This window comes from Shewanella sp. SR44-4 (assembly GCF_014163715.1).
Taxonomy (GTDB): Bacteria; Pseudomonadota; Gammaproteobacteria; order Enterobacterales; family Shewanellaceae; genus Shewanella.
In genome coordinates this window covers 173,014-228,424 of sequence record NZ_JACJDU010000002.1, presented here as the reverse complement: position 1 = coordinate 228,424, position 55,411 = coordinate 173,014, and the positions used below count along the sequence as shown (strand labels likewise).

General features: G+C 43.6%; 44 protein-coding genes and 1 pseudogene. 23 read left to right on the top strand and 22 right to left on the bottom strand.

Annotation, left to right across the window (positions count from 1 at the left end):
• The first annotated feature begins 634 nt into the window (after positions 1-634).
• The gene (locus H5125_RS02275) at positions 635-1,909 is read left to right on the top strand and encodes a CinA family nicotinamide mononucleotide deamidase-related protein (protein WP_101084813.1); all 1,275 of its coding nucleotides are present in this window, start codon (positions 635-637) and stop codon (positions 1,907-1,909) included.
• Between the two features lie 50 nt (positions 1,910-1,959).
• Here H5125_RS02275 and H5125_RS02270 read toward each other — a convergent pair whose 3' ends face one another.
• The 4 genes from H5125_RS02270 to argE form a co-directional block, all read right to left on the bottom strand.
• On the bottom strand, positions 1,960-5,019 hold the full coding sequence (locus tag H5125_RS02270; RefSeq protein WP_182743419.1) for a DUF2339 domain-containing protein: 3,060 nt from the start codon (positions 5,017-5,019) through the stop codon (positions 1,960-1,962).
• 185 nt (positions 5,020-5,204) lie between these two features.
• Entirely contained in the window at positions 5,205-5,744 is a 540-nt protein-coding gene (locus H5125_RS02265; protein ID WP_101084815.1) for a DUF1439 domain-containing protein, read from the bottom strand.
• Positions 5,741-8,389 (bottom strand): phosphoenolpyruvate carboxylase, encoded by a 2,649-nt coding sequence (gene ppc, locus H5125_RS02260; RefSeq protein WP_182743415.1) that lies wholly within the window; start codon positions 8,387-8,389, stop codon positions 5,741-5,743. The genes H5125_RS02265 and ppc overlap by 4 nt, the downstream gene beginning before the upstream one ends.
• Before the next feature lie 152 nt (positions 8,390-8,541).
• Positions 8,542-9,693, bottom strand: coding sequence for an acetylornithine deacetylase (gene argE / locus H5125_RS02255; RefSeq protein WP_011635680.1), 1,152 nt, complete (start codon positions 9,691-9,693; stop codon positions 8,542-8,544).
• Positions 9,694-9,956: 263 nt separating this feature from the next.
• Between argE and argC the strand changes: the two genes are divergently transcribed.
• From argC to H5125_RS02210, 9 genes are all read left to right on the top strand, one after another.
• The gene (argC, locus tag H5125_RS02250) at positions 9,957-10,937 is read left to right on the top strand and encodes an N-acetyl-gamma-glutamyl-phosphate reductase (RefSeq protein ID WP_101084817.1); all 981 of its coding nucleotides are present in this window, start codon (positions 9,957-9,959) and stop codon (positions 10,935-10,937) included.
• 30 nt (positions 10,938-10,967) lie between these two features.
• Positions 10,968-11,747, top strand: a complete 780-nt coding sequence (gene argB, locus H5125_RS02245; protein WP_101084818.1) for an acetylglutamate kinase — start codon at positions 10,968-10,970, stop codon at positions 11,745-11,747.
• Positions 11,748-11,761: 14 nt separating this feature from the next.
• A complete protein-coding gene (locus H5125_RS02240; RefSeq protein WP_182743414.1) occupies positions 11,762-12,667 on the top strand; it encodes an ornithine carbamoyltransferase in 906 nt (301 codons plus the stop codon).
• Positions 12,668-12,760: 93 nt separating this feature from the next.
• Positions 12,761-13,984, top strand: coding sequence for an argininosuccinate synthase (locus tag H5125_RS02235; protein ID WP_101084820.1), 1,224 nt, complete (start codon positions 12,761-12,763; stop codon positions 13,982-13,984).
• A 333-nt stretch (positions 13,985-14,317) separates the two neighbouring features.
• Positions 14,318-15,682: an argininosuccinate lyase gene (argH, locus tag H5125_RS02230; protein WP_182743418.1), complete on the top strand. Its 1,365-nt coding sequence runs from the start codon at positions 14,318-14,320 to the stop codon at positions 15,680-15,682.
• A 613-nt stretch (positions 15,683-16,295) separates the two neighbouring features.
• The gene (locus tag H5125_RS02225) at positions 16,296-17,345 is read left to right on the top strand and encodes a hypothetical protein (protein ID WP_182743413.1); all 1,050 of its coding nucleotides are present in this window, start codon (positions 16,296-16,298) and stop codon (positions 17,343-17,345) included.
• 6 nt (positions 17,346-17,351) lie between these two features.
• The gene (locus tag H5125_RS02220) at positions 17,352-18,407 is read left to right on the top strand and encodes a hypothetical protein (RefSeq protein ID WP_182743412.1); all 1,056 of its coding nucleotides are present in this window, start codon (positions 17,352-17,354) and stop codon (positions 18,405-18,407) included.
• Between the two features lie 277 nt (positions 18,408-18,684).
• Positions 18,685-19,068, top strand: a complete 384-nt coding sequence (locus H5125_RS02215) for a DUF3302 domain-containing protein (RefSeq protein ID WP_123778793.1) — start codon at positions 18,685-18,687, stop codon at positions 19,066-19,068.
• A gap of 2 nt (positions 19,069-19,070) precedes the next feature.
• Positions 19,071-20,216, top strand: coding sequence for an HlyD family secretion protein (locus tag H5125_RS02210; RefSeq protein WP_101084825.1), 1,146 nt, complete (start codon positions 19,071-19,073; stop codon positions 20,214-20,216).
• 65 nt (positions 20,217-20,281) lie between these two features.
• Here H5125_RS02210 and H5125_RS02205 read toward each other — a convergent pair whose 3' ends face one another.
• From H5125_RS02205 to H5125_RS02190, 4 genes are all read right to left on the bottom strand, one after another.
• On the bottom strand, positions 20,282-21,220 hold the full coding sequence (locus H5125_RS02205; protein WP_182743411.1) for a diguanylate cyclase: 939 nt from the start codon (positions 21,218-21,220) through the stop codon (positions 20,282-20,284).
• A gap of 258 nt (positions 21,221-21,478) precedes the next feature.
• Complete coding sequence (locus tag H5125_RS02200) at positions 21,479-23,782, bottom strand: xanthine dehydrogenase family protein molybdopterin-binding subunit (protein ID WP_182743410.1); 2,304 nt, start codon at positions 23,780-23,782, stop codon at positions 21,479-21,481.
• The gene (locus H5125_RS02195) at positions 23,766-24,245 is read right to left on the bottom strand and encodes a (2Fe-2S)-binding protein (protein WP_101084828.1); all 480 of its coding nucleotides are present in this window, start codon (positions 24,243-24,245) and stop codon (positions 23,766-23,768) included. The genes H5125_RS02200 and H5125_RS02195 overlap by 17 nt, the downstream gene beginning before the upstream one ends.
• 19 nt (positions 24,246-24,264) lie before the next feature.
• Positions 24,265-25,563: a cytochrome c gene (locus H5125_RS02190; protein ID WP_101084829.1), complete on the bottom strand. Its 1,299-nt coding sequence runs from the start codon at positions 25,561-25,563 to the stop codon at positions 24,265-24,267.
• A gap of 667 nt (positions 25,564-26,230) precedes the next feature.
• Between H5125_RS02190 and H5125_RS02185 the strand changes: the two genes are divergently transcribed.
• Genes H5125_RS02185 through H5125_RS02175 form a run of 3 tightly spaced genes read left to right on the top strand, consistent with a single transcriptional unit; the run spans position 26,231 to position 28,433 of the window.
• Entirely contained in the window at positions 26,231-26,548 is a 318-nt protein-coding gene (locus H5125_RS02185; protein ID WP_101084830.1) for a hypothetical protein, read from the top strand.
• Positions 26,549-26,550: 2 nt separating this feature from the next.
• On the top strand, positions 26,551-26,808 hold the full coding sequence (locus tag H5125_RS02180) for a hypothetical protein (RefSeq protein WP_101084831.1): 258 nt from the start codon (positions 26,551-26,553) through the stop codon (positions 26,806-26,808).
• Between the two features lie 35 nt (positions 26,809-26,843).
• Complete coding sequence (locus H5125_RS02175) at positions 26,844-28,433, top strand: PepSY domain-containing protein (RefSeq protein WP_157822751.1); 1,590 nt, start codon at positions 26,844-26,846, stop codon at positions 28,431-28,433.
• A gap of 76 nt (positions 28,434-28,509) precedes the next feature.
• Here H5125_RS02175 and H5125_RS02170 read toward each other — a convergent pair whose 3' ends face one another.
• Both H5125_RS02170 and H5125_RS02165 read right to left on the bottom strand, forming a co-directional pair.
• Complete coding sequence (locus H5125_RS02170) at positions 28,510-29,205, bottom strand: pirin family protein (protein WP_101084833.1); 696 nt, start codon at positions 29,203-29,205, stop codon at positions 28,510-28,512.
• A gap of 46 nt (positions 29,206-29,251) precedes the next feature.
• Positions 29,252-29,695, bottom strand: a complete 444-nt coding sequence (locus H5125_RS02165) for a DoxX family protein (protein ID WP_101084834.1) — start codon at positions 29,693-29,695, stop codon at positions 29,252-29,254.
• Between the two features lie 145 nt (positions 29,696-29,840).
• Between H5125_RS02165 and H5125_RS02160 the strand changes: the two genes are divergently transcribed.
• A complete protein-coding gene (locus H5125_RS02160) occupies positions 29,841-30,734 on the top strand; it encodes a LysR family transcriptional regulator (RefSeq protein ID WP_162022042.1) in 894 nt (297 codons plus the stop codon).
• Positions 30,735-30,869: 135 nt separating this feature from the next.
• Here H5125_RS02160 and H5125_RS02155 read toward each other — a convergent pair whose 3' ends face one another.
• Complete coding sequence (locus tag H5125_RS02155) at positions 30,870-32,072, bottom strand: MFS transporter (protein ID WP_182743408.1); 1,203 nt, start codon at positions 32,070-32,072, stop codon at positions 30,870-30,872.
• A 192-nt stretch (positions 32,073-32,264) separates the two neighbouring features.
• Between H5125_RS02155 and H5125_RS02150 the strand changes: the two genes are divergently transcribed.
• The 7 genes and pseudogenes from H5125_RS02150 (at position 32,265) to H5125_RS02120 (ending at position 38,581) form a co-directional block, all read left to right on the top strand.
• The gene (locus tag H5125_RS02150; RefSeq protein WP_182743406.1) at positions 32,265-33,146 is read left to right on the top strand and encodes a LysR family transcriptional regulator; all 882 of its coding nucleotides are present in this window, start codon (positions 32,265-32,267) and stop codon (positions 33,144-33,146) included.
• Positions 33,147-33,275: 129 nt separating this feature from the next.
• A pseudogene (gene dkgB, locus H5125_RS02145) lies at positions 33,276-34,082 on the top strand (2,5-didehydrogluconate reductase DkgB).
• Between the two features lie 237 nt (positions 34,083-34,319).
• Positions 34,320-34,766 carry a MerR family transcriptional regulator gene (locus H5125_RS02140; protein WP_101084838.1) on the top strand — a complete coding sequence of 149 codons (447 nt, stop codon included), beginning with the start codon at positions 34,320-34,322 and terminating at the stop codon, positions 34,764-34,766.
• Entirely contained in the window at positions 34,766-37,006 is a 2,241-nt protein-coding gene (locus H5125_RS02135) for a heavy metal translocating P-type ATPase (protein ID WP_101084839.1), read from the top strand. The genes H5125_RS02140 and H5125_RS02135 overlap by 1 nt, the downstream gene beginning before the upstream one ends.
• A 9-nt stretch (positions 37,007-37,015) precedes the next feature.
• Positions 37,016-37,366, top strand: a complete 351-nt coding sequence (locus H5125_RS02130; RefSeq protein ID WP_162024249.1) for a cupredoxin domain-containing protein — start codon at positions 37,016-37,018, stop codon at positions 37,364-37,366.
• A 194-nt stretch (positions 37,367-37,560) separates the two neighbouring features.
• On the top strand, positions 37,561-38,058 hold the full coding sequence (locus H5125_RS02125; RefSeq protein WP_259395374.1) for a DUF2937 family protein: 498 nt from the start codon (positions 37,561-37,563) through the stop codon (positions 38,056-38,058).
• Between the two features lie 49 nt (positions 38,059-38,107).
• On the top strand, positions 38,108-38,581 hold the full coding sequence (locus tag H5125_RS02120) for a peroxiredoxin (RefSeq protein WP_101084842.1): 474 nt from the start codon (positions 38,108-38,110) through the stop codon (positions 38,579-38,581).
• A gap of 109 nt (positions 38,582-38,690) precedes the next feature.
• Here H5125_RS02120 and H5125_RS02115 read toward each other — a convergent pair whose 3' ends face one another.
• The 10 genes from H5125_RS02115 to H5125_RS02070 all read right to left on the bottom strand — a co-directional run bounded on the left by H5125_RS02115 (position 38,691) and on the right by H5125_RS02070 (position 49,465).
• A complete protein-coding gene (locus tag H5125_RS02115) occupies positions 38,691-40,637 on the bottom strand; it encodes a methyl-accepting chemotaxis protein (protein WP_182743402.1) in 1,947 nt (648 codons plus the stop codon).
• A gap of 118 nt (positions 40,638-40,755) precedes the next feature.
• Positions 40,756-42,096 carry a two-component system sensor histidine kinase EnvZ gene (gene envZ / locus H5125_RS02110; RefSeq protein ID WP_101084844.1) on the bottom strand — a complete coding sequence of 447 codons (1,341 nt, stop codon included), beginning with the start codon at positions 42,094-42,096 and terminating at the stop codon, positions 40,756-40,758.
• 3 nt (positions 42,097-42,099) lie between these two features.
• Entirely contained in the window at positions 42,100-42,825 is a 726-nt protein-coding gene (gene ompR, locus H5125_RS02105) for a two-component system response regulator OmpR (protein ID WP_101084845.1), read from the bottom strand.
• A gap of 118 nt (positions 42,826-42,943) precedes the next feature.
• Positions 42,944-43,750 carry a hypothetical protein gene (locus tag H5125_RS02100; protein ID WP_182743400.1) on the bottom strand — a complete coding sequence of 269 codons (807 nt, stop codon included), beginning with the start codon at positions 43,748-43,750 and terminating at the stop codon, positions 42,944-42,946.
• Positions 43,751-43,971: 221 nt separating this feature from the next.
• On the bottom strand, positions 43,972-44,877 hold the full coding sequence (gene cyoE, locus H5125_RS02095) for a heme o synthase (RefSeq protein ID WP_101084847.1): 906 nt from the start codon (positions 44,875-44,877) through the stop codon (positions 43,972-43,974).
• Between the two features lie 12 nt (positions 44,878-44,889).
• Positions 44,890-45,219 (bottom strand): cytochrome o ubiquinol oxidase subunit IV, encoded by a 330-nt coding sequence (gene cyoD, locus H5125_RS02090; RefSeq protein ID WP_182743398.1) that lies wholly within the window; start codon positions 45,217-45,219, stop codon positions 44,890-44,892.
• Positions 45,219-45,854 (bottom strand): cytochrome o ubiquinol oxidase subunit III, encoded by a 636-nt coding sequence (gene cyoC / locus H5125_RS02085; RefSeq protein WP_101084849.1) that lies wholly within the window; start codon positions 45,852-45,854, stop codon positions 45,219-45,221. The genes cyoD and cyoC overlap by 1 nt, the downstream gene beginning before the upstream one ends.
• Complete coding sequence (cyoB, locus tag H5125_RS02080; protein WP_101084850.1) at positions 45,854-47,836, bottom strand: cytochrome o ubiquinol oxidase subunit I; 1,983 nt, start codon at positions 47,834-47,836, stop codon at positions 45,854-45,856. Before cyoB ends, cyoC begins: the two co-directional genes overlap by 1 nt.
• A gap of 2 nt (positions 47,837-47,838) precedes the next feature.
• Positions 47,839-48,888 carry a ubiquinol oxidase subunit II gene (gene cyoA / locus H5125_RS02075; RefSeq protein ID WP_101084851.1) on the bottom strand — a complete coding sequence of 350 codons (1,050 nt, stop codon included), beginning with the start codon at positions 48,886-48,888 and terminating at the stop codon, positions 47,839-47,841.
• A gap of 181 nt (positions 48,889-49,069) precedes the next feature.
• Entirely contained in the window at positions 49,070-49,465 is a 396-nt protein-coding gene (locus H5125_RS02070) for a hypothetical protein (protein WP_101084852.1), read from the bottom strand.
• A 739-nt stretch (positions 49,466-50,204) separates the two neighbouring features.
• On the opposite strand from H5125_RS02070, the gene H5125_RS02065 reads away from it, so the two are divergent.
• Positions 50,205-51,014 (top strand): RecX family transcriptional regulator, encoded by an 810-nt coding sequence (locus tag H5125_RS02065; protein WP_101084853.1) that lies wholly within the window; start codon positions 50,205-50,207, stop codon positions 51,012-51,014.
• Positions 51,015-51,210: 196 nt separating this feature from the next.
• Here H5125_RS02065 and H5125_RS02060 read toward each other — a convergent pair whose 3' ends face one another.
• On the bottom strand, positions 51,211-52,587 hold the full coding sequence (locus H5125_RS02060; RefSeq protein WP_101084854.1) for a lyase family protein: 1,377 nt from the start codon (positions 52,585-52,587) through the stop codon (positions 51,211-51,213).
• Between the two features lie 92 nt (positions 52,588-52,679).
• Between H5125_RS02060 and acnA the strand changes: the two genes are divergently transcribed.
• Complete coding sequence (acnA, locus tag H5125_RS02055; RefSeq protein ID WP_182743396.1) at positions 52,680-55,406, top strand: aconitate hydratase AcnA; 2,727 nt, start codon at positions 52,680-52,682, stop codon at positions 55,404-55,406.
• Positions 55,407-55,411 lie beyond the last annotated feature (5 nt).

Sequence of the window (55,411 nt, the reverse complement as noted above, 5' to 3'; positions counted from 1 at the left end):
GGTAGTTCAGTTGGTTAGAATACCGGCCTGTCACGCCGGGGGTCGCGGGTTCGAGTCCCGTCCGCTCCGCCAATTACATAGAAGCCTCGTCTAACGACGAGGCTTTTTTGTATCTGAAGCTTACCCATTTTCCCCGAACAGATATCAACAGCCACAAGCGCTGCATTAATTTAGTTGGTCCAATAACGTTCCCGGTATTGCTTTGCATTCATCCAATCTATTTGGACGGATGACTCTCAATCAATAGAAAGTGACCAGTCACGCCAGATGACTAGTTCATTCTTTATTATAAGCAGCGTCCGCACTGCCACCTTAAGATGAAGGCCTTTGCTGCAATGCAAAGGCCTTTTTCGTATGTGAAAATCAACCGCGACATTTCTGTTTCATTAAGCGGCAATAGGCCTTGTAATTTGTCCGACATTATTTTGTATTGTCTTTCATTTTTGATAATACTTTAATACATTGAATCAATATCAAAATAATCAATTTAGCTATTTTTGAGATATTACTGTTGTGTTGTTGTAATTCATTAAGTCTTTTATTGGCTAATTTTGGATAAATGCGATCTATTGTCTTGCCATTCACATATTGCTCCCCTAACTTAAGTGCCAATAGCATGGGATTAGGAATAATGATGAAGTTAGAAATGATTTGTACTGGCGAAGAGGTACTCTCTGGCCAAATAGTCGATACCAATGCTGCTTGGGTTGCGAATACTTTGATGGAGTTAGGTATCGAGATGCAACATCGAGTGACGGTTGGCGATCGAATGGATGACCTTGTTGCTGCATTCCAAGAACGCAGTAAGCATGCAGATATCATTATTGTTAATGGTGGATTGGGGCCTACCAGTGATGATATGTCTGCGTTAGCCATGGCGAAAGCTAAAGGTGAAGACCTTGTCGAAAATGTGCAATGGCGTGAACATTTGGAAGATTGGTTTACGCGTAATAATCGTGTAATGGCCAAGAGTAATTTAAAGCAGGCTTGGTTACCAGCTTCTGCTGTGATGGTAGATAATCCTGTTGGGACAGCATGTGGCTTTAGAGTGAAGCTGAATAACGCATGGTTATTCTTTACTCCAGGCGTGCCGTTTGAATTAAAGCACATGATCACTGAACAGTTTATTCCGTTTATTACTCAAGAGTTCGGTGTACAACAAAAATCGGCTTTAGAAAAATTACTTACAATTGGTCACGGTGAGTCATCATTAGCAGATACATTGTCAGACATCACTTTGCCACAAGGCATTGAGCTAGGTTATCGCTCATCTATGCCACACATTGAAATTAAGATTTTTGCTCGTGGTGAAAAAGCTATCCGTCAGCTACCTGATGTAACAAAGCAGGTTAAAGCTTTATTAGGTTGTGCGGTTGTTGCTGAAAATCGGCCAACATTAGCAGCAGAGATCCATCATCGATTATACCAATCTGGTTTTAGTCTTAGTGTGGCAGAGTCTTGCACAGGTGGCATGATCACCAGTCAATTGATCGACTTTGCGGGGAGTTCATCGTACTTGCATCATGGTTTAGTGACCTACAGTAATGAATCTAAAGTGAAAGTGCTGGGCGTTAATCCACAGATCTTAGATGATCATGGTGCAGTGTCTATTGCTACTGTTGAGGCGATGGCGCAAGGCGTACGAGGTATTCTTGATAGTGATTATGCTTTAGCTACTAGTGGTATTGCTGGCCCTGACGGAGGCTCAGATGATAAGCCCGTTGGAACAGTCGCTATAGCATTAGCAACTAAACATGGCGTATACAGTCAAATGGTGAAGTTACCAAAGCGCTCACGTCAGCTTGTGAGAAGTATGAGTACTGCAATTGCTTACGATATGCTTCGTCGTGCACTACTTGAAGAAGCCGTTATTGTTGATTACCCGTCGATACCTCGGTTCGCCAAGTAAGTGTATTTCTAGCTTGCTTACCATTGGTGTAAGCAAGCTAGATTTAATGACTAGGCTGTAAGGTCATCAGCCAATTGACTGTTTTTCGCTTTTTGATAAAAGTAAGCAACCGTTAATAAAATAACGCCAATCAAAATAAAGGCGACGATTTTTTGAATTAACTCAAATGACGCCATATCAACAACAATCACTTTGATACATGCCAAAGCAAATAGTAATGCTGCTAGCCTGACTAGGCTTGCTTGTTGAGGCCGTAAGCTTATAAACATCACCACACTAGCATGCACAACTAACAGCACTGCACTCATTGGTGCAGCAATAATTAGGTCGAATTGATAGCTCCACAGTAAATAACTTATCACCAATAAAGCATGCCAAGCCCACTTAAGCGTGACATAAGAGATAATTTTTCTGTGTGCTCTAATACCTAATCTTGCTGTTAACAAATAACGACCTAATAAAATCAGCACTCCAAGCTCTGCTAAATTGGTCAGAACATTATCAATATTAAGGGTGAGTTGTGTTTCGCTGTGAAATAGGATGGGTAAAATGGCACAAGCAAAAATAGCAAAATACGCCAAGCTATAACTTGGTGCTAAGGCCTGCTTAAAATGTTGACCTATGCGTGTGTTTCTTTCGGTAATAACACTAAAATATCCACAGATGATTAACGCTGTTATTGCCCATGATGGATGGATTAGGTTAGTGAGAGTTTGACTTAGTACGGCTATGACTAAGGCAATATAATATGGAGCAATGTGCCATTGTAGCGTAGTAATTTGCTGCCACTTTTTTGGTAATTGTACATAGCGTACACTAATTAATCCGAGTAATAGCAATCCTATTGTTAATGCAGCAAGTCCTTGCCACAATTCTGCTAGGCACATTGCTGCTGTAACTATGGTTGCTAATACCGTGAGTATTTGCGACTCATAGCGAAGACTCTTGTGATTAATAAAGTAAGCCAAACCTAGACTCATCATACTGCTTAACCATAATGAGATAGCAATGTAGTCAGGATAGCTGCGTATAACTTTGGGCAATAATAGTAATGGTAGTGCGAGATAACATGCTAACTGAACATAGTAAGCAACGTGGATTAACTTGGCATTGGCATAATATTTTTTGTACCAATAATACGCCAATAGTAATCCGATAAAGAGTTCAAAACGGGCTAATTTAGCGTTCATTGCTTGGTCGGCAAAGCTAAGACTATCAGCGTCTATCATGCCAAAAATAACTAACCCTAATAACGGTAGTTGCAATAACCAGGCTAATACTTCGCTAAAACGTAGGGTGTGTTTAGCACTCATGTACAGTAGTAAAAAGCTGATTAATGGTAATGTATTAAGCCAATATTGCTCGGTGATAAAGAAGCTAATGAGTAACAAGGTTACTGTATAGAGCACTCCAAGTAACTCGCGGATAAATTGTACCACTAGGTGTTCAAATTGCATTAAATCAGCTTGATGGCGGCTCAGAAGCTTTTGCGCTACAAAAGTCATCGCACAGGTTAGTGCCATCGATATAATCAATAATGCTTGATATCCTAATAGGCCATCATTGTCATAGCGTGACAGGGCTAGCACATCAAAGACGTAAGCAAAGCTGCTTATTATGCCTAGTACGAGTAAGACATATGCTTCTGCTCTAATAGGGCTAAACAACTGTTTACAGCCAATCCACAGTAACAATAATCCCTCTAATAACAGCACTAAACCCATCAGTTCGACGCTGAGTAAAAACAGTGCGGCAAAACCAGCAAAGCTTCCGGCAAAAGCCAAGGCTAGGGCACTAATATCTTTATCGCGTTTAATTACCCAATATAGCAACCCACACAGCAATGCATTAAGTGCAAATAGCTCACCAGCAAAAATGCTCCACTCCGTTAGGGTGTAGAGAGTAAAAACCATAAGTGCGATTGGAACCGCTAGCAGCCTTGGTGTTAATGCAGACTTGATGACAAATAATAAGCTGGCAATACTGTAGAGGTAGAACAGCCCATTGATCATTAATACTGCTAGGCCGGTTTGCCAATCAATGACAGACAGCGGCAATTGAATAAATAAGCTGAGTATTTGTATGCAAGCTATATGGAGTAAGGCGGTAATTTCGATGAGTATTGGCCAAGCTAATTTGTGGCTTTGTACCATCGAGCAAATACCGATAAGCATTAAATAAGGCAGGTACAATAGCGGCGTTTGTCCACCATCAAGTAGCATCAATGGCGCGAGTGATCCGCCAAGTAAAGCGACAATCGCGACAACTTTGGTGTCGAGTTTAAACGATAAGCTATAACCCAATATCGTATTAAGCAATAACAAGCCAAAGCAGGCAATATCAGGAATAAGATTAAAGTACGGTCCAAGGAAATATAGGCACAAATAATTAAGAATAAGCCCAAGGCCAACTAGGCCTGAGCCGAAGTCTTGCATTCCTGGGCGTTTTTGCCGAATAAATACTCCACCAACAATAATACTATTTGCTACGCCTAAACCTAATAACGCTTTACCCAGTTCTGAAAACCAGTTGTTAATTGAAAACTGCAGTAAATAACCAAAACCTAATGTCAGGGTAATAATGCCTGCAACCGTCATCAAAAATACAGGCCCTAACCCTTTACTTTGATAATGCTGATAGAATTCTTTTGCTTGTTCGGTTAACCCAGAAATGGGAGCAAATGCTGACGCACTGAACTCACCGATAGCGTCAGCTAATTGAGTAACCATCGCACTTAGGGCACTTTGTCTAGCGGGTGACTTTGCGACTACCGAAGTTTGTTGTTCTGATAGAGATGATGTTAACGCTGAATGACTTATATCTAACGGTTGGCGCTCCCAAGCAGAAGACGAGTATTGAGGTTTATCGGCTACGATACTGCCGCTCGAATCGTTTTCTCGACTCTCATGCACTGGGGCATGTAAGTTTTCAGCAGGCAAGGCTATCGGTTGTTCATTATTATTTTGCGCTTGTACCTGTTGGGCCAAAGCATCAAGTTGTTGACTGAACTGAGCCAATTGTCGATTTACATCGGCCTGCTGAGCGCCTTGCTGTGAAGTAAACTCCGCCAGTTGTGCTTTTAGTTTTGCTACGTCATCCATTAACGGCATCATTTATCCCATGATTATTATGCACTCCAATATTGCCAAGTTATTGTACGTGGTTCTGATTGATTAGGAAATGCTCCGTTTTCTGATACTTGAGATGTTCAGCCTTTATTTTCGATGTGCATGTAGATGAGTTTGAAGCAATAAAAAAGCACCCTAAGGTGCTTTCTGCTACTACGATTATAACGTTAAAACTTAACCACCAGTTTGCCTTGTTGTACGGCAATTTCTTTGGTCATTTTAGCCATTAACGCTTGATTACTGTCGCGAGTGTCTAAGGTATACACTGGCTGGTTTTCAAGGTAATTACGTAAAAACCCCATCAATTGTGGTGTTGCCTGGCTGATGTAACGCTCAATATCGGCGGGTTCGGACTCAACCTTGACTAAGTTTAACTGTCGAAGATAGACACTCTTGGTATTACTGTCATACCAAGGCACAGCTTCGAACGTAGTTTTAAGCTTAGCGTGAATAGGTAGTAACGGGTTATTCACGGTAATCACAGTCGCTGCTGTGACAGCCATGGTATTTGGCTTAGCGCCTAACACGACCTGCATATCATTTAGCTTAAGTGATACACCAATTAACTTGTTGCCCTGTTTTACTTCAAAATGCATGTCTTTATTAAGGTACTGCTCTATTTCAGACTCGGTGATGCTGTACTGACTGGCACAGCCAGTCAGTACCAATAACAATCCCAGTCCAAGGGTTTTAACCAAGGTTATCATCCAGTGTTTCTCATTCCTGCTGCAACGCCGGCAATGGTCAGCATAAGTGCTAGCTGAACATCTGCAGACGGTTCAACTTCTCTACGTGTACGAGCTAATAGCTCGGTTTGTAAGAAGTTAAGTGGGTCGATGTATGGGTTGCGCAGTTTAACAGATTCACGACTCCAAGGCGTATGTGCCATTAACTCTGTCGCTTGGGTTAAAGATAATACCGCTTCAATACCCAGTTGCAGACGTTGACGTAACTTCTCACCTAAATGATGTAACTCTGGCTTCACTAAACATAGCTCGTAGTACTTGGCTAAGTTAGGTTCTGCTTTGGTGTAGACCATTTCGAGCATTGAAATACGGGTTTCAAAGAAAGGCCATTGCTCTTCCATTTCACGCAATAATTCCAACTCGCCACGATCTGCCGCATCTTGTAATGCTTCGCCAGCACCAAGCCAAGCGGGTAGCATTAAGCGGTTTTGTGACCAAGCAAAAATCCACGGAATCGCGCGTAAGCTTTCAATACCACCATCAACTTTACGCTTAGCAGGGCGACTGCCTAGTGGCAACTTACCGAGCTCAACTTCTGGTGTGGCAGATCTAAAATACTCAACAAAGTCCGGTTCTTCACGTACGATGCCGCGATAATGCAGTACTGATTCTTCAGCAATACGCTGCATGCAATCACGCCACGATTTTTTAGGCTCCGGTGGTGGTAACAATGTCGCTTCTAATACCGCTGAGGTATATAGCGCTAAACTTTGTACCGCTAATTTTGGTAAGCCAAACTTAAAGCGGATCATTTCGCCTTGTTCTGTCACACGGATGCGACCATCTACCGAACCTGGTGGTTGCGATAAAATGGCTTTATGAGCTGGTCCGCCCCCACGGCCGATAGAACCGCCACGACCATGGAACAACATCAATTTAACGTCAGCTTTTTTACACACAGCAACTAACTGCTCTTGTGCACGATACTGCGCCCAGGCAGCTGCCATTACGCCAGCATCTTTGGCTGAGTCAGAATAACCAATCATCACTTCTTGCATGCCTTTGGTGTAACCACGATACCAATCAATATTCAGTAGCGAAGTCATACAGTCAGCGGCACCCTCTAAGTCAGCGAGGGTTTCGAATAATGGCACTACGCGCATTGGATTAGTGCAACCGGCTTCTTTTAGCAGTAATAATACGGTTAATACGTCAGATGGCTTGCTGGCCATTGATATCACATAAGAGCCCAGTGCATTAACAGGCTGCTGGGCGACTAAGTTGCAGGTTCTGACAACTTCAGCGACATCATCCGTCGGTTTCCAATTTGTTGGGATCAGTGGACGTTTGCTGGTTAACTCGCGCAGTAAAAACGCTTGTTTTTCATTTTCGTCCCAATGGTTGTAATCACCCATGCCCAAATAACGAGTCAGTTCAGCAATCACGTCACTATGGCGGGTAGCATCTTGACGAATATCTAGGCGTAACATGTGAATACCAAAACACGCTAAACGACGTAATATGTCGAGTAACAGGCCATTAGCAATCAGCTTCATACCGCAATCGGTCAAACTCTTATAAAGTAGTTCAAGCGGTTCAAGCAAATCTGATTTATGCCAAATTAGCTCGCTGGTATCAACATCAGGTTTTTTACCTTCAAGACGTGCGTTAAGGTAATCGATGGTGTCACGTAATTGGCAGCGTAATTTGCGTAACACATCGCGGTACGGTTCTTTACTGTTATCTGTTAACGCTGACAATTCAGCATTCGCTTGTTCCATCGACAATTCGCCAAGCAAGCTCACAATATCTTTTAAGTACAATCTTGCTGCGGCATGACGATTGCGATCGAGTACTTCTTGGGTGACGAGAGACGTTACAAACGGATTTCCGTCGCGGTCTCCGCCCATCCAGCTTGAAAATCTCACCGGAGAGACATCAATAGGTAATTGCTGGCCGGTCTTTTGCTCAACTTGATCATTGAGTTGACGCAGAAAGTCAGGAATAGCTTGCCACAAAGACGTTTCGATAGTGCTTAAACCCCAACGTGCTTCATCTACAGGAGTTGGGCGTTCGTTACGAATTTCGTTGGTGTGCCAAATTTGGGCAATAAGCTGACGCAGACGCAGAGTGCTTTGTTGGCGTTCGCGATCAGTCAGTTGGCTGTTTTCTTGTTCCGTTAAGCAATCAACTACAGCCGCATATTTTTGAATTAGCGTGCGGCGTGAAATCTCGGTTGGATGCGCTGTTAATACTAAATCGATGTCTAAGTTTTTTAAGCTCTTAATTACATCTTTTTTATCTAAATCAGTATCAAGCATGCGTCCAAGTAGTTGCTCTACTGGATCGGGCACACACACGAGTTCGTCGCAATTACGGCTAATGGTGTGAAATTGTTCTGCGATATTGGCTAAGTTTAAAAATTGGTTGAAGGCTTTGGCGAAAGGAACCAGTTCTTCGTCTGGTAAAGCGGTTAATAATGCCAACATTTGCTCGCGAGAGGCTTCGTCACCCTGGCGAGATTTTTTTGCTAAAATTCGAATTTGTTCTACTTTTTCTAAAAATGCATCACCTAAATGGTTTTGCATTGTTTCGCCTAATATCTGGCCTAAATGCCCCACATTTGATCGAAGTGACGCATACATATCTGCCGTTTGCTCTGTCATACTTACTCCCGAAAAAAAGAACGATTTTGCCAATAACTCTTACATCACAATACCCAGCGTATCAAAATCGGTCAATACGCAGGCACTGTATTTTGTAATTTTATTTCGTAAAAAAGTTACATTTTGATTTAACTTTCACCGATTATTGATGTTTACTTAATGCAGGCATGAAAAATCATTTTTTTGATCAATTCTACCGTTGGCGTTAAGTATTCTAAGCCAATAAATTCATCTGGTTGGTGGGCCTGGTTAATACTGCCCGGCCCAAGTACTAAGGTTTGGCAACCTAGTTTGTTGATATAAGGTGCTTCAGTCGAATAGTTGACCACTTCTGCTTCGTTGCCAGACAATTCCGCAACGAGTTTGGTCCATGGATTATCTGCTTTTCCTGCAAACGATTCTGCGCCTGGGTACAAAGTACTGACACTTATACTGCCAGGATACTCTTTACTGATGTCAGATAAGTAGTTCAATACCATTAATTCCAGATCCGCTAACTCCATTCCTGGTAAAGGACGAATATCTAAATGCAAATCACAGCAACCACAAATACGGTTTGCGGCATCACCGCCATGAATATGGCCAAAGTTCATGGTTGGGTAGGGTACAGTAAACGCATCTTCGCGATAGTTCTCGCTTAAGTGCTGCTTTAGCTTCATTAGCTGGCTAATGACTTTATGCATGACTTCAATAGCATTTAAGCCGCGAGCAGGATCAGATGAATGACCACTTCGACCAATTACGCGGATCCCTTGGGCTAAATGCCCCTTATGCATATAGACAGGTTTTAAGCTGGTGGGTTCACCAATAACCGCATAATCAGGTGCGATAACTTTTGAGTCGGCAAATGCTTTAGCGCCGCTCATGGTGGTTTCTTCATCTGCACTAGCAAAAATAGTCAGCGGACGTTTGAATTGATCAAGTGGCATGTCTTTTAATGCTTCGAGTACCAACGCAAAAAAGCCTTTCATGTCGCAAGTGCCTAAGCCGTACCAACGATTGTCTTTTTCAACCATTTCAAATGGACTTTGGCTCCAACGGCCTTCGTCAAAGGGCACAGTATCTGTATGGCCCGCAAGTAAAAGCCCACCACTGCCGCTGCCGATTCTGGCAATCAAGTTCTGTTTATTACGCGAGTCTTCTACCGTGGGGGTTTCGCATTCAAAACCCAGCTCACTGAACCAATTTTGCAACAAGTTGATAACTGCATGATTACTCATATCGTGTTCTGCTTCGAGTGCACTGACTGATGGCGCTGCAATCAGCTGTGTAAAACAACTTTTTAGATCTGGTAGTGTGCTCATGGGTTATCCTAAAAAATAATATGTAAAATACTTATTCACATATATTGCATAATTAATATTGTGTGATAGTCTAGCAAACAGCATTAACCGACACCATAAATAGAACGATAGAAATGAAAATAAACATGTGCTTTCTTACTGCTAAAACCACTATATCAATAATCAACGCGAACTTCCTGCGACGATAGTTCAAAATTAGGCGGCCCCCTTCTAAATAGGCTATGCTGACACTTTCTCTCATTATTTAACAAGAAAACAAACTTATGAAAAGCATCGCAATTATTGGCGCCAGTGGTTATACCGGTGCACAAATTACTTCGTTAATTAACGCAGACAGCAACTTTAGCGTTCAAGGGTTGTATGTGTCGGAAAACAGTTTAGATAAAGGCCGTAAATTAGCCGACCTTTACCCTACATATAGTCACATGGCTTATACGCTTTCGCCGTTATCAGATGACGCTAAAAAGAAAATTGTTGCCGAAGCTGATGCCGTGGTTTTAGCGACTGAGCATTCAGTTAGCCTAGAGCTTGCCGCATGGTTTTACCAGCAAGGTTTAGCGGTATTTGACTTAAGCGGTGCATATCGTTTTGCCGATGTGGCGCAATATCCAAAATGGTACGGTTTTGAACATACTCACCCTGATGTATTAGCTCAGGCGGTGTATGGCTTAGCAGAGTGGAACAGCGAACAAATTAAACAAACAAGAATGATTGCTGTACCAGGTTGTTATCCTACGGCATCACTTACTGCACTAAAACCGCTTAAACCATTCTTAACTGAAATGTATCCAGTCATTAATGCCGTGAGTGGTGTAACAGGTGCAGGTCGTAAAGCACAGTTACATACCAGTTTCTGCGAAGTTAGCCTTACGCCATACGGTGTATTGGGTCACAGACATCAGCCTGAGATTGCGACACATTTAGGTCAGGAAGTTATTTTTACGCCGCATTTAGGCAACTTTAAGCGTGGTATTTTGGCAACCATTACCGTGCAACTAAAACCAGGCACTACAGAAGCCGATGTCGCTAAAGCGTATAGCGTGTACGACAACGCGCCAATCGTGACAGTAAAGCACAATCAATTCCCTAAAGTTGATGATGTGGTTAACACCCCCAATTGTCATTTAGGTTGGAAGTATGATGCCAACAGCGGTTATTTAGTGGTCGCCAGTGCGATAGACAATTTAATGAAAGGTGCTGCTAGCCAAGGTCTACAGTGCATTAAAATCCATTTCGGTGTGTAATTAACTCGCATTAGTGAAGGAATAAAAATAATGGCTACAAAATCAGTATTAGTCTTAAAAGTCGGTGGTGCGTTGCTTCAATGCGAAATGGGCATGGCGCGTTTAATGGCGGCAGCAGCCGAAATGCTTGCTGCGGGTCAACAAGTCATATTAGTCCATGGCGGTGGTTGTTTGGTTGATGAGCAATTAACCGCTAATGGTAAAGAAACGGTTAAATTAGACGGTTTACGTGTTACGCCAGAAGATCAAATTCCTATTATTGTTGGTGCGCTAGCAGGTACCTCAAACAAAATTTTACAAGCAGCTGCAGCGAAAGCTGGCATTGTTAGCGTAGGCATGAGCTTAGGCGACGGCAATGTTGTTACTGCAAAAATCAAAGATGAGCGTTTAGGACTTGTGGGCGAAGTTGAGCCAAAAGACGCGACCTACTTAAACTTTATTTTAAGCCAAGGTTGGATGCCAATTTGTAGCTCGATTGCCATTTCTAGCCAAGGCGACATGTTAAACGTCAACGCAGATCAAGCCGCAACAGCCTTAGCAAAATTAGTTAACGGTACGTTGGTGTTATTGTCAGACGTATCGGGTGTGTTAGATGGTAAAGGTCAGTTAATACAGAGTTTAAACAAAAGTGAAATTGAACATCTTGTTGCCCAAGGGGTGATTGAGAAAGGCATGAAAGTCAAAGTAGAAGCCGCATTGGAAGTTGCTCAATGGATGGGTAAACCCGTGCAAGTTGCTTCATGGCGCGATGCCGAACAGTTAAAAACCTTAGTCAAAGGTGGGTCCGTCGGGACTCAAATACAACCTTAATGGAGTAGTAGTATATGCAGCACCTATTGTCGATAAAAGAGTTAACTCAATCTCAGCTTTTAGCCATCATTGATCTGGCTAAAAAAATTAAGAATAATCCCGCTGAGTACCGTCGCGCCTTAGATGGTAAAAGCGTTGTGATGCTGTTTGAAAAGCCATCACTGCGCACCCGAGTCAGCTTTGACATTGGCATTAATAAATTAGGTGGTCACTGCTTATACTTAGACCAACAAAATGGTGCGTTGGGACAACGCGAAACGGTAGCTGATTTTGCGACAAACATTTCATGCTGGGCCGATGCTATTGTGGCAAGAACATACTCGCACACCACCATCGAACAATTAGCTCAACATGGCAGCGTGCCGGTGATTAATGCTTTGTCTGACTTGTACCATCCATGCCAAGCGCTAGCTGACTTTTTAACACTATCAGAGCAATTTGATGATGTCAGCCAAGCAAAACTGGCTTATGTTGGCGATGGTAATAACGTCACCCACTCACTGATTTATGGTGCAGCGATTTTAGGCATGACCATGACAGTGATTTGCCCTGAAGGGGCATTCCCTGATGCACTAATCGTGACAGAAGCTCAGGCGTTAGCAAAGAAAAATGGTGGCAAGTTAACTCTAAGTGCAGACATTAATGCCATTGAAGGCCATGATGCTATTTATACAGATACATGGATTTCTATGGGTGATGAAACACCGCTTGCTGACATTAAAGCCCGTTTTGCACCATACCAAGTTAATAGTGAGCTAATGGCTCAAGCTGGTGCTAAATTCTTTATGCATTGCTTGCCAGCACATCGTGGTGTGGAAGTGACAGATGAAGTGATGGATGGCGAAGGTTCATTGATTTTACATCAAGCAGAAAACCGCATGCATGCGCAAAATGCAGTATTAGTGACCTTATTAAGTTAGTCACCTTATTTAAGTTATTCAAAAGATTAAGTCAATAGTGCCTCTGGCGTTATTTAAATTGAAAATATACGTAATCGATTTTAGGAAATAAACATGTCTAATGCAGTGAAAAAAAACGGTGTTAAAAAAGTGGTATTGGCATATTCAGGTGGTTTAGACACCTCGGCTATTATCCCGTGGTTAAAAGAAACTTATGACGACTGTGAAATCATCGCATTTTGTGCCGACGTCGGCCAAGGTGAAGAAGAGCTCGTTGGCTTAACAGAAAAAGCCTTAGCGTCAGGTGCTTCTGAGTGCCATATCGTCGATCTAAAAGAAGAGTTTGTTGCTGATTATATTTACCCAACTATTGCAACGGGTGCTATTTACGAAGGTACATACTTGTTAGGCACGTCAATGGCGCGTCCTATTATTGCTAAAGCGCAAGTAGAAGTCGCCCGTAAAGTCGGTGCTGACGCGGTATGTCATGGCTGTACTGGTAAAGGTAACGACCAAGTTCGTTTTGAAGGTTGTTTTGCTGCATTAGCACCAGACTTAAAAGTGATTGCGCCTTGGCGTGAGTGGGAAATGCGTAGCCGTGAAGACTTATTGGCTTACCTTGCAGAGCGTGATATCAAAACCAGTGCTTCAGCGACCAAAATTTATAGCCGTGATGCCAACGCATGGCACATTTCGCACGAAGGTGGCGAGTTAGAAGATCCATGGAACGAGCCATCAAAAGGCGTGTGGACATTAACAGTAGCGCCAGAAGATGCACCAAATGAGCCTGAATATGTCTCATTAGCGGTTAAGCATGGTCGTGTGACTCATGTAAATGACGAAGCATTATCGCCATATGCTGCACTCATGAAGCTAAACGACATTGCTGGCAAACACGGTGTAGGTCGTATCGATATTACCGAAAACCGTTTAGTGGGCATGAAGTCTCGTGGTTGTTATGAAACCCCGGGCGGCACCGTAATGTTTGCTGGTCTGCGTGCCATTGAAGAATTAGTTTTAGACAAAACTAGCCGTACGTGGCGCGAGCAAATTGCTGGGCAAATGTCGCACCTAGTGTACGACGGTCGTTGGTTTACCCCTTTATGTAAATCACTTATCGCAGCGTCAGAATCATTAGCAGAATCGGTTAATGGTGATGTAGTGATTAAGCTGTATAAAGGCCAAGCGACAGCCGTTAAAAAACGTTCGCCAAACAGCTTGTATTCAGAAGCTTTCGCAACGTTTGGCGAAGATGATGTATACGATCAAAAACACGCTGAAGGCTTTATCCGTTTATATTCTTTAGCGAGCCGTATTCGCGCGCTAAACACTAAATAGAGTAAACGGCAACGATAAAAGGCGCTGCAAAGCGCCTTTCTTATAATGACTTTTGGCAAACAGAGAGTCATTACAAGAAAGAGAATATTATACAACCTGAACTCGGGATAACAAACGACTCTCAAACAGCCCTTTGCCTTGCTAACTACGTTGAATCGACTTGCAATAGGCTAGCTATTGACGCGTCAATTCGTCTTGTTAGTAAAGCAAATGACAAGTTTGATAGAGAGCAATGATTAAGATTTTGAGCTTTAATATTATCTTCTCATCTCTTATCCCGAGTTCAGGTTATCTACATTATTGAACGATAATTTCAAAACAGAGGATACCGACATGGCGTTATGGGGCGGAAGATTTCAGGGCGAAACCAGTGCACTTTTCAAGTTGTTTAATGACTCACTGCCAGTGGATTACCGCTTATTTGAACAAGACGTTGTCGGCTCTATTGCATGGGCAGATGCCATTGCTAGCGTCGGTATTATTACTGCAAAAGAATGTATCGATTTAAAAGCAGCGTTAAATGAGCTGCTGGTGGAAGTGGGTAATGATCCACAAGCGATTATCAGCAACGGCGCCGAAGATATACACAGCTTTGTTGAACAAAAGCTGATTGCCAAAGTAGGCGATTTAGGCAAAAAACTCCACACGGGCCGTTCGCGTAACGACCAAGTCGCGACTGATTTAAAGCTGTGGTGCAAAAAAGAAGGTGCAGCATTACTCGCACGTTTAGGTACATTGCATGCAGAGTTAATTGCATTAGCTGAGCGTGAAGTTGACGCAGTGATGCCGGGTTACACCCATTTACAGCGTGCTCAGCCGGTTACATTTGGTCACTGGGCGCTAGCTTATGTTGAAATGTATGAGCGTGATATTAGCCGCCTACAAGATGCATTAAGCCGTGCCGATTCATGTCCATTAGGTTCTGGCGCACTAGCAGGTACCGCTTACCCGATTGATCGCCACGCGTTAGCGTCAGCATTAAACTTTGCTCGCCCAACCTTAAACAGCTTAGACAGTGTGTCGGATCGCGACCATGTGGTTGAATTATGCAGCGCAGCGTCAATCAGCATGATGCATTTAAGCCGCATGGCTGAAGACCTAATTTTCTTCAACTCTGGCGAAGCTAATTTTATCTCATTAGCCGATGAAGTCACTTCTGGCTCATCACTGATGCCACAAAAGAAAAACCCCGATGCCTTAGAGCTTATTCGTGGTAAAACCGGCCGTGTATATGGCAGCTTAATGGGTATTTTAACGACCATGAAAGCCTTGCCATTGGCGTACAACAAAGACATGCAAGAAGACAAAGAAGGCTTATTTGACGTGGTCGACAGCTGGGCTATTTGTTTAGATATGGCAGCATTAGTATTGTCGGGCTTAAAAGTAAATCGCCCACAAGCTTTGGTCGCCGCGCAACAAGGTTATGCTAATGCAACCGAACTTGCGGATTATCTTGTGGCTAAAGGTATGCCGTTCCGTGAAGCACACCATGTAGTGGGTGAGGTGGTGGTATTTGCCATTGGTGAGCAAAAGCCGATTGAAGACTTAAGCGTGGCTGAGCTACAAAAATTTGCCAATGTGATTAGCGATGATGTGTATCCAAACCTTACTATTGAAGCGTGTTTAGAGAAACGTGATGTATTAGGTGGTACCGCTATCAATCAAGTGCAAGCAGCCATAGCAGCTAAAAAAGCATAGCTATAAAAGTATAACGATAAGTACTTATTTCGATAGCATCGAGGTAGATATTAGTAACCAAGCCCTGTTGATATTCATCGGCGGGGCTTGTTTGTTTTCGCCACCATAAACCATAGCTAGAACACACTATAGAGCAGTCATTTATTTAACCATGCTGCGTATGCAGAGGTTGTGGTCGTTTGTATCGCTCTTATGTATTCAATTTAGGATCAATGCACATCAGTCTGTCACCACTCTAGTTATCGATTTTACTCATCGATTTTACTCATCGATATCACTCATAAGATAGCCATGCCAATACACGATTAATTTTTTTTACAAGTTTGAGTAATTACTTAAAACATCTGTGTCAAATACCATAACGTCCCATTTGAGTTGTTATTGCCTACCGTTAAATACCGGAATGCTAGTCGGTTTAAATTGTTATCTGTTAATTCAAACACTCGGTCTATTTTGACAATAAATAGGCCGAATTTTTGTGGTTGCATTGTTTTGATTCTGCTCTATGTTGATGTTGGAGTTGTAATAAAAAATCCAATATGAGTAACAAAATAATAAAGTTCTGTTAACAGTGCTGTTGGCGCTGCAGCAGATAAAATAAGAGGACAACCCAATGACAAAATCGATACTTTTACTGTTGGCAGGCTTATTAACTGGCGCAGCTCAAGCAGCCGTTGGTAGCTACCCAGTAGTGTTAGTGCATGGCTTTCAACCGGATAATTTACAAAGTAAGCCGACAGGTACACAGGTAACTGACAATGGTTCAGAGTACTGGGCGCAATATTGGCGTGATCGCGCTGATGCACGCATTGATTGGCCATCGCAAGAGCGTATTGCCAATAAAATAACCAGTCTATATGTGTGGCCTAAATTGCAACAGTTGTCGCGTGAGGGGACATGTGCCAGCGGTTGTGTATTTGTGACCCATTCTACTGGCGATTTAGTGATGCGCTATATTATTGATAACCAAGCGCTATGGTTGCAAAACGCAGGTTTAAAGCCGCTTAATATTGTCGCCACATTTGACTTTTCTGGCGCGGGTGGTGGGGTTGAATTGGCTGATTTGGCGGTTAATGTCGCCAGTGGTTCAGGTTTGATAGATGCAACATTAAAACTAGCTGTGTCGTTATGGTTAGGAGAACTGCCATCGTCATCCAATATTGGGGTATTGAATGATTTACGCGTAAATACTGCACGCCAATTGGCAGCGTTTCCCGAAAGCCGAGTGCCACGTTTACGTTTTGCTGGGGCAGGCTCTGACTTTCTCGGTGTGACAGGGGCATTTTTACCCGGCGAAGATGATGGCGTTGTTGCCAGCCATTCTAGTTGTGGTGCCGCGGCCGTTGGCAGTTACAACAGTTGTTCGCGCAGTGTAGCATTTGATGGCAAGCTCACCTCGACTAATGGCCCGAGCGGATTTATGCCTTATCACTATCCAATGTTGATGAGTGAAGGTTATAGCCATGGTGACACTATTTTAAATAGCGCTAAAGATGATGTGACTTCTGCTAACAGTCGCGCCAGTTATCTCAATGGCGATAGCTTACAATTCAATACCTATGATGAAAAACGTGGCTGGTGGATATTTAGTTCACGTTATAGAGTGGTTAGTAATTCGAATAAAACCAGTATGTCAGCACTTGTGTATCAGGCAGCTAACTAAGCGTATATGAAATATAAAAAAATCGTCATAACGATAACCCTGCTCGCTACGGCAGTAGGGTTTTGGGTTTACACTTCTGAGTCGGCACTTGAGCCACCTCAGAGTGCCGCTGTTATCGAGCAAGATGATACTGCGCCAACCAAGCCGAAAGTGGTAAAACCCATGCCAACTAAAACGATGACCGTGGTTGAAAAGCTTCCACAACCGATCAGCGACAGTTTTCAGCTTATGGCAGAGGCTTATGCTAGCGAACTTGAGTTGCCATCTTACTCAATGCCTTTATCGGTTGATGATACGCACTTACTTAACCCCAATGCTTACATTCCTCAGCCGGTGCAGCTCCAAGATGGAGCCAGTGCCAGCATCGTGTTGCCTAAGTATCGTTTTAGTTTTCCTGAACCAGTGGTTATTAATCTCGACGTTAATGGCTTGCTTGTTGCTGGGGCAAGTGCAGCATTACGTAGTGAGCTTACAAGTGGATCGGAGCCATTCATTCGCGGAACCATGCTAGGTGCCGATGGAAAATGGGCGATACAACTGAATGCTGAAGACGATTGGAATGGTCCAATGGAGGTCAGTGTTACCTTTAGCGCTAAGGGCAAAAAACAAACGTTAAAAACAGGCATAGAATATAGTCATCCTACGGCAACCATAACCGGAGTGGAGGATATCCGCGCTGAAGGCAGTGATATGTTGATACCAGTTAAATTGGATGTTGATCAAGCGGGTTATTATCGTTTACGGGCCAATCTATATACAGCAGATAAGCAGCCGATTGCCTTGCTAACGGGTTCAGACAAGCTGACTGAAGGCTCTGTGGTGCTGGATCTTAAAGCCTATAAAGGGGTGTTAGCGCAATATAAAGGCCCTTATGTTCTGAGTACATTTGTATTGGAGCGCCGCCCTGCAGTACCCGGTGAGTTAACTCAGTACGGCCACAGTGAGGAACCTGCCTACCAGTTAGGTGATTTTGCGGTTGAGTCGTTATCTGATGAGCCATGGCAACCCGATGAGCAAGAAATGCAGCGACTTGAGTTTTTGCAAAAAATGGCAACAGACTAGGGGGTAATCATTGTTGCTTACATTATCTAAAGCCCGCGTTAGCCAATAACGTGGGCTTTTTTATGCATAAATAACGTCAAAGTTGCCATGATTACTGCATTAATTCGTGCAAATAAGTAATGGAGGCAATGACTATAAAATAGATAATCTGCTTAGTTTCTTAGTTGTTGCAACAGTTTCAATGTATTTTTTGTAATCAGTTCTATACTAAAAATAGGTTCATTGTTTATTTAAGTAAAGACACTTTGATGATAATAAATTGAAATTGGGAGCAGATATGTTTTTAGATTATTTTGCGTTAGGGATTATATTTTTTGTCGTGATATTTATTTTTTACGGCATTATTGCGATTCATGATATTCCTTACGAGATTGCGAAAAAACGTAATCATCCACAGCAAGATGCATTGCATATTGCGGGTTGGGTAAGCTTATTTACATTGCATGCCATTTGGCCATTTTTATGGATTTGGGCCACGTTATATCGAGAAGATAGAGGCTGGGGATTTAGTGATTCGAGAAAGCGAGAATTGATACTCGAGGGTGAAGTTAAAGAGCTAATGAATCATGTCACAGCGTTAACGGATCGTTTGTCGCTATTAGAGCAACGTTCTGCTGTCACGACTCCTCCCGTTTCTGATGAACACTCACAAGAGGCCTAAGCATGGACTTACTACTGATACTGACTTATACCGCATTTTGTATCGCAGTTTTTAAAGTATTTAAAATTCCGTTAACCAAATGGACTGTGCCGACAGCTATTCTTGGTGGAATTGTATTAATTGGTACTTTATTAATTTTAATGAATTATAACCATCCCTATTCGAGGTTTGCTCGCGAGTATTTTGTCACTATTCCGATTGTGCCCGCAGTTAAAGGATTGGTTATCGAAGTCAATGTTAAGCCAAATACACCAGTAAAAGAAGGTGAGGTGTTATTTAAAATTGACCCTACACCTTACCTTTCAATGGTTAAGCAAAAACAAGCGGCGCTAAAAGAAGCAGAACTGCAAGTACCACAACTTGAAGCCGCTTTTCAAATAGCGGCAGCTAAAGTTGAACAAGCAACAGCAGATAAAGATCGTACAGAATCAGTCTATCGACGCTATGAAGACGGTCGCAAAAAAGCGGGGCGTAATTCACCGTTTACTGAGCTTGAGCTCGACAATCGTCGCCAATTATACATAGCTTCATCAGCGCAACTAGATGCCGCTTTAGCTGAGGGGCTACGGACTCGTTTGGCATATGAGTCGAATATTGATGGCGTCAATACCAAAGTAGCAGGCCTACAAGCTGAACTCGCTAAGGCTGAATATGACTTACAGCAAACAGTCGTCAGAGCGCCTGCGGATGGTGTAGTGACTCAATTAGCGCTACGAAAAGGCGCTATGGCTGTGCCTTTACCTTTGCGCCCAGCACTGACGTTTATTCCAGATGAGACGAGATATTTTGCTGGCGCTTTTTGGCAAAACTCATTATTACGTCTTAAAGAAGGTGATGAAGCCGAAGTGATAATTGATGCCATGCCTGGACAAGTGTTTAAAGGCAAAGTTGCCAAAATACTCCCAGCTATGGCAGAAGGTGAAATTCAATTTAGCGGAAATTTACAGTCATCGAATAAGTTGTTTCAACGCGGTCGAGTATTGGTGTTGATTGAGCTAGAAGATGACGCAATAAGACAATCATTGCCAGCAGGTGTCGCAGGGCAAGTGGCTATTTATACCGATCATTTTAGCCATGTTGCGGTAATGAGAAAGGTATTATTAAGAATGCAGGGCTGGTTAAATTACTTGTTTACAGAAGGACATTAACCTCGATTTTATGAGCGCCAGGGTTTAAACGTTTTTCTCAATAATGGCGGCAAGATGAAACCAAGTTATACAGTCTGTGCTTGCTGTACTTGGTTTCTGCCGCCGCGTTTGGCGCAATACATAGCCATGTCTGCTCGGCTAAAAAGGTCTTGTATTACCTTGTCTCCGGCGGTTAATGAACTTACGCCAATAGATACGGTAACCTTAATGTTGCTATTTGCTTGAGTGGTATGAAATGAGTGTTTGGCAATATGTTCTCGAATACGCTCAGCAATGATCATAGCACCTTCACCGTCGGTCATCGGTAAGATGATGGTAAACTCCTCACCACCGATTCTGGACAATGAATCTGATTGGCGCAGTAAATCACTGCATATTTGGGCAAACTGTTTAAGTATGCTATCTCCGCCCTCATGACCAAAATTGTCATTAATCACTTTAAAGTAATCGATATCGATAACCAACAAGGATAACTGTTGGTTAAATCTGATCGCTCTGGCACATTCTTGTTTTGCTAATTGGTTATATGAGCGACGATTATGCACCCCAGTTAGTTGATCTGTATTCACTAAACTTTCGATTTGTTGATGTGCTTGTTCTAGTGATGTTTGTGCCTGTTTTAGGTTGGTGATATCTGCGCCCATAATAATGGTGTAACCACTGTCTAAGTTAATCCTGGTCATTTTAAACCAACGCCCATCAGACAGATCTGTTTCATACTGGTTTAGAGCCTTTTCTGAATGCAGTTTATGCAGATTTTCCAGCCATTGTTCAAAATCATCAGTATTGATAATAACGCCTTGCTTAGTTTCCCAAGCGTGGCGTAATAAATCGCCTGATTTTTTGCCAATAGCATCTTCTGTGGTAGTGCCAAAGATGCTGGCGAAGTGCTGATTACAGTAGATAACTTCTTTATCTTGGTTGAGTACACCGAAACAATTTGGAGTGAGTTTTAATGCATCCAAGAGGATGGGCTCTAAATTGACAGGTGGACTTTGCGGCATAGGATACTCAACAATGTGACGATACTTGGGCGTAATTATAAAGGAAAAACGTTACTTTTTGGTAACAAGCTAACCGGTGCTATGACTCTGCTGCTGGATGGACAAAGCTTGTCCACTGTTTTTATTGACGTTTTTAAAATCGAGTAGGGGGAAATAAAATTATTTATCCCTCAGTCTAAAGAATGATAACGATGAGGTGCAGCAAGCATAAAAAAGCCCAGTCATTATCGCTAAGACTGGGCTGTTAAAGCAGATAAATTACGCGTTAGTTAACGCGTTTTTCACGTCGCTAGGCTTCATCGGAATTTTACGTAAACGTACACCGACTGCATTGTAGATTGCATTGGCAATCGCTGGAGCAACAGGGGTTACTGCCGGTTCACCTAATCCAGATGGTGGCATTTTGCTCGGGATAAACTCGATTTTAACTTCTGGAGTTTGGCCTAAGCGCAGCGGGGTATAGGTATCGAAGTTTGAGTCTTTATACTGACCATTAAGCAGTTCAGTACCTTCATACAAGGCCATCGATAATCCCCACAATGCCGCGCCCTGACACTGAGCTTCAGCACCATTAGGGTCAACAATAATACCGGCATCGATGGCAATATAAAGCTTTTGCACATTGACAATACCGTTGCTTTTGTCGACATGAACTTGTACTGCACACGATACCCATGTTGGCATGTCACGCTCTTGACCAAAGGTTGATGCAATGCCAAGCGCTGTGTCTTTGGCTTGCGGAGTGCCCCAGCCAATCATCTCAGCAGCTTTTTTCAATACTGCGGCTTGGCGAGCCGCGCCACCTTCAGCAACGGGTGTGCTACCAGCATTTCGGCCTTCGGCAATGAGCATGTCTAGGCGGAACTGCAATGGATCTTTACCCGCGTGATGGGCAGCTTCATCCATAAAGCTTTCAACTGCCCAGCTTGTCCAACCTGGTCCAACAGAACGTAACCAACCTGGTCTGAAGGTCGCAATGGCCAGATCATTCGATACCGCGCGTACTTTTTGAGCACCAACAGTGTACCAATGGTCTGCTCCGGCAATCGAGAACGGATCATACGGTTCGCCATTGGTGCCTTTAGGCATAAAGCCTGGCGCTAATACTTGAGTTGGCCAACCTGCTGTGGCGTGATGTTCCATTGCGGTAACCGCTTTTTTATCATCAAATGCCATTTTGAGTTGTTGAACTGATGCAGAACGCGCGCTATCAAATAACATGTCTTGTGGACGTATCATCACCATTTTAACCGGTTTACCGCCTAATGCTTTAGAGGTCAACGCCGCAGGAATGGTGTAATCGCCGTTAAGTCTGCGGCCAAAGCCACCGCCTAACATGTAGCTACGAATAACAATGTTTGCTTCTTCTTCGCCTAAGGCTGTGGCTAATACGGGTAGAGTAAGTGATTGCCACTGACAACCTGAATGCACTTCCCATATACCGTCTTGGTTTTTAAATACCAAGGCATTAAGCGGTTCCATTTGCGCATGGAGTACCGTGCTGGTGATATATTCTTCTGCAATGGTACTTTTCGCACTCGCAAATATAGGCCCAGTGTCAGAATTGCCTGTGTCTAAAATACTGCCTTTGGTTTGGTCGCCAAGTAATTGCTTACCATGAGCAATAATGTCTGCTTCAGACACGTTGGCCGTTTTACCTGCATCCCATGTCACCTTTACCAGCTTCGAGGCTTTTTGGGCCGCATTAAAGCTGCTGGCGATAACCATTAACCAACCTGGTACACTGCCACTGGCATCTTCTAGTACGATAGTTTGCTGATAACCCTTTACTGCTTTTGCTGCAGAGTCATCAAACTTAACTACTTTAGAGCCATAACGAGTAGGGGGCAAAATAGGGTTGGCGTACACCATGCCATCAACTTTCGCATCGATACCAAATATGGTTTTACCGTTGGTCTTGTTGGCGATATCAAGAGAGGTCACCTGTTGGCCAACCAGTTTAAGATCGGCATTAGGCTTCAGCGGCAAGGTTTTCAGTTCTTCTTCAGTAAACTGACGCGTTAGGCCCATGGTGACTAATTCACCGTAAGACAGCTCGCCTTTACTTGAGATAACTTTACCGTTACTGGCTTTACAGTCTTTAGCTGCAATACCCCATTTTTTAGCTGCAGCTTCAATTAACGCTGTACGACCCGCAGCACCGGCTTGACGGTAAACCGGCCAACTTTGTGATATAGACCAACTGCCGCCGGTAACCATGTAACCCCAGCGTGGATCACTGTCGACATGGATAATTTCAATATCATCCCATGAGGCTTCCAGTTCATCAGCAAGAATACGAGCAATAGCGGTACCGACATGTTGGCCCATTTCTGAGCGCATAATGTTGACTTTAATTTTGCCGGCAGTATCGATTGAGTACCATAAAGACGGTTCGTAAATGTCACCTTCGCTTGGGAGTACTTTACCGTCAGGGCTAGCAGGATCCATTGCCGCCATCAAATGGCGAGGAAAACCAAAGCTGACACCTACCGCTGTCATGGCAATTAAAAAACCGCGGCGGGTTATACCCACCGATCCACGTTTAGGCAGTCTGCTCATCGTTGCTCTCCTTGATTGCGTTTGCTGCTTCATGAATGGCGCTGCGAATACGAACGTAGGTCATACAACGACATAAATTTCCGCCCATCACAGCGTCAATGTCTTTGTCTGAAGGCTCAGGAATGTCTTTTAGTAGTGCTGCAGCTTGCATAATTTGGCCCGACTGGCAGTAACCACACTGTGGTACCTGCAGTTTTTGCCAAGAAATTTGCAATGGATGATCACCCTTTTCAGAAAGCCCCTCAATCGTAGTGATTTCGGCTCCTTCAACTGACGATATAGGGGTTATACATGAACGTGTAGCTCGGCCGCCAACATGGACGGTACAGGCACCGCAGGTACCAATACCACAACCAAATTTGGTGCCAGTCATGTCCAGTTCATCACGAATAACCCACAGTAGAGGAGTATCACTCTCTACATCGGCAGTCATCGGTTTGCCGTTTAAAATAAATTTTGCCATTGTCACTTCTCCAGTGAAGTTAGTGCTCAAATCGGGGTTGATTACGGATCTCGCCCACTTGTTGTTGTAATTTAGGCCAGGTGTTTTCCCCAGCTGTTTGGCGCAAATAAGCTGCAATTGCGCTAATGTCTTCATCGCTAAGTGCATCACGGAAGCCTGGCATTACAACGCCGCTAATCCCTTGATCGCTGCGCACACCATCCAGTATTACGTTAATCAGGTTAGTTGGATCATTAAGATGTGTTGCCGAACCGATAGTAATTAATGGGCGGCCTTTAACTAATTGGTCGCTGTTGTAGTGGCATGCTTGGCAAGCTGCCGCATATAAACGTGCACCTTCATCAATCCGCAGATCCGGTTGTTGATGTTGTGCCGCTATTGCTGCTTGTAACGTGCTACTTGAGTCTGGATCGTCGGGGTTATTGGTACGGGCAATTTCAGCAAAGTAGCCACTAATGGCTTCTATGTCGCTGTCTGGAAGAGCTGATAAGCCTTTGTGCATAACCGGCGCCATTGGACCTACCGCGCTACCATGGTAAGGCGAGTTACCGGTTGTAAGGTATTCGTAAAAGTCTTGTGCACGCCATGGGATAGGCGAAGTGCTAGTAGAGGTTAACGATGGTGCTATCCAACCATCAATGGCGGCACCTTGGTACATTTGTGCGTACTTTTCGCCGCCCAATGCATTACGTGGAGTATGACATGCACCACAGTGAGCAATACCTTCCGCTAAGTAAGCACCGCGATTCCATTCGGCAGATTGCTGGCTGTTGACCTCAAAAGATTGGGTATCAGCAAACAGCAGTTTCCAACCCGCTTGAAACCAGCGGATGTTGAGTGGAAACGGAATGCCGTTGTCTTTTTTTGCTTGGTTAACCGCCGGAACTGACGTCATGATGTAAGCATAAATCGCGTTAATGTCATCGTCGGTCATTTTATTAAAGTGTTCATAAGGGAACGCAGGCAATAAATGATGTCCATCGCGGCTCACACCCGTGCGCATGGCGCGAGCAAAAGCAGCTTGAGACCAGCTACCAATACCGGTTTCGACATCTGGAGTGATGTTACTTGAATAAATGGTGCCAAAGTCAGTATGCATTTCATAGTTACCAGCATAAGGAGTGCCACCTGGCGGTGTATGACAAGTACTGCAATAGCCTGCAGAAGCAAGCATTTTACCTTGTTCGATAACGTGTGGAGAATAATCTGTTTGAGTTGATTCGACGGGATCAATTGCAGGGTGCCAAGCATATATACTGAATATAGCTAGTCCAACAATAGCTGCGCCACATACGCTGTAAACGATGCGCTTTAGCATATTACATTGCCTTATTTTAAATAAAAAATGAGATAGAGAAGGGAATATTTCATCTGACATTCCCTGTTCGACTTTGTATTATTATTGTGATTGGTCAAATATTAATCCTAAGCAAGGGATGGCCCTTTGTCCAGCATTGATATTGACGGATCTTTTACTGTATTAGAATAAAATAATACAGCACTGTGCAGACGAGTAACATGAGGATTGTTAAATAAATAGCTTTAGTTAATCCACTGTTAATCCAGAGTTTTCAAGGTTGCTACTATGTTGCGTTAATCTTAGTGATCTATGATTAAAATGAGCGCCAATGCCAGATTCATAAAGTGTTGGATACATTAATGAAAAAGTGGTTATTAGCCATTAAGGCTTATGTCGATGTTTATCGACTACTTGCTCATCGGTGATCAGCTTATTTCATCGGCAAACAGCTATTTAATATTGTGGTTGTTTGCCTCGACGATTGTTTTCCCTCGATATGATTGTTGACCATGATAATTTCCATAACCATGATTAAGCCACAATATATCGTTACAGCGCTGTTAGAGCACATTCAAACTGCTATTTCTAAAGGCTTGAGCACAATCAACTTGTATTTGGCAAAGATATTCTGGATAATTAATGCAAATCATTATCATTTGCGTTAAATGGCCGGAGATCGAAATAGATGGAACTTGTCAGTGTAGCTTCTTTATGGCTTGGTTGCTTGTTTGCCTATTTGGCATCTGACAAACAGCAGCTTGTTAGTTTACCTTTTCCCAAATTACTGGCTTGGTGCTTATGCGGTTTAGCGGTGTTATTTGCAGTGTGGGGGTTTAGCCATACTTACAGTGTATTCGTCGCCAGTTTAGTGGTGCTGATTTGCATGATGACCATGTGGATACTACTGGTGCTGGTGGCCTCGCACTATAAAGGTCGTAGCATCTGGGTCAGTTCGCTAGGCTTTGCGTTGTTTGTCAGTATCCTCCTTGTTGGGGTTAAATAACCATGTGGCCTAAATCTATTGCTGCATTTTTATGGGGGTTATTACTGGCAATCAGTTTAATGCTCATTGTTTTTCGAATATTACCGGCTGCTGTAGATGTAAAACTATTCGTTGGGCTAATGCTGGGTTTTTGTGTGTGGGTTGGGGTGATGACATTTTGTTATAGCCGCAACAGCGCAAAAGCGGCGAGTGTCGTGTGCGCCAAATGGCTTGTGGCCAGTAGTCTTATCAATACGTTGTTATTTTATTCGCAAAACTAACTATTTTTTTTCAAACCTAAGTCATGAATAACTCAATGAAATCTGATTCTCCGGTACAGCACAAAGTCATTAAAAATCTCATCGAAGCCCACAGTTGGCTTGGGTTAATTATTTCACCTTTACTGTTTTTGGTATTTTGGGCTGGCGCGGTGACCTTGTTTCACGATGAAATCGCCCAGTGGGCCATTACGCCTCATCATCCAGTCGATAATACCCAAGCAGATATTTCTTTAGCGAAACTGGTACAGCAAAAGTTTGCTGAATACCCAGTAGATCAAGCTGGCCGTTTTCGAATAAATATGCCGACTGAGCTAGTACCTTATTATATTTTTTACTTCGATGTGTTTGGAGATGCTCCGCAATCGGACCGCCAGTCGATGGCGATATTGGTCGATCCTAAAAGCGGCGAAACCGTAGCGGGCAAAGATGACTTTTACTTATCGCAATTTATGTACCGTCTGCATTACAACCTCGATCTACCCGGTGGCAGTTATCTTATTGGTGTCGTGACGCTGATTTTTCTATTTGCACTCGTGTCTGGCATTTTTATCCATGCGCGTAAATTACTGAAACATTTCTTTTTGTATCGCGTTGATAAACAGCGCCGGGATAAATTACTCGATCTCCATACCGTAGTAGGGGTGATGACACTGCCTTTTACCTTGATGTATGCCCTAAGCGGCTTGATCCTTAACTTGGCCATAGTGTTTCAGCTGGCTTTTGTGGTGTTTATTTATCAGGGCGATCGACAAGCATTGTTTAACGATGCCGGTCTTAACCGTAGCAGCGAACCGCGAAGTGAAACGTCACTGGATATGAGCAATGCGTTTACTTTAATTGAACACACTACACAGCAATCGAATTTTGAGTTACGTAATATTATTTTCCACCATTACGGTGCTGAAAATGCCTTAGTACAAGTGCGTGGTACCGATACGGTTAATTTTGCTCAACGAGATGAAGTGACCTATCGGGTGCAGGATGGCACTGTGATGGATAAGGTTAATGCCGATAACTACAATGTGTTCCGCCAGGGTAGAGATGTACTAGTGACATTGCATTTTAGTAACTTTGCCGGCTTAGACATCCGTATTTTGTACTTTATTTTGGCGATGGCTATTAGTGCCATGATTGTTACCGGCAATATGTTATGGATAAATAAGCGCAGCGCTCAGCGCCAGTCTTCACCGCGCAGTATTGCTATCGTAACCGCAATGACGATTGGTGGCTGTGGTGGCATTATTGTGGCGACAGCAGTTGGATTTTTGTGTGAACGACTATTACCTGCAACCTTATCTGGACGAGGTGAATGGTTAGTGGGGTGTTTTGTAACGTCACTATTGCTCGTTATGTTGTGCAGTATAAAAGTGACCGATATTAAGCGTCATATCAGCCAGCTACTTTTGCTCACCAGTAGTATATTAGCCATTACAATTTTGGCAGATTGGTTGTTGTTTTCTGAGCAAATAATAGCGTTATGGCAAAGCGGTTATCATGGTGTCATCGGGATCCAAGTTGGCATGATGCTGGTAACGGCAGTGTGTTTATGGACTGTCAGTAAGTTAGGCGTATTACCTCGGTCGCAACCAGCCATGGCAAAAAACGTTACTCCTGCTAATGGATAATGGAATGGGTATAAAGTTGAAGCTATTAAGCCTGTGAAGGAACACTATCACAGGCTTAATCATCAACTAACCTCATCTAGGGTAAATCAAAAATCAGTGCAGTTGCTTGAGTGTCCGATGGATTAACTAAGGTCACCGTGGTCATGTCGGTGAGTTTAGCGCCATCACCTATTTTTAGCTGTTGATCTTCAATATTGAGCTCGCCAGCGACTTGATGAACATACACTTTACGGTCAGTCGCAATCTGATAGGTTATTTCAGATTTAGGCGCCAAAATCAGTTGTGACAATGTCGCATTTTGCTTGATTTGCAAGGTTCCGTTTTCACCCGTTGGCGTAGCAATCGTGGTTAGTCCTACTGCTTGACCAAAGTTTTTTTGTTGATATCCTGGTGTATTACCTAAAGCATTTGGCTGGATCCAAATTTGTAAAAACTTCAGTGGCTCTGTGGCGGATGCGTTGTACTCACTGTGAGTAATACCACTGCCAGCAGACATTAATTGGAACTCACCTGCAGGCAACACTTCAACATTGCCTTCACTGTCTTTATGGGCGATAGAGCCTTCAAGTACGTAGCTGATAATTTCCATGTCACGGTGGCCGTGAGTGGCAAATCCGGCACCAGGAGTGACACTGTCGTCATTGATCACTCGCAGTGCTGAAAAGCCCATGTGTTGTGGATCATAGTAGCTGCCAAATGAAAAACTGTGTTTGCTGTTTAACCAACCAAAGTTGGCTATTCCGCGCTCGCTTGCATGACGTAAGGTAATCATAATGTTACTCCTATCGTTTAAATGAATAAGTGATCAGTACGGAAAATTAAGACAGTTTGCTTACAATGGCTTTATCTAGCGCGACTTTGCCTGAACCTGATAGTGCAAGTGACACACTGGCAGCCAATAGTGCTAACGCAAATTCATAACCGTTGTTTGCCATAAATAAACCGTTGCTAATATGTACGCTAGCAATGGCGATAATCATGGTGAATGCTAATACAACCGCTGCTGGACGAGTCAATAAACCCAATAAGATGAACAGTCCGCCAACCAATTCAGCGCTACCGGCTAAGAAAGCCATTAACACGCCGGGCTCAATCCCAATCGATGCCATCCACTGTCCTGTACCTTCAAGGCCATAACCGCCAAACCAACCAAACAGTTTTTGCCCGCCATGAGCCATAAAAATAATCCCAACAGGTAAGCGTAATGCCAAAGTGCTAAAACCTGCAGTAGAGTTCGTGATGCGTTTAACGAGTGCTTTCATGGTATATATCCTCAATAAATTTAAACATTAATTGTTTCTAGTGAGCCTGTCTCACTGGTTGATAAGAAGTATATTGAGACTTGATTGAATAAAAAATCGGAATAAACTGACGTAAAGGTTCAAATTATTTGAATATGGAGAGTTGATGCAAAATCCGATTACTATTGACGCATTACGTGCCCTAGATGCGATTGAACGTAAGGGCAGCTTTGCTGCTGCAGCGGCATCGTTATATCGAGTACCGTCAGCGCTGACTTACACCATCAAAAAACTTGAAGATGATATGGGTACGGCGTTATTTGACCGCACAAAGCAAAAAGCACAACTGACGCCAGCAGGTAAAATTGTGTTAGAGCAAGGGCGGCAGATTTTGTTAGCCACCAATCGGTTGGTTGATTCTGTGCAGCAATTAGAATCTGGCTGGGAAACCGAAATACGGTTATCACGCGACACGGTCATCCCCCAGGGGACGTTGTTTCAATTAATTGAACAATTTAATCAGCTAGAACACTCGGTCGACATTAGTGTCGATGTTGAAGCCGTCGGTGGTGGTTGGGATGCATTGCACAGCCGACGCGCCGATATTGTGATTGGTGCGTCTGGTGAGTTACCAAGAGGTGTATTTCAAACCCATAAAATAGGCGAAATTGAATTTGTATTTGCCGTAGCGCCATATCATCCATTGGCGTTTGTTGATGGCGTATTAGAAGCCGACAAACTAACTGACTATGCTTCGGTGGTGGTCGCCGATACATCACAACTTTTACCTACTCGCAGTAGTGGCCTTTTTAAAAGCAAACAAGTGATTAAAGTTAACACCATGGAAACCAAGATAGCAGCACAGTTACAAGGACTAGGTATTGGTTTTGTACCCAGACACATGGTGCAATGCTACTTTGATAGTGGTGAGTTGATTGAAAAAATGTGTTCAATTCCAAGACCAAATCAAAGTTTGTACATTGCTTGGCATAAAGATCATCAAGGCCGTGCATTTGACTGGTTTGTGGAGCATTTACCTAAAGCCGATTGGGGTTTATAACATCTGAATGTGAGCACAATGATAGCGACCAATGTGAGATCGCAGATACGAGCTCACATTGGTGCTTATCGATCCCATCGTGATGTTGAATATCAGCGTTGATGTCGTTGCTTAACTATTTTTTTTACTATTCGGTTAACTACTCGCTTGAATACTCACTTGAGCATTCTTGCTAGCGTTAGTTTTCTTGTCTAGTGAGCCACTGAAACGTGTTAATGCTAGGGCAATAACCACAATCACCGCACCAACCCAAGGTGTATGCATTAGGCCAGCGTTAGCCACAATCAGCCCGCCACCCCAAGACCCAAGTGCAATACCGACATTAAAAGCGGCAATATTTAATCCTGAAGCCACATCAACGGCGTCGGGTGTGTACTTCTGTGCAAGTGAAACTACGTAAACTTGTAGCCCTGGTACATTACCAAATGCAAACGCGCCCCAGACCAAAATGGTGATCACAGCGGCAATAGGGTTAACCGCAGTAAAGTTAAATATCACTAATATGGTCGCAAGACCGCTGAAAATAATACTTAACGCTTTAATTGGGCCCATTTTATCGGCCATTTTTCCGCCCCAAATATTACCAATAGCGACCGATACCCCGTACACCAACATGATTAAGCCAATAGATTGAGATTTAAAACCAGACACTTGCTCTAAAATGGGAGCTAAAAAAGTAAAGGCCGTGAATGTGCCGCCATAACCTAATGCGGTAATGGCATAGACCAGTAATAACCGTGGTTGAGTGAGTACTTTTAATTGCGATGATAATTTTGCCGCGGGTGGCTGAGGTAAATTATTAGGAACCAACAAGCTACTGCCTATCAAGGCTACAAACCCAAGAATTGCGACAGTTAAAAAAGTGGCTTGCCAGCCAAAGGTTTGGCCAATGTAGGTGCCCAAAGGGACGCCTGTCACTAAGGCTACAGTTAACCCCGTAAACATAATGGCAATCGCACTGGCGGCTTTTTCTTTGGGTACTAACCCAGTGGCAATGGTTGAGCCAATAGAGAAAAATACTCCGTGGGCTAACCCAGTGATAATGCGTGCAGCGATTAAGGTTTCGTAACCGGGCGCTTGCCAAGCCAATAGATTACCCGCAACAAATAAACTCATTACCGCCAGCAATACGTGTTTGCGATTCCATTTACCGGTTAATGCGGTGAGTACAGGTGCGCCAATGGCGACACCTAATGCGTAAAGACTGACCAATAAGCCAGCCGATGGTAATGATACGTTCAGATCTTGTGCCATTGTGGGGATTAATCCCACAATGACAAATTCGGTGGTTCCAATAGCAAAGGCGCTAAGCGTCAATGCGAGTAAAGCTAACGGCATAATGTGTTCCTCTTAGGTTGTCGCTAGGATTTACCGTCGCGATAAATGTGTCAGTCAGTTGATGGGCGTCATTATTGATTAGATTTACGTTGTTAAAAACAGTATGTTTAGCAAATGACTTTTGCTATAAATGCAATAAAAAATGATGTTAGAGCGACTCTTTAGATCGACACAGCACAAGATGAGGTATGCATGCTTACGCGTTCAGATGATTTAGATATATTGCTGATGGTGGTCGATAGTGGCGGGTTTTCTGCGGCGGCCGACGCACTCAATATTCAGGTTGCACGAGTGTCACGTGCGGTAAGTAAAATAGAGCAACAGCTCGGGGTCACCATTCTCAATCGTACCACTCGGCGTGTTGAGTTAACCGATGAAGGCCGCCAATTTGTCGAATCTGTTCGGGGTGGATTACAACAATTACAACGCGCAGAAGATGAACTCGTACGTCGTGGTGAACTACCACAAGGACGTTTGCGTGTGGACGCGGCAAGTCCGTTTGTGTTTCATCAATTAGTGCCTTTGATGAAAGATTTTCGCGCCGCTTATCCAGACATTGAATTAGCATTGACCTCGAACGAGGGCTATGTCGATTTACTTGAAAAGCGTACCGATGTGGCCATTAGAATCGGTAAGCTGGCAGACTCAACCTTGCATGCTCGACCATTAGGTAAAAGTGCCTTACATATTGTTGCCTCCGCTGAGTATTTAGCGCGTAGAGGTGTGCCACAAAAAGTGTCTGATTTGGCTTGCCACGAGTTACTTGGGTTTACCGAACCTAAAATATTGAATCACTGGCCGCTAAAAGGTTACGATGTTATTACCCCTACCATCAGCACCAGCAATGGAGAAACCTTGCGTCAACTAGCACTGGCAGGTAATGGCATTGCGTGTCTTTCAGGTTTTATGATTAATGATGATCTCGCGGCGGGTCGGTTAGTGCCCATACTTCAGTCGGAGAAGTTTACTCACATAGAACGTGAACAAGTGAATGCGGTGTATTACAAATCGTCTATTGTGGCGCGACGTATTTCTGCATTTATTGAGTTTATTCAACCAAGATTAACCTTATAACTAAGGGCTCAATTTAATCGTGTGTAGATATTTGCAGTTTGAGCAAAACAGATTTGCTTGGTTGACGGTTTATTTCTGTTGTTAGTTGGCGCACAGTGTTGGTTCAGATACCGTTTTTAGGAAGACAATATGACCACTATTCCATTGTTAGGCACAGGTACCTTCAGACTTAAAGATCAACTGGCATTTGATTCAGTGTTAATGGCGCTAAAGCAGGGTTCTCGCCACATTGATACCGCTCAGATTTACGCCAATGAGAAACAAGTTGGTGATGCAATTAAAGCATCGGGTATCGCAAGAGCTGATATTTTTCTCACCACTAAGGTGTGGACGGATCGTTTTGCCCACGACAAACTTATTTAAAGCGTGCATGACAGCTTGGCTTTATTGCAAACCGATTATGTGGATTTGTTACTGATACATTGGCCGTTACGCGATGATTCAGTACCTATGCGAGAGTATTTACTGGCATTAAAAGAGGTGCAAGATGCTGGTTTAGCGAAACACATTGGCGTGTCTAATTTCACTATGGCCCAGGTTACACAAGCGATTGAGATTTTAGGTACCGACGCAATATTCACTAATCAGGTTGAAGTACATCCATATTTGCAAAATAACCGACTGGTCGAATTTTGTCAGCAGCACAATATTATGGTGACTGGTTATATGCCATTTGCCTATGGTGCGGTATTAACCGACGACACTATTGTCGCGATTGCGAAGAAACACCAAATGACACCCGCCCAAGCGGTATTAGTGTGGATGCGCCAAAAAGGTTATGTCACTATTCCATCGTCAACTAAGCTGGTAAATGTTCAAGCTAATATTGCCTCATTAGCGTTATCGCTCCCGTCTGTAGACATGGCCGCAATTGATAAGTTAGACCGAAATCATCGTGTGGCGGCGCCTGACTTTAGCCCCGATTGGGATCAATAATTTATCAGCGAATGTGCCAATAGCTTAAGTGCCCACGCAGTTTGCACTCACCATTAGATTATTTATATATCAAGTATCCACGCCGACATGAGTGTTCATATTGGCGTTTTTTATTTTCAGGGTTATTGGCCACTTGACATAGGTGTAAGACATAGGTTTACAGTCGTTGCATATACTCAATAGATTTATTTATGTAGATCTTATTATTTAATACAGTCGTTACCCCAAGGAGTGATTATGCAAGTCAGTGAACTCGCAACGTTATTGGGTGTTACCACAGACACAATTCGTTTTTACACCCGAATCGGCCTGCTCGCACCAACAAAATCGCCTAGCAATGGTTATAAATACTATCGTGACAAAGAAGTGTCGCGGATGCGATTTATTATGAGTGCCAGAAACTTAGGTTTTTCGGTGGATGAAATTAAAGTGATTTTTTCCAAAACTGATCACGGTGAAAGCGCTTGTACCATGGTGAAGCAGCTTATTAGCCAAAAGTTGGCCGAAACTGAAATACTGTTTAATGAAACGTTAAAGCTACGTAATAAGCTGACTCAAGCCGTAAGTGAGTGGGAAAATCTGCCAGCATTGGCGCCTACAGGTGCCATGATTTGTCACTTGATTGAGGGATTTGATCCAAACCATGAAACCCCTTGTCAGGTTAGTGATAAGGAGTCTTTGTGATGAATACCCAAACAACAACACAATTATTGATAGAGGGTGCAGGTTGTGCCAGCTGTGTTGGCAAAATTGAGAAAGCCCTTAAAACAGTCGCGCAAGTAGAGCAAGCTGAAATGAACTTTGCTGATCGCAGTGTGATGGTCACCGGAGAGGTTGAAGTCGCTAGTTTGCTTGAGGCCGTTGAAAAAGCCGGTTATCACGCTATTTTGATTAACGATCAAGGTGGTGCAGATGCTATTGATGAGAAAGAACAGGCAGATGCAATATATTATAAAAGCCTAATAAAACACACTATTGTCGCATTGGCAGTGGGTATCCCACTGATGATTTATGGTTTGTTTATTGGTGACATGACCGTTACTAACCCAATACAACAGCTGGTTTGGGGAGCAATTGGTATACTGACCTTAGGGATAATGTTCTTCTCCGGCAAGCATTTTTATACTGGCGCATGGAAATCATTTACTCATCATAGTGCCAATATGGACACCTTAATTGCGCTCGGAACAGGCACTGCGTGGGTTTACTCTATGGTGGTGGTATTTGCACCAGATTTATTGCCAGAAATGGCGCGCCATGTCTATTTTGAAGCAACCGCGATGATCATTGGTTTAATCAATCTTGGACTCGCGTTAGAGGTCAAGGCGCGCGGTAAAACCTCGGCAGCGATTAAGCGCTTAATTGGTTTACAAGCTAAAACGGCTAGAGTGATCCGCAATGGTAAAGCGGTCGATATCGATATTGCCTTGGTGCAATTAAACGATAAAGTCAGTGTTCGACCAGGTGAAAAAATTCCCGTAGATGGTGTGGTCGTTGAGGGGAGTAGTTTTATTGATGAATCGATGTTGACGGGTGAACCTATTCCGGTTGAAAAAAGTGTTAATGATGATGTGGTCGCAGGTACATTAAACAAACTGGGATCACTTACTTTTACCGCCACACGAGTCGGTAAAGATACCGCTTTGGCGCACATTATTACTATGGTTAAACGGGCGCAGAACTCCAAACCGCCAATTGGTCGAATGGCAGATGTTATTTCGAGCTATTTTGTTCCTGCAATGATGATTATTGCCATTATCAGCGCCATGGTATGGCTTAATTTTGGGCCTGAACCCTCTGTGGGATACGCCATAGTGTCGGCGATGACAATTTTAATCATCGCTTGTCCGTGTGCGTTAGGGTTAGCAACACCCATGTCGGTGATGGTGGGTGTAGGTAAAGCCGCTGAATCTGGCGTGCTTATTCGTAATGGTGAAGCTCTGCAAACGGCATCGACTATTACCACCATGATTTTAGATAAAACCGGCACGATTACCGAAGGCGCGCCAAAAATCACCGATATCATCGTGGTCAATGGTCGCGAACAAGAACAAGTATTGCAACTGGCGGCAAGTATTGAGCAACATTCCGAGCATCCACTTGCACAGGCCGTTGTTCAAGCCGCAGCGGATAAGGGATTAACCTTATTCAATGTTGAAAATTTTACTGCTATTGCAGGATTTGGTGTCCAAGCTCAGTATCAATCGACTCAGTTATTATTTGGTAATGAAAAATTAATGCGCGAAAAAGGCATAGTCTTAAGCGATTATCAACAGCAAGCACAAGCGTTGGCAGCAGACGCCAAAACGCCAATGTATTTTGCTATCGACGGTGAACTCGCAGCAGTGATTGCCGTGGCTGACCCGATTAAAGCAGACTCTGTTGCCGCCATCGCAAGGCTTAAAAGCAGTGGCATTAAGGTCATTATGCTTACCGGAGATAACCACGCGACAGCCGCAGCTGTGGCTGCCAAAGTGGGTGTCGATGACTTTTTTGCCGACGTATTACCGCAAGATAAAGCCAATAAAGTGGCCGAATTACAAGCATTAGGTGAGGTGGTTGGCATGACTGGTGATGGCATTAATGATGCACCTGCGTTGGCGCTAGCCAATGTCGGCTTTGCTATTGGCACCGGAACCGACGTCGCGATTGAAAGTGCCGACATAACGCTAATGCGAGGATCGCTACACGGTTTGGCAGATGCCATCGCGGTGAGTAAGGCGACTTTAGGCAATATTAGACAAAACCTAGTCGGCGCGTTTATTTACAATATGGCGGGTATACCGCTTGCTGCTGGGGTGTTATTTCCGGTGTTTGGCGTATTACTTAACCCTGTGGTTGCTGGTGCTGCGATGGCATTTTCATCATTAACAGTGGTGAGCAACGCCAATCGTTTGCGCTTTTTTAGCCCTCAACAACACTAGGAGTGAATGATGCTATTAATTAATTTATTTTGTGTGGCATTAATTGCCATTATCGTTTGGTGGTTTTGGTTGTATAAACCCAAAGCGACCACTCATCAAGCAAGTAACGCTATTGTGGTTAAAGACGGGGTTTACTCCCCAGCAAGGATAACTGTGCCGGCCAATACCGCGACGCAATTAACCTTTTTACGCCAAGACAAAGCAGGGTGTTCGGCCAGTTTGTTATTTCCAGACTTAGACATTAGCGAAGAGCTACCACTGGATAAATCTGTGGTAATTTCGCTGCCAGCATTAGCCAAAGGTGAGTATCCGTTTCATTGCCAAATGCAGATGTATAAAGGGGTATTACTGGTTGAGTAAACCTAGATAGTAGCCATGCTAAGCAGGTATCACTCTCACCTTGATGCTTGTCGCTGGGCACATAAACTTTCAAAAAAGCCACACAATTACGTAAGTTAACATCTGTTTATTCAAGATGCTTACTTGCGTAATTGGTGATATTCTGAGGATTCATTTACAACTGATTTTTCGATGACATCATGATACGACGTTTAATGGATTACTTTCGCTTAGTGTTGTTTATTTGTGGTGTCTTGATTGGTATTCAAGTCCCTGCTTTTGTCGAACAATACGGCCAACGACTCGAAGCTCATCAGCTTGAAGCTAAACTCAGTTTGGCAGAATTTCAACGTGATGCAGACCGTTTTTTTGCTGGAGACATCAGTAAACTTATCCTTCACTATCAACAAAATAACGATCCGGTGTTTAGTGCCGGTGGTGAAAGTATTGAGTCAATATACAAACGTTATACATCACTCACCGAAGCGTTGAGTCGTTTTCATCAACACAGTTATAGTCCTTATCAGCAAATAGCATTAGCCCCACAAAAAGACATTCAAGCTGAGGTCTGGCAGGCTTATAGCCATGTGATTTTATTGAAACCAGAGGCGATTGCCATTGGGTTGCTGCTAGGGTTATTGATCTCGATATTGTGTGAATCAGTATTATCTATTTTGTATTTGGGTTGTCGTAGGGTATTTTCCCCAAGGTAACCTTTCTGTTTAACAAGGGTTAATAGCCTCTAATAATCAAGGAAATATTATGATCGCTACAGGACAATCTTTACCAAAAGCTACCTTAAGCCAACTGACAAAAGACGGCATGGTTAATCACGATGTTACTGAGCTTTTCGCCGGTAAAAAAGTGGTATTGTTTGCTGTACCAGGTGCATTTACACCAACCTGTTCAGAAGCTCATTTGCCAGGTTTTGTTGTACTTGCAGACGAGTTTAAAGCTAAAGGTGTTGACCTTATTGCTTGTGTTGCAGTTAATGATGCATTCGTAATGAAAGCATGGGGCGAAGCCCAAAATGCTTCTGAATTAATGATGCTAGCCGACGGTGATGCAAGCTTCGCAAAAGCGTTAGGCTTAGAAATGGATACCGCCGGTTTTGGTGGCGTTCGTTCACAGCGTTATGCGATGGTGATCGACAATGGCGTGGTGACTTTACTGAATGTTGAGGAAGGTAAGTCATTTGAAGTCAGCACTGCTGAAGCAGTAATGGCTGCACTGTAATCTATATTATGTCTCAGTAATAGAGACTTAACAGTACAGTAAAATGGGCGCCAATATGGCGCCCATTTTTATGATTAAAACAGCGATACCGCAAATTTGTCAGTATTGATTATCCGCGGATGCCTAAGTGTTGTTCAATATTATCGACACTGTTACTGACCTCAAGCGCAATCGTTTCACTTTGTTCAAACGCATCTTTAGCATGCAGCATTAGGCTATCCATCGCGATGACAAATTCATCAAGATGCCCCACCTGTTGCTTAGCATGTTCACTCCCTTGGCTCGCACTGCTCGCCATCTCTTGAGCTTGCTGTTGTACTTGCAACGCAACATCTAACAAACTCTGGGCTCGACCTTTCTGCTGTGCAGATGCTTCGCTGATGTCGTTTACGCTGTGGCTAAGTGCTGTGTTAGAGCGGGTTAGTTGCTCGAAAATAGCCATTATGTCTTTTAATGATTGTTGAGTCCGTTGCGATAAACTGCGCACTTCATCGGCTACCACCGCAAAACCACGACCTTGCTCACCTGCACGAGCGGCTTCAATGGCGGCATTTAAGGCCAATAAGTTGGTTTGGTCGGCGATATTACTAATAACATCTACAATTTTAGCCGCGTGGTTAACTGATGTACTGAGTTGGGTTAGTGAGTGGTTACATTGATTGACCTTGGTTAACGTATGATCGGTCGCATCTAACACCGCTTGGGCTTCTTTTTGGCTTGCTTGCATATCATGCATGGTTTGTTCTGCACTGGCAGTTACTAAACTAGACGACCGGTTTACTTCATTTGCAAGAGTAATTAAATCAGCGGTTTGTGATTGCGTTTGTTGTACCACATGTTGCGTTTGTTGCGTGCTAGTTGATAAGAAACCAATTTTGGCGACTAGCTCACTCAATGAGTTAGACACCTGTGCCATATTACTTTTTTGTTGTTCGTCATCTTGTTCAAATCGCTGTAAAAGGCGATTAAAGTGTGCCGCAATTTGGCCTGTTTCACATTGGCTGGTCACGGGTAATGGTTCACGTTGATTCGATTCGCTTAACATTGAAAAAGCATGATTTAAACGTTTAAGTGGGCTAACGACTCGACGTTGTTGTAATACTAAATAACCAATAGAAAACAATGCTATCAATGTCACCATGGTGTATAGCAGCCACTGTAAACGGATTTTAAGTTGTTCATCGGTTACGGCTTGCGTATCGGCTAGTGTCACCAGTTGTTGTTCCACTTGGCTGGTGGCGTTTATTAGCGCTGCTTGTACCTGTTGATTATCGCTGAGCATTTGCTTGGTATTACTCACTTCTTTGCTATAGCGTTGGGTCAAACTGAGTAATTCTGCCCGTGGGGTTTCACCGGTTTCAATACGTTCCGGTTCGTCATCACCTAAGGCGAATTCATCCACTTCTTCGGTGCGATAAATACCCAGCAAAGATAGCTTCTCCAAATCGTCATGCCATGTGTTGAGGGCATTAATTGAAAAATTAAGACTATTACTGACTCCGGTATCTTGATCAATCAATAAGGCCTGAGTCTGCTGTGATAATTGATAAACTAAGCTGGGTAACTTAAGGCTAAGCGCAAGATATTGCTGCGCGGTATTTGAGTCATTTGGAGCTGATTTGGCATAGCGATGTAAACTACCGCTGTAATCGAGCATTTCTGATTCAGCAAAAGCCAGTAGTTGGCGTGGGTTACCGGCCAGTTTTCCTGCTGCACGGTATTTAGTGTCTAAGTCGCCAATTAATTGAGTCATTAAGGTGGTCAGTGAAGCACTATCAAGCTGTGGGTGAGCAGAATGTAACTGGGTAATATTGACGGTTATGCGGGTTATATCACTACGGGCTTGTTCGAGATAATTGCTTTGCCCTGTTTGTAAGTAGCTATCAATATTCCGGCGAACATCATATTGAAAGGTATGTTGAATATGTTGTAAATCGAGGTTTAATTTTTCACTCGTTTGTCGTTGTTGGTTACTCCATAACACAGTGGCAGCGAGTAATGCCGCAAGCACTAATAATAAGGCGGATGCACTAAGGGATAGGGTTGATATCTTCATAGGTAAATGAGTTCACATAAATGCCAATATGTGTATTTTATGGCACTAATGTTACAGTCTTTCGTGACTTCACTTTATCTATGAGTTGAGTCATGTGGGTGGTGAAATATGGCCGTTGTTAGTTGTAGAGGTTTTTGTCGATTAACGGCAGCCACACTTGCGCTTTTAAGCCACCTTGAGGGCGATTAGACAGTTTAACTTTGCCGTGATGACGGTCGATAATGCGTTTAATAATCGCCAGTCCTAGGCCTGAACCAACACTGCCACGTGCGGTATCGCCTTGAGTAAAGGGTTGAAAGAGCTGTTCAACTTGGTCTTCATTAATACCAGGGCCATTGTCTTCTACACTAAAGCACAAGTATTGACCTTGATTATATGAGCTGATTTTTATCCACCCGTTACCATAGCGGAATGCGTTTTCGACTAAGTTACTTAATACGCGTTTTATCGCCACACTATTGATGGCTATTTCGGGACAGTCAGCCAGAGATAACTCAATGGTGCCTTCGCGGTGTGACTCTTGTTGGCTGATTTCTTGGATCAAACGATTAATTTGGTCGGGTTCACGTATGCCTTCTTGGTCGTTACGAATATAAGCAATAAATTGATTAATAATCGCATCCATGTCTTCAATATCAGTGACAATGCCTTCTTTCAAATATTGGTCGTCTTCTACCATCATTTCTGACGCTAAGCGTATGCGAGTCAATGGCGTGCGTAGATCATGTGAAATCCCTGCCATTAGCAAGGCGCGGTCTTGCTCAAGCTGCTTCATGCTATTGGCCATTTGGTTAAAGGCATGAGTAACTTCAACAATTTCGGTTGAACCAATCAATGGTAACGTCGGAGGGAAATCGCCTTTAGACACGGTTACTGCCGCTTTTTGTAAGCGTTTAAGCGGACGATTTTGTCTGCGGGCAAACAGCCAGCCACCGGCGACACTGAGCCCGCCAATCACCAGTAAATATAATGTTAGTGGAGACAGGTCTGATTCATTAATACCTGTGAGCGGCACTTTAATCCATAAAGAAGGGGCTTGTGGCGGTTTAATCCACACATCGAGCTTTTCACCTTGCGAAAAACGCACTTCAGCTTCGCCGCCAAGATAAACCGACATTTGTTCTGACAAGAAACTGTAATAAGTGGCTTGGCCGAGTCCGGCTTCTTGCGCTTGTTTTTGGTTATAAACGGTCATGCCATCGTCACGCACTTTGGCGTTTAAGGCATCCACCATGGTGAGATGTTCACGACCAACATCAACCCCATCAACAAATAGTATATTGATTTGGCGGGCAATCAGTTGGTTAATTTGCTCATAACTGGGCTTGATAAAGTAAACGGCGACAGACCAATATGACACTAATTGATTGATCAACAGTAAGCTGCCAATCAACAATACGGTTTGACTAAAAGCGCTTCTGGGCAAGAAGCGTTGCCACCATTTTAACTTGAGTTTCATGGATTACTTACGCGTGGTGCCGTCGGGTACAAATACATAACCTAAACCCCAAACCGTTTGAATATAACGTGGGTTAGCGGCATCTTTTTCAATTAAACGGCGTAGACGTGACACCTGAACATCGATTGAACGCTCAAGGGCAGAGTAGTCACGGCCACGGGCCAGGTTCATTAATTTGTCACGTGATAGTGGCTCTCGAGGATGGTTTACCAGCACTTTAAGTACGGCAAATTCACCACTGGTCAGGGCAATACTTTCATCGCCATGAAACATTTCACGAGTGGCTAAATTTAGCGAAAACTCGCCAAACTCAATCATTTCTTCTTGCTGAGCTGGTGCGCCTGGTACTTCAACAATTTGACGACGCATAACCGCTTTAATACGTGCTAATAACTCACGTGGATTAAACGGTTTAGGTAAATAGTCATCAGCGCCAAGTTCTAGGCCAATAATACGATCAACTTCATCGCCTTTAGCGGTTAGCATCACAATCGGGATAGGGTTCTCTTGCTGACGTAAACGGCGACAAATCGACAAACCATCTTCACCGGGTAGCATCAGATCGAGCACCAGTAGATGAAAGTTTTCGCGCTCTAGTAATCTATCCATTTGTTCAGCATTGGCAGCGCTGCGAACTTGGAAGCCTTGCTCAATTAAGTAACGTTCTAATAACGAACGTAATCTCATGTCGTCATCGACAACGAGAATCTTAGAGGTTTCTTGGCCCATGACATATCCTTTTTAACGCTAAATTGATACCAGCAATGACTCAGTATGAAGTGTAATCGCTTGAATTTGAATAGCTGATTGTGGCAGAAATTGTAACTAAATAGCTGTAAATGTTTGTTTATCGCTTAAATAGCAACAAATGGTCAGTTAAATTACCAGTATCTACGCTAAACGATAATGCCAATTGCTGTTTGCTAGGCTGATAAACCATGCTGGGACTAGTACTGGGTAAGTTAGATGTGTGTTGGAGATGGCTATTAAAAACGGGCTCAAAGGTTAGCTGATTTTGGTGTAATTCAAACCGTCCCCATTGTAAGTGAGTGACGTGCTCATTGGCTTGTGGGTCTTGGTGTAGGTTAATGTTCACCATGGCGTAATAGCCATTGTCGAGCAGTACCAAGCTACTCAGCGCTGGGGTAGACAATTGATGCCATACACCATAGACCGATTGGTTTGGGGTGAAGCCATACTGATGTTGCTCATCCGCAATGCTATCGGCATTGGTATCTATGGTTAAGGCGAGTTGTAACGACTGTGATGTCAGCGTCATGTTTAATTGCGGATACTCGAATTGATATGCGGCTAATCCTTGTTGGGCATTATTGCTGTAGCTAGGGATAAAGTTAGCAGTTGTTGATTGCAGATCCAAGCGTCCCCATTCTGCAACGCTATTTTGTGGCGCGCTTAAGTTAAGTTCTAGGTGTAAGTAGCTGCGATTATGATTTAACTGCAACAAGGTAATACGTTCAGGTGTGTTGATTACCCAATCACCAAATACGTTGTTTTTTGCTTCTTGGATCGTCGGTTTCTCGCTAGCTTGCAGTGGGTTTGCCAACAGTAAACAGCCGGTCAGCAGGAAGGGAATGAGGCTTATTGAGCTAAGCGACGGGATGTCGGGTTTGTTGCCTGTTAACACGGTAAACATAAGATCCCTTTATGTTTGATGATGCGGTTAAAAACGAAAAATAGAATTGCATGCGGTAATTTTAATCAGTCTTAAACCTTAGTCTTTAATGCGGATTTATCAAATAAAAAAGCCCGCAGCATAATGCCACGGGCTTGAAGCCTTGATTGAGTTTAGCCTTTTATTGAACTTAGCCTTTTACTGAGCTTAGTCACTTATGGCACCAATGTAAGTAAAGGCGCTTAGGTTACTACTTGAAAGTCCAATGCCATGGTCACGCTTAATGCGGTAATGGTAATAATGGAAAATCCAAATACTTGTCTAGCCCAAGACTGCAAATTGATGCCGCGACGATAACCTTTTAACGCCATCGCTAGCCACCATAAACTGGTGGCAAAGGTCACGGCCATAAAGGCAATACCTGTGTAACCCGCCAGCGGTAATAGTGCGCTAACCAATGCAAAAACAGCAATGTACAACACGATATGCAACTTAGCTTTAGCCATGCCTTGGGCAACCGGTAATACCGGAATATTAGCAGCGGCGTAGTCGTCAAAGCGAAAAATCGCAATCGCATAAGAGTGGGGCATTTGCCATAGGCTAAACATCAGCAGCAAAATAATTGCGCCCATGTCCATTTGCCCGGTGACCGCACAATAGCCAACGACCGGTGGCACGGCACCCGAAAAACTGCCTACTAGGGTGCCGTAAACCGAGTTGCGTTTCATGTACAGGCTGTACACCCCGACATAAACCACATAGCCAATGGCGGCAAATAACACCGCTAAGCTATTAGTGAATATCGCCAGCATGGTAAAGCCTACAACACCCAAACCAATACCAAAGCTCAATACCGCTTGTACTGATATTTCACCGGTAACGGTAACTCGGTTTCGAGTACGCTTCATCTTGGCGTCGATGTCGCGATCAATGCAGTTATTGATTGCGCAACCCGACGCTACCACCAAAGATAAACCTATCATGGTGGCAAACATCAAGGTCATATCAACATTGCCTTGAGCCGCGAGTAAAAAGCCGCCTGCGACAGAAATTAAATTGCCCATGATGATGCCTGGTTTGGTTACCTGAACATATCCTCGTAAGCGTGAGGTTAATTGTGCTGACATAGATTGACCTTGATTATTCATGATAGCTGTCGGTTACATCATCAATTCATTGGCTGCGTAGATAATCCACACAGACAAACCCACAACCATGACAATAATCAAGGCCGTGAATAAGAACGAGAATGTATTGATTCTGCCTTCTTTAGAAAAATCTAAATGGAGGAAGTATTTCAAGTGCACCACGATTTGCACGATAGCCGCAGCGACGACAATCCATAAGGTGGTGTCATGATCAAAGCTGTGAGTCATTACCGACCAAAATGGAATACCGGTTAAGATCACTGATAATACAAAGCCGGCTAAATATGACTTAACGCTAGCGCCAAAGTCGCCCTCGGCATGACTTGAATGTGCATTGCTCATCACAAGACTCCTAACAAATAAACAACGGTAAACACACACACCCACACGATGTCTAAGAAATGCCAAAACAAACTTAAGCAACTCAAGCGGGTGATGCTGCGATTATTTAAACCGCACTTGACGACTTCGACCATCATGATCAGCATCCAAATTAAGCCCGCGGTAACATGCAAGCCATGCATGCCGACTAAGGCGAAAAATGCTGATAAAAAGGCGCTGCGATCTGGACCATTGCCATGTTCAATAAGGTGATGGAACTCGTAAACTTCCATGGCGATAAACACACAACCCAAAGCGAAGGTGATTAATAACCACCCTAAAGTCGCCGCTTTCTTTTGGTGTCTCGCACAAATCATGGCAAAGCCATAAGTAATACTACTGACAAGTAATGCGGCGGTTTCGATAAGGACGAAGTCTAATTCGAAAATATCTTTACCCGACACTCCACCATCGGTGTTCATGAATAACACGGCATAAGTGGCAAAAACGGATGCGAACAAAATACAGTCGGTCATTAGATAAATCCAAAAACCGAACAAGGTGTTACCACTGGTATCGTGGTGTTCTTCGTGGTGTTGATCACCGTGCTCAGCAGAATGAGCGTCGTGTAAATCTGCTTTAATAGCAATACTCATTATCGGCCCCTAGCTACGTTATCTATATGTGCATTTTCAATACGCGCGACTTCATCAGGTTGCACGTAGTAGTCAACATCATTGTTATAAGCACGCATCAAGAACAGTACAAACGTACCCGCAAACCCAACAATAGCTAACCACCAAATATGCCAAATTGCAGCAAATCCCATCGCCGTAATACACGCCGCCATAGCAATACCGCTGGCAGTATTTTTAGGCATATGAATAGGCTGGTATGTTTCACGACGTCTGTAGGCAGTGCCTTTTTCTTTCATGTCGGTGAACGCATCAATGTCTGTTACTGGATCTAACTGGGCAAAGTTATAGAACTGTGGTGGTGAAGATGTTGACCACTCAAGCGTGTGGCCGTTCCATGGATCGCCTGTGGTATCTAAGTTTTGCTCACGGTCACGGAAGCTGACATACAATTGTACAAACTGTAAAATAATGCCCACAAGGATGATAAATGCGCCGACTACAGCAAAGTAAAGCCAGAAGTTCCACGCTGGGTTATCTGTGTGGTTAATACGACGTGTCATGCCCATAAAACCAAGCACGTACAACGGCATAAAGGCCACATAGAAGCCAATTTGCCAGCACCAAAATGATGCCTTACCTAAGCGTTCATTGAGTGTGAAACCCATCGCTTTAGGGAACCAGTAAGCAAACCCCGCCATGTAGCCAAATACCGCACCACCAATAATGGTGTTATGGAAATGGGCGATTAAAAACAAGCTGTTATGCAGTACATAGTCTGCGCCAGGTAATGCTAACAATACCCCGGTCATGCCGCCGATGGTGAAGGTCACCATAAAGCCTAAAGACCACAAAACTGGCACGGTAAAACGTAAACGGCCGCGATAAATGGTAAATAACCAGTTAAACAGTTTTACCCCCGTCGGCACCGCAATCACCATGGTCATTACGCCGAAGAAGGCGTTAACGTTGGCGCTTGAACCCATGGTAAAGAAATGGTGTAACCACACAATAAAACCAAGCACCGAAATTGCACCGGTTGCCCACACCATTGAGGTATAACCAAATAAGCGCTTAGAGGTAAAGGTTGAAAACACTTCAGAGAAAATACCGAAAGCTGGTAATACCAAAATGTATACTTCAGGATGACCCCAAGCCCAAAACAGGTTGATGTACATCATGGCGTTACCGCCACCATCATTGGTAAAGAAGTGGAAATCTAAATAACGGTCTAAGGTCAACATGCCTAAAACAGCGGTTAAAATGGGGAACGATGCAACGATTAACACGTTAGCCCAAGTACAGGCCCAAGTGAAAATAGGCATTTGCATTAGCTTCATGCCAGGTGCACGCATTTTTAACACGGTGGCGATAAAGTTCACCCCAGTTAAGGTTGTCCCGATACCGGATATCTGCAAGGCCCAGATATAATAATCAACCCCCACCCCCGGACTGTATGCCAGCTCAGACAATGGCGGATAAGCTACCCAACCTGTTTTAGCAAACTCACCTAATCCAAGCGAAATATTGATTAATATTGCCCCAGATGTGGTTAGCCAAAAACTTAAGTTGTTTAAGAATGGGAATGCGACATCGCGAGCACCAATTTGCAATGGTACGACCAAGTTCATAAGACCAATCATAAATGGCATTGCCATAAAGATAATCATTATCACGCCGTGGGCTGTGAAGATTTGGTCGTAATGTTCTGGTGGTAAATAGCCCGCAGCGCCGTTAGTGGCAAGTGCTTGCTGAGTTCGCATCATAATCGCGTCAGAAAAACCACGGACCAGCATTACCATCGCTAATACGATATACATAATACCGAGTTTTTTGTGGTCAACCGAGGTTAACCAGTCGTGCCAAAGCACGCCCCATTTTTGATGTTTAGTAATTAAGGCCGCAATGATGAACCCAATAATGGCGACAGCCGCTAGGGTCACCATAATAATCGGTTCATGATACGGAATAGACTCGAGTGTTAATTTTCCAAGAAATGACATGATTACTCCGCCTCCCCAGAAGCAGTCGAAGAATGCTCTGTGGTTGAGTGTGTAGAGGATGAAAGTCCAGAATGTTGTTCAGCGTCCATGTCTTTCATATGCTGCATATCTTTCATATGTTCGGTATGTTCCATACCAGACATTGATTTCATGTTGCCCATGTCATGCATACCTTCCATGCCTTCCATACTGTCCATTGGTTTCATATTCGAGTCAGGGTGCATGTATTGCATAACAATGTGGTTAAACATGCCTTTTTGCACTGACCCATAATATTGAACAGGATTATTTTCGCTCTTTTGAGCTAGTTGCTCATATTGCTCAACATCCAAGGTATTCCCTTGTTGTTTTATCTTGGCAACCCACGCATCAAAATCGCCGGCTGTTGCAGTCGCAATGGCATTAAACTTCATGCCCGCAAAACCAGCGCCACTGTAGTTAGCTGAAATACCTTTAAAAGTACCAGGCTCGTTTGCGATAAGGTGTAACTTGGTCGCCATGCCAGCCATTGAGTAGATTTGACTGCCTAACTGCGGAATGAAAAATGAATTCATTGCCGTGTCTGAAGTGATTTTGAAGTTAACCGGCACGTTCGCAGGGAAGGCCAATTCGTTAACCGAAGCAATACCATATTCTGGATAAATAAATAACCATTTCCAATCCAGTGACACCACTTCAACTTTTACCGGTTTAGCATCATGAACAAGCGGTTTATAGGGGTCTAAGTCATGGGTCGAATTCCAAGTGATAACACCAAGAATGATCACGATAACAATTGGTACAACCCACACCACAATTTCAATGGCGGTTGAGTGCGCCCATTTAGGTGCATAAATTTCTTCATCGCGGCCATCACGGTATTTCCAGGCAAAATACAAGGTCATGAAAATCACCGGAATAACCACAATCAGCATCAGTAATGTCGCCACAATAATGAGATGCTTCTCATCTATACCGATTTGACCCTTGGGATCCAGCACGCCGCCTTCACAGCCTGCGAGCATAAATGCTAATGCAGCTAGCGCTGGTTTACTTAAATTTCGAATTAACAAAGGAAGATTCCTCTCACCTTAAAAGCTTACTACGCTACCAATTGGGGGATCGGCAGTTGCAGAATAATCATCGAATGCAAATAACTGCACCAAAGGACTCGCTCAAATCAATTAACAGTGATTTTGGCGTACGTCTTAAGGCAATATAGATTTTGCGAATGATGTATTTAAATTAAAATATTTAAGCTTGTAGAGGAGGAGCGCGGCAACCGTGTGCCGTGTATTCAAGGGATTTAGGGGCAACAACAGATAAGGCACTTAGCGCGTAGCTAAGAGCAAGAAGATTACAAAATGTAGAATTGAGATTGAATAAACGCCAAAATTGCTCGATCACCAATGGGTTTAATATTAGTAGGCCCAGAAAGCTAGCGCCCATAACTTCAGCTAGTAAAGTGTCAACAACGGCAATAAATTCACTGATATCGACGACATGCCCCATCGACATAGATAATGAATCAGCTAAGGGTTGCAGCAACAGTAACCCGAAACACAACGTTAAATGTGCTTTACTCAATTTAGACAGCCTTGCGATGCGATTAAGCGGCTTAGCTAGGTATTGGCAAAGAGTTAGATTCAAGAAACGATTCCAAACGAGCTCAAAGGAGTGGGTAGTTGAATCAATAGATCCAGCTGACGATTTTCATTGGCAGGAGAATAACAAGAAGGCGCTATTGATTGAAAGTAAATCAGAGTAGTAAAACAGCGGAATTATTAAATAAACTTGAATTCGAACAATATCTATACTGTTTATTTACATGTTTAACTGTTTTGTTACTTGTCGATAGCTCAAAAATCACAAATCTGTGATCCATACACCTAATATAGATGGGTGGATGTCATCAGATACAAGCGCCTTAATTCAACAATCCTAACATCCATAGATACGCCCTTGAGGGGGTGTGAGGATCATATTTTTTTCGATCTAAAATATTTTCTGGCTTCTGTATTGTTACCAATCGATATCGCAATAAATACTTGGGGGACAGCAGATTATCTATTAAGGTTATTAGCGGCTGTCACTGCTAGTTCAGCAACGTCAAATAGACAAGCAATAATCGTCTTATGACTCGAGTATAAAGATCTTCTATCCATTGATGTTCCGTTGCGGATAATGCTGCTAAGTGACTAATGATGCAGCTTTAGTACAACAAGTCTCCATCGATAAATAACTCTATAATCCATTTAAAAAGCTGCATTTCATTCACTATAAACGGCGGGTTTTTAAATCATTTAAACAATGAAATATCTAGATCTTTCTCAATAACTGACTGAACTGCTACACTCATTTTGATTATGTTAAGGTAAGATTAATTTTTATGCAGCGTCCACCACTACGTCAAGCCAAAACCATCGATAACGTTTTTAATAGTGCTTATTGGCATCTTGGCCAGCAAGACTTTACCATTAACGAAATTCGCACCAAGCTTGAGCGTAAAACCGACAATCAACAATGGATTGATACCGTACTCGCCAGACTCATCGAGGGCGGTTATTTAAAAAGTGACTTTGACTTTGCGGTACGTTACTGCGAGTTAGCCTTTAGTAATGAAATCGGTATTGGTGCCATAAGACGTAAGTTACAGCTGCGCGGCGTAAGTGCTACAGAGATTGATACCGCGATAGAACAAGTGATGCACGAGCAAACAGTGGACCTTTTTGAGTTAGCCACATCGCGATTGCTGAGTCGGTTTGAAAACTTCTATGGTACCAACATAGAAAAAGTCTATTCCCAGATGACCACAAAAGGTTTCTCTCGGGCTGAAATTGATCACGCATTAGCACAACATCCACAACGTGAAACCCTGCGCAGTAAATTAGCCCTCAAAGCCGACAAAGCCGATTTAACCACTGAAATAATCAAACTGTTTAATAAAGGCAAAGGTAAAACCCTTATCTTGCAGGAATTAAAGCAGCGACTGATTGATGTAAGCGACTTTGAAGAAACCTTGTACCAACTAACGCTAACAGAAGACGTCGATTTTTATCAAAGCTGCAAAAATGAACTGGCTAAGAAACGCTATAACTTAGCGGACTATAAAGAAAAGTCGAAAGCGTATGCCTATTTATCCCGTAAAGGATTTGGCAGTGATGAAATAAAAGAGGCAATGACGCTAGATGACGAGTAATAACGTTTACCGCCGATATCACTGAGACAACGGATATCGGCAGACTTCTTACGGCTCACTGCTCACGATTTTTCATTCACCATTGCACTTTTACCGACTTGAGTGATGGCTAACAGCTAACATCTAACATCTAACATCTAACATCTAACATCTCAAATTTATGTTATTCACCCAACTATTGTCAGTTTGGTGGCTGCTATTCATTAGGTTTTGCCAGATGCAACGGGTCGAGTATCGCTTGGAGTTTATCTTCGTCTAAATCGGTTTCTTCAAGCGCAATGGCTAATACTGATTTATGTTCTTTATCTGCTCGTTTAGCAATTTTTGCGGCCATATCGTACCCCACTACTGAATTAAGTGCGGTAGCTAGAATGGGGTTTTTCTCTAATGCCTGGGTCAAATGTTCTGCATTGGGCTTAAATTCGGCAAACACTTTATCGGTCATTGCTTGGCAGGCATGGGTTAATAAATCAATACTGGACAGTAGTTTGTCGGCAATCAGTGGCAGCATCACATTCAACTGAAAATTACCCGATTGTGCCGCGATGGTGATGGTTGCTTCATTGCCGATGACTTCAGCGGCAATCATGGCTACGGCTTCTGGGATAACGGGGTTAACCTTACCGGGCATTATCGATGAGCCCGGTTGCAGCGCCGTTAAGCTAATTTCTTGTAGTCCTGCAACAGGGCCAGAGTTCATCCAGCGTAAATCATTGGCGATTTTCAATAACGTAACCGCTAACCCTTTGAGCGCCGAAGCCATGGCTAAGGTGTGATCTTGGCTACTCATATACAACGCAGGGATTGGCGCCGCCTGCCAAGGGATCTGATCTTGCTGTTGTAAATCATCACATGCAAGTTTGGCAAAATTGGGGTCACAATTAACGCCAGTGCCCACCGCAGTGCCGCCCAATGGCAAATGATGCAGGCTCAGCGCTACTTGCTGTACCCTAGCTTGAGCACCGTTTAGCTGTTGTTGCCAGCATTGCAGTTCTTGGCCAAGTGTAATCGGCATGGCGTCCATTAAATGGGTGCGACCAGTTTTGACTGTATTTGAATACTCATCGGCCAAAAACGTTAATCTGTCACTTAAGCCCTGAATGGCCGGATATAATAAGCCCTTTAATTGCCTAACCGTACTAATATGAATACAGGCGGGCACCACATCGTTACTGCTTTGACCCATATTAATATGATCATTAGGGTGAACTTTTGCCTGTAAAATGTCGCTAGCGAGGCTGGCAATCACCTCATTAACATTCATATTAGAACTGGTGCCAGAGCCTGTTTGGAACAAATCAATTGGAAAGTGCTGCGAAAAATCAAGCTTCTTACTGGCGATAATCGCTTGTTGAATTGCTTTGGCCATAGCGTTATCTAACAAGCCGAGTTGGCTATTAGCCTGTGCTGCAGCTGATTTTATGTCGAGTAGGGCGAGTATTGCTAGCGACGGAAAGCGTCGCTCAGAAAACTGAAAGTTATCTCGTGCACGTTGAGTTTGCGCCTGGTAATAAACATCATCTGGCACCTGAACTTTCCCCATGCTGTCATATTCTATACGTATCTTACTCATAAGGTTTTCGACTCGATTTTTGATTGGGATATGTTAGTGTGTTCACTAAGCTTAGCAGGAAGTGCCAGTAAACGTTTATAGGGAGATCAGTAATGAACGATTCTATGCAATTATTGAAACAGATTGAAAGTAATGACAAAACTTTCCGGTATTACAGCTTTGATCGACTAGCAGAACACTACGATTTATCCCGCTTACCCTTTGCGGCAAAAATATTATTAGAAAATCTACTGCGTTATGAAAATTCGGAATTTGTCCAGCCGAAGGATATTGAAATCTTGGCCCGCTGGGATCTGGATAACTGGTCTGAAACCGAAATTGCCTTTGTCCCTTCTCGAGTCATTCTACAAGATTTTACCGGTGTACCTTCAGTCGTCGATTTGGCCGCTATGCGTGATGCAATCGTGACATTGGGCGGCAATGCCGACGCCATTAATCCACTGAACCCGGTGGAGCTGGTTATTGACCACTCAGTGATGGTCGATGTATTTGCCGAAACAGGGGCGTTGCAAAAAAATACTGCCATTGAAATTCAACGAAACCGCGAACGATATCAGTTTTTGCGTTGGGGTCAGCAAGCCTTCGACAACTTTAAAGTGGTACCGCCCGGGCGCGGTATCGTGCACCAAATCAATCTGGAATATCTGGCGAGAGTGGTCTTTGTCAAAGAAGATGAAGATAACCTATTGTATCCAGACACCTTAGTCGGAACCGATTCTCATACCACCATGATCAACGGTTTGGGGGTATTAGGTTGGGGCGTCGGCGGCATTGAGGCTGAGGCCGCGATGTTAGGCCAACCCGTGACGATGTTGTTACCCGAAATTGTCGGATTTGAATTTATCGGTAAATTGCCTCCAGGGGTTACCGCTACCGATCTGGTGTTAACCGTGACCGAACAACTGCGCTCATTTGGCGTGGTAGGTAAGTTTGTTGAATTTTTTGGTGCCGGTGTCGATCAATTAACCTTGGCCGATAGGGCGACCATTGCCAATATGGCGCCAGAATACGGTGCTACTTGTGGCATTTTCCCGATTGACCAACAAACACTAGATTACCTAAAGCTTACTGGTCGTGATCCAGAGCATATCGCGCTGATCAAGGCGTATCTTAAACAGATGGGTATGTGGGCCAGTGCATCCGACAACAAAGCCTGTTATCACGCCAGCTTACAACTGGATTTAGGCAGTATTGTGCCTTCTATCGCTGGCCCCAAAAGGCCACAGGACAGAATTGCACTTGAGCAAGCTGGAGTCAGTTTCCGTCAGTGGTTGGATAGTCAGATCCCTGTTAGCCACATCGACGCCGAAGGTAAAGACGAGCTGGCAAGCGAGGGTGGCCCATCGGTGCAAGTCCCCGTTGCCGATGGTAGTACTGGTGTTGCTTGCCGTTATCGAGATAAAGACTTTGTGCTGGAAGCCGGCGCGGTGGTGATAGCGGCGATAACCAGTTGTACTAATACCTCTAATCCATCGGTGTTAATCGCCGCGGGATTATTGGCCCGAAATGCGCGTAAAAAAGGCTTACAGGTTAAACCCTGGGTAAAAACCAGCTTTGCACCAGGCTCACAGGTGGTGACAGATTATTTAATAAAATCGGGTCTTAATGTCGATTTAGATGCCTTAGGTTTTCAGTTGGTTGGCTACGGTTGTACCACTTGTATTGGTAATTCCGGCCCTTTACCTCAACCCGTTAGTGAAGCGATACAACAGGGCAGATTAAAGGTGTGTTCGGTGTTATCGGGCAACCGTAACTTTGATGGCCGCATCCATCCAGAAGTTCAAGCCAATTATTTAGCATCGCCGCCATTAGTGGTGGCATATGCATTGGCCGGTAATATGAAAGCCGATATGGTCACAGAAGCACTTGGCGAAGATGTTGATGGTAATGCGGTTTATTTAAAAGATATCTGGCCTGACAATCAGGAAATCCAACAGGTCATGGCCAGCGCGGTACAAAGTGAGATGTTTGTTTCCCGCTATGCCGATGTATACAGCGGCGACGCAGACTGGCAAGGGCTTGAGGTGGTGCAGAGCCAAAAATATAACTGGCCCGATTCCACCTATGTTAAACAGCCGCCATTTTTTGACGGGATCAGTGCCGAAATACCGAAAATTATGGCTATCGACAATGCCCGTTGTTTACTTAAGTTAGGTGATTCGGTCACTACCGACCATATTTCACCTGCGGGATCTATTGCACCAGACAGCCCTGCCGGAGACTATTTACAGCAAGCTGGAGTCGCCATTAAGGACTTTAACTCTTACGGTTCACGCCGTGGCAACCATGAAGTAATGATGCGTGGCACCTTTGCCAATGTAAGGCTAAGAAATCTGCTGGCACCGGGAACCGAAGGCTGTTGGACACGTTCAATGCCTAACGGTGAGTCGATGACAGTATTTGATGCCGCTATGCAGTATCAGCAACAAGGTACGCCTTGTATTGTGCTGGCAGGTAAAGAATATGGCACCGGTAGCTCGCGGGACTGGGCGGCCAAAGGGCCTGCATTGTTGGGGGTAAAAGCGGTTATCGCGCAAAGTTATGAGCGTATTCACCGTTCTAATTTGGTTGGAATGGGTATCTTGCCACTGCAGTTTATGCCTGATGACAGTGCAGAATCGCTAAACCTCACAGGTGAAGAGCAATTTAGTATTCCTGCGGTAAGCGCCGAGCAGAAAACCGTGAATGTATCAGTGACCGACAAAGTGGGTAAGCAACATTCGTTTGAAGCTAAAATCCGCATTGATACCCCTAATGAGTTTAGTTATTACCGACATGGCGGCATCTTGCATTATGTATTACGTAATTTAGCGAGGTAATTTAG

What these genes read in the sequence shown, in the direction of transcription:
- H5125_RS02275 (WP_101084813.1), top strand. Translation starts at nt 635, where the DNA reads ATGAAGTTAGAAATGATTTGTACTGGCGAAGAGGTACTCTCTGGCCAA.
- H5125_RS02270 (WP_182743419.1), bottom strand. Translation starts at nt 5,019, where the DNA reads ATGCCGTTAATGGATGACGTAGCAAAACTAAAAGCACAACTGGCGGAG.
- H5125_RS02265 (WP_101084815.1), bottom strand. Translation starts at nt 5,744, where the DNA reads ATGATAACCTTGGTTAAAACCCTTGGACTGGGATTGTTATTGGTACTG.
- ppc (WP_182743415.1), bottom strand. Translation starts at nt 8,389, where the DNA reads ATGACAGAGCAAACGGCAGATATGTATGCGTCACTTCGATCAAATGTG.
- argE (WP_011635680.1), bottom strand. Translation starts at nt 9,693, where the DNA reads ATGAGCACACTACCAGATCTAAAAAGTTGTTTTACACAGCTGATTGCA.
- argC (WP_101084817.1), top strand. Translation starts at nt 9,957, where the DNA reads ATGAAAAGCATCGCAATTATTGGCGCCAGTGGTTATACCGGTGCACAA.
- argB (WP_101084818.1), top strand. Translation starts at nt 10,968, where the DNA reads ATGGCTACAAAATCAGTATTAGTCTTAAAAGTCGGTGGTGCGTTGCTT.
- H5125_RS02240 (WP_182743414.1), top strand. Translation starts at nt 11,762, where the DNA reads ATGCAGCACCTATTGTCGATAAAAGAGTTAACTCAATCTCAGCTTTTA.
- H5125_RS02235 (WP_101084820.1), top strand. Translation starts at nt 12,761, where the DNA reads ATGTCTAATGCAGTGAAAAAAAACGGTGTTAAAAAAGTGGTATTGGCA.
- argH (WP_182743418.1), top strand. Translation starts at nt 14,318, where the DNA reads ATGGCGTTATGGGGCGGAAGATTTCAGGGCGAAACCAGTGCACTTTTC.
- H5125_RS02225 (WP_182743413.1), top strand. Translation starts at nt 16,296, where the DNA reads ATGACAAAATCGATACTTTTACTGTTGGCAGGCTTATTAACTGGCGCA.
- H5125_RS02220 (WP_182743412.1), top strand. Translation starts at nt 17,352, where the DNA reads ATGAAATATAAAAAAATCGTCATAACGATAACCCTGCTCGCTACGGCA.
- H5125_RS02215 (WP_123778793.1), top strand. Translation starts at nt 18,685, where the DNA reads ATGTTTTTAGATTATTTTGCGTTAGGGATTATATTTTTTGTCGTGATA.
- H5125_RS02210 (WP_101084825.1), top strand. Translation starts at nt 19,071, where the DNA reads ATGGACTTACTACTGATACTGACTTATACCGCATTTTGTATCGCAGTT.
- H5125_RS02205 (WP_182743411.1), bottom strand. Translation starts at nt 21,220, where the DNA reads ATGCCGCAAAGTCCACCTGTCAATTTAGAGCCCATCCTCTTGGATGCA.
- H5125_RS02200 (WP_182743410.1), bottom strand. Translation starts at nt 23,782, where the DNA reads ATGAGCAGACTGCCTAAACGTGGATCGGTGGGTATAACCCGCCGCGGT.
- H5125_RS02195 (WP_101084828.1), bottom strand. Translation starts at nt 24,245, where the DNA reads ATGGCAAAATTTATTTTAAACGGCAAACCGATGACTGCCGATGTAGAG.
- H5125_RS02190 (WP_101084829.1), bottom strand. Translation starts at nt 25,563, where the DNA reads ATGCTAAAGCGCATCGTTTACAGCGTATGTGGCGCAGCTATTGTTGGA.
- H5125_RS02185 (WP_101084830.1), top strand. Translation starts at nt 26,231, where the DNA reads ATGGAACTTGTCAGTGTAGCTTCTTTATGGCTTGGTTGCTTGTTTGCC.
- H5125_RS02180 (WP_101084831.1), top strand. Translation starts at nt 26,551, where the DNA reads ATGTGGCCTAAATCTATTGCTGCATTTTTATGGGGGTTATTACTGGCA.
- H5125_RS02175 (WP_157822751.1), top strand. Translation starts at nt 26,844, where the DNA reads ATGAAATCTGATTCTCCGGTACAGCACAAAGTCATTAAAAATCTCATC.
- H5125_RS02170 (WP_101084833.1), bottom strand. Translation starts at nt 29,205, where the DNA reads ATGATTACCTTACGTCATGCAAGCGAGCGCGGAATAGCCAACTTTGGT.
- H5125_RS02165 (WP_101084834.1), bottom strand. Translation starts at nt 29,695, where the DNA reads ATGAAAGCACTCGTTAAACGCATCACGAACTCTACTGCAGGTTTTAGC.
- H5125_RS02160 (WP_162022042.1), top strand. Translation starts at nt 29,841, where the DNA reads ATGCAAAATCCGATTACTATTGACGCATTACGTGCCCTAGATGCGATT.
- H5125_RS02155 (WP_182743408.1), bottom strand. Translation starts at nt 32,072, where the DNA reads ATGCCGTTAGCTTTACTCGCATTGACGCTTAGCGCCTTTGCTATTGGA.
- H5125_RS02150 (WP_182743406.1), top strand. Translation starts at nt 32,265, where the DNA reads ATGCTTACGCGTTCAGATGATTTAGATATATTGCTGATGGTGGTCGAT.
- H5125_RS02140 (WP_101084838.1), top strand. Translation starts at nt 34,320, where the DNA reads ATGCAAGTCAGTGAACTCGCAACGTTATTGGGTGTTACCACAGACACA.
- H5125_RS02135 (WP_101084839.1), top strand. Translation starts at nt 34,766, where the DNA reads ATGAATACCCAAACAACAACACAATTATTGATAGAGGGTGCAGGTTGT.
- H5125_RS02130 (WP_162024249.1), top strand. Translation starts at nt 37,016, where the DNA reads ATGCTATTAATTAATTTATTTTGTGTGGCATTAATTGCCATTATCGTT.
- H5125_RS02125 (WP_259395374.1), top strand. Translation starts at nt 37,561, where the DNA reads ATGGATTACTTTCGCTTAGTGTTGTTTATTTGTGGTGTCTTGATTGGT.
- H5125_RS02120 (WP_101084842.1), top strand. Translation starts at nt 38,108, where the DNA reads ATGATCGCTACAGGACAATCTTTACCAAAAGCTACCTTAAGCCAACTG.
- H5125_RS02115 (WP_182743402.1), bottom strand. Translation starts at nt 40,637, where the DNA reads ATGAAGATATCAACCCTATCCCTTAGTGCATCCGCCTTATTATTAGTG.
- envZ (WP_101084844.1), bottom strand. Translation starts at nt 42,096, where the DNA reads ATGAAACTCAAGTTAAAATGGTGGCAACGCTTCTTGCCCAGAAGCGCT.
- ompR (WP_101084845.1), bottom strand. Translation starts at nt 42,825, where the DNA reads ATGGGCCAAGAAACCTCTAAGATTCTCGTTGTCGATGACGACATGAGA.
- H5125_RS02100 (WP_182743400.1), bottom strand. Translation starts at nt 43,750, where the DNA reads ATGTTTACCGTGTTAACAGGCAACAAACCCGACATCCCGTCGCTTAGC.
- cyoE (WP_101084847.1), bottom strand. Translation starts at nt 44,877, where the DNA reads ATGAATAATCAAGGTCAATCTATGTCAGCACAATTAACCTCACGCTTA.
- cyoD (WP_182743398.1), bottom strand. Translation starts at nt 45,219, where the DNA reads ATGAGCAATGCACATTCAAGTCATGCCGAGGGCGACTTTGGCGCTAGC.
- cyoC (WP_101084849.1), bottom strand. Translation starts at nt 45,854, where the DNA reads ATGAGTATTGCTATTAAAGCAGATTTACACGACGCTCATTCTGCTGAG.
- cyoB (WP_101084850.1), bottom strand. Translation starts at nt 47,836, where the DNA reads ATGTCATTTCTTGGAAAATTAACACTCGAGTCTATTCCGTATCATGAA.
- H5125_RS02065 (WP_101084853.1), top strand. Translation starts at nt 50,205, where the DNA reads ATGCAGCGTCCACCACTACGTCAAGCCAAAACCATCGATAACGTTTTT.
- H5125_RS02060 (WP_101084854.1), bottom strand. Translation starts at nt 52,587, where the DNA reads ATGAGTAAGATACGTATAGAATATGACAGCATGGGGAAAGTTCAGGTG.
- acnA (WP_182743396.1), top strand. Translation starts at nt 52,680, where the DNA reads ATGAACGATTCTATGCAATTATTGAAACAGATTGAAAGTAATGACAAA.